Origin of the sequence: Pseudomonas sp. NFACC37-1, from assembly GCF_900101575.1 — a bacterium.
GTDB classification, from domain to species: Bacteria; Pseudomonadota; Gammaproteobacteria; order Pseudomonadales; family Pseudomonadaceae; genus Aquipseudomonas; species Aquipseudomonas fluorescens_AA.
This window is the reverse complement of sequence record NZ_FMUZ01000015.1, coordinates 1-57,671: the sequence shown is the minus strand read 5'-3', so window position 1 is coordinate 57,671 and position 57,671 is coordinate 1. Positions and strand designations below refer to the sequence as shown.

49 protein-coding genes, 1 tRNA gene and 5 pseudogenes (1 of these 55 running past the window's edge) are annotated in these 57,671 nt (G+C 56.3%); 38 read left to right on the top strand and 17 right to left on the bottom strand.

The window, feature by feature from the left end; all coding sequences use genetic code 11:
• Together BLP82_RS16835 and BLP82_RS16830 are read right to left on the bottom strand one after the other, a co-directional pair.
• Positions 1-228, bottom strand: partial view of a sigma-54 interaction domain-containing protein gene (locus BLP82_RS16835; protein WP_092170285.1) — the beginning only. Its footprint begins 1,188 nt before the window's first position; only the first 228 of its 1,416 coding nucleotides appear in the window; it begins with the start codon at positions 226-228; its stop codon lies beyond the left edge, outside the window.
• Between the two features lie 175 nt (positions 229-403).
• Positions 404-1,051 (bottom strand): TetR/AcrR family transcriptional regulator, encoded by a 648-nt coding sequence (locus BLP82_RS16830; RefSeq protein ID WP_092170281.1) that lies wholly within the window; start codon positions 1,049-1,051, stop codon positions 404-406.
• Positions 1,052-1,156: 105 nt separating this feature from the next.
• Between BLP82_RS16830 and BLP82_RS16825 the strand changes: the two genes are divergently transcribed.
• From BLP82_RS16825 to BLP82_RS16815, 3 genes are read left to right on the top strand one after another with little or no spacing between them, the layout of a single operon-like run.
• Positions 1,157-2,050, top strand: a complete 894-nt coding sequence (locus BLP82_RS16825) for an NAD(P)/FAD-dependent oxidoreductase (protein ID WP_092170277.1) — start codon at positions 1,157-1,159, stop codon at positions 2,048-2,050.
• A 56-nt stretch (positions 2,051-2,106) separates the two neighbouring features.
• Positions 2,107-2,487, top strand: coding sequence for an antibiotic biosynthesis monooxygenase family protein (locus BLP82_RS16820; RefSeq protein WP_092170273.1), 381 nt, complete (start codon positions 2,107-2,109; stop codon positions 2,485-2,487).
• Positions 2,488-2,513: 26 nt separating this feature from the next.
• A complete protein-coding gene (locus tag BLP82_RS16815) occupies positions 2,514-3,377 on the top strand; it encodes a class I SAM-dependent methyltransferase (protein ID WP_092170269.1) in 864 nt (287 codons plus the stop codon).
• Positions 3,378-3,382: 5 nt separating this feature from the next.
• Here BLP82_RS16815 and BLP82_RS16810 read toward each other — a convergent pair whose 3' ends face one another.
• From BLP82_RS16810 to BLP82_RS16785, 6 genes are all read right to left on the bottom strand, one after another.
• Positions 3,383-4,957, bottom strand: coding sequence for an ABC transporter ATP-binding protein (locus BLP82_RS16810; protein ID WP_092170476.1), 1,575 nt, complete (start codon positions 4,955-4,957; stop codon positions 3,383-3,385).
• Positions 4,958-4,983: 26 nt separating this feature from the next.
• The gene (locus tag BLP82_RS16805) at positions 4,984-6,006 is read right to left on the bottom strand and encodes an ABC transporter permease (protein ID WP_092170264.1); all 1,023 of its coding nucleotides are present in this window, start codon (positions 6,004-6,006) and stop codon (positions 4,984-4,986) included.
• Positions 6,006-7,064 carry a microcin C ABC transporter permease YejB gene (locus tag BLP82_RS16800; RefSeq protein WP_092170259.1) on the bottom strand — a complete coding sequence of 353 codons (1,059 nt, stop codon included), beginning with the start codon at positions 7,062-7,064 and terminating at the stop codon, positions 6,006-6,008. Before BLP82_RS16800 ends, BLP82_RS16805 begins: the two co-directional genes overlap by 1 nt.
• On the bottom strand, positions 7,064-8,932 hold the full coding sequence (locus BLP82_RS16795; protein WP_092170255.1) for an extracellular solute-binding protein: 1,869 nt from the start codon (positions 8,930-8,932) through the stop codon (positions 7,064-7,066). The genes BLP82_RS16800 and BLP82_RS16795 overlap by 1 nt, the downstream gene beginning before the upstream one ends.
• Before the next feature lie 126 nt (positions 8,933-9,058).
• A complete protein-coding gene (locus BLP82_RS16790) occupies positions 9,059-9,340 on the bottom strand; it encodes a peptidylprolyl isomerase (RefSeq protein WP_060738094.1) in 282 nt (93 codons plus the stop codon).
• Between the two features lie 96 nt (positions 9,341-9,436).
• A complete protein-coding gene (locus BLP82_RS16785; protein WP_092170251.1) occupies positions 9,437-10,306 on the bottom strand; it encodes a lipase family alpha/beta hydrolase in 870 nt (289 codons plus the stop codon).
• Positions 10,307-10,629: 323 nt separating this feature from the next.
• On the opposite strand from BLP82_RS16785, the gene BLP82_RS16780 reads away from it, so the two are divergent.
• Entirely contained in the window at positions 10,630-11,691 is a 1,062-nt protein-coding gene (locus tag BLP82_RS16780; RefSeq protein WP_256576627.1) for a hypothetical protein, read from the top strand.
• 159 nt (positions 11,692-11,850) lie between these two features.
• Here the strand turns inward: BLP82_RS16780 and BLP82_RS16775 are convergent, their stop codons facing one another.
• Positions 11,851-12,921, bottom strand: a complete 1,071-nt coding sequence (locus BLP82_RS16775) for a 3-deoxy-7-phosphoheptulonate synthase (RefSeq protein WP_092170243.1) — start codon at positions 12,919-12,921, stop codon at positions 11,851-11,853.
• Positions 12,922-13,535: 614 nt separating this feature from the next.
• On the opposite strand from BLP82_RS16775, the gene BLP82_RS16770 reads away from it, so the two are divergent.
• The 7 genes from BLP82_RS16770 (at position 13,536) to BLP82_RS16740 (ending at position 20,129) form a co-directional block, all read left to right on the top strand.
• Positions 13,536-14,297: a carbon-nitrogen hydrolase family protein gene (locus BLP82_RS16770; protein WP_092170240.1), complete on the top strand. Its 762-nt coding sequence runs from the start codon at positions 13,536-13,538 to the stop codon at positions 14,295-14,297.
• A gap of 7 nt (positions 14,298-14,304) precedes the next feature.
• Positions 14,305-14,739, top strand: coding sequence for a GNAT family N-acetyltransferase (locus BLP82_RS16765; protein ID WP_092170237.1), 435 nt, complete (start codon positions 14,305-14,307; stop codon positions 14,737-14,739).
• A 126-nt stretch (positions 14,740-14,865) separates the two neighbouring features.
• A complete protein-coding gene (gene uvrY / locus BLP82_RS16760) occupies positions 14,866-15,507 on the top strand; it encodes a response regulator transcription factor GacA (RefSeq protein ID WP_003182764.1) in 642 nt (213 codons plus the stop codon).
• A 2-nt stretch (positions 15,508-15,509) separates the two neighbouring features.
• Positions 15,510-17,333 carry an excinuclease ABC subunit UvrC gene (gene uvrC / locus BLP82_RS16755; protein ID WP_092170234.1) on the top strand — a complete coding sequence of 608 codons (1,824 nt, stop codon included), beginning with the start codon at positions 15,510-15,512 and terminating at the stop codon, positions 17,331-17,333.
• A gap of 32 nt (positions 17,334-17,365) precedes the next feature.
• Positions 17,366-17,926 carry a CDP-diacylglycerol--glycerol-3-phosphate 3-phosphatidyltransferase gene (gene pgsA, locus BLP82_RS16750; protein WP_018608070.1) on the top strand — a complete coding sequence of 187 codons (561 nt, stop codon included), beginning with the start codon at positions 17,366-17,368 and terminating at the stop codon, positions 17,924-17,926.
• 63 nt (positions 17,927-17,989) lie between these two features.
• A tRNA-Gly gene (locus tag BLP82_RS16745) sits at positions 17,990-18,065 on the top strand.
• A gap of 222 nt (positions 18,066-18,287) precedes the next feature.
• Positions 18,288-20,129: a tyrosine-type recombinase/integrase gene (locus BLP82_RS16740; protein WP_092170229.1), complete on the top strand. Its 1,842-nt coding sequence runs from the start codon at positions 18,288-18,290 to the stop codon at positions 20,127-20,129.
• Positions 20,130-20,462: 333 nt separating this feature from the next.
• Here BLP82_RS16740 and BLP82_RS16735 read toward each other — a convergent pair.
• The 4 genes and pseudogenes from BLP82_RS16735 to BLP82_RS16720 form a co-directional block, all read right to left on the bottom strand.
• Positions 20,463-21,453 (bottom strand): annotated as a pseudogene (locus BLP82_RS16735) (transposase); the annotation flags it as partial.
• 160 nt (positions 21,454-21,613) lie between these two features.
• Entirely contained in the window at positions 21,614-21,820 is a 207-nt protein-coding gene (locus tag BLP82_RS16730) for a hypothetical protein (protein ID WP_092170225.1), read from the bottom strand.
• 139 nt (positions 21,821-21,959) lie between these two features.
• A complete protein-coding gene (locus BLP82_RS16725; protein WP_092170222.1) occupies positions 21,960-22,565 on the bottom strand; it encodes a TetR/AcrR family transcriptional regulator in 606 nt (201 codons plus the stop codon).
• A 14-nt stretch (positions 22,566-22,579) separates the two neighbouring features.
• Positions 22,580-23,536, bottom strand: coding sequence for a LysR family transcriptional regulator (locus BLP82_RS16720; RefSeq protein ID WP_092170218.1), 957 nt, complete (start codon positions 23,534-23,536; stop codon positions 22,580-22,582).
• Positions 23,537-23,797: 261 nt separating this feature from the next.
• Between BLP82_RS16720 and purU the strand changes: the two genes are divergently transcribed.
• The 17 genes and pseudogenes from purU to BLP82_RS32045 all read left to right on the top strand — a co-directional run bounded on the left by purU (position 23,798) and on the right by BLP82_RS32045 (position 43,115).
• On the top strand, positions 23,798-24,661 hold the full coding sequence (gene purU / locus BLP82_RS16715; protein ID WP_218189425.1) for a formyltetrahydrofolate deformylase: 864 nt from the start codon (positions 23,798-23,800) through the stop codon (positions 24,659-24,661).
• A gap of 33 nt (positions 24,662-24,694) precedes the next feature.
• Positions 24,695-25,972, top strand: a complete 1,278-nt coding sequence (locus BLP82_RS16710; RefSeq protein ID WP_092170215.1) for an aminomethyltransferase family protein — start codon at positions 24,695-24,697, stop codon at positions 25,970-25,972.
• Between the two features lie 13 nt (positions 25,973-25,985).
• A complete protein-coding gene (folD, locus tag BLP82_RS16705) occupies positions 25,986-26,861 on the top strand; it encodes a bifunctional methylenetetrahydrofolate dehydrogenase/methenyltetrahydrofolate cyclohydrolase FolD (protein ID WP_092170212.1) in 876 nt (291 codons plus the stop codon).
• 52 nt (positions 26,862-26,913) lie between these two features.
• Complete coding sequence (locus BLP82_RS16700) at positions 26,914-27,702, top strand: glucose 1-dehydrogenase (protein ID WP_092170208.1); 789 nt, start codon at positions 26,914-26,916, stop codon at positions 27,700-27,702.
• A gap of 182 nt (positions 27,703-27,884) precedes the next feature.
• A complete protein-coding gene (locus BLP82_RS16695) occupies positions 27,885-28,874 on the top strand; it encodes an aminopeptidase (protein WP_092170205.1) in 990 nt (329 codons plus the stop codon).
• A 71-nt stretch (positions 28,875-28,945) separates the two neighbouring features.
• Entirely contained in the window at positions 28,946-30,373 is a 1,428-nt protein-coding gene (locus BLP82_RS16690) for an aldehyde dehydrogenase family protein (protein ID WP_092170202.1), read from the top strand.
• A gap of 44 nt (positions 30,374-30,417) precedes the next feature.
• Positions 30,418-32,058 carry a GMC family oxidoreductase gene (locus tag BLP82_RS16685; RefSeq protein WP_092170198.1) on the top strand — a complete coding sequence of 547 codons (1,641 nt, stop codon included), beginning with the start codon at positions 30,418-30,420 and terminating at the stop codon, positions 32,056-32,058.
• 98 nt (positions 32,059-32,156) lie between these two features.
• On the top strand, positions 32,157-33,335 hold the full coding sequence (locus tag BLP82_RS16680; RefSeq protein ID WP_092170195.1) for a cytochrome P450: 1,179 nt from the start codon (positions 32,157-32,159) through the stop codon (positions 33,333-33,335).
• A 37-nt stretch (positions 33,336-33,372) separates the two neighbouring features.
• Positions 33,373-34,200 (top strand): SDR family NAD(P)-dependent oxidoreductase, encoded by an 828-nt coding sequence (locus BLP82_RS16675; RefSeq protein ID WP_092170190.1) that lies wholly within the window; start codon positions 33,373-33,375, stop codon positions 34,198-34,200.
• A 92-nt stretch (positions 34,201-34,292) separates the two neighbouring features.
• Positions 34,293-35,219, top strand: a complete 927-nt coding sequence (locus tag BLP82_RS16670; RefSeq protein ID WP_092170186.1) for an MBL fold metallo-hydrolase — start codon at positions 34,293-34,295, stop codon at positions 35,217-35,219.
• A 121-nt stretch (positions 35,220-35,340) separates the two neighbouring features.
• The gene (locus BLP82_RS16665) at positions 35,341-36,150 is read left to right on the top strand and encodes an SDR family NAD(P)-dependent oxidoreductase (RefSeq protein ID WP_092170182.1); all 810 of its coding nucleotides are present in this window, start codon (positions 35,341-35,343) and stop codon (positions 36,148-36,150) included.
• Positions 36,151-36,194: 44 nt separating this feature from the next.
• Positions 36,195-37,361 carry a serine hydrolase domain-containing protein gene (locus BLP82_RS16660; protein ID WP_092170178.1) on the top strand — a complete coding sequence of 389 codons (1,167 nt, stop codon included), beginning with the start codon at positions 36,195-36,197 and terminating at the stop codon, positions 37,359-37,361.
• Positions 37,362-37,460: 99 nt separating this feature from the next.
• Positions 37,461-38,696 (top strand): cytochrome P450, encoded by a 1,236-nt coding sequence (locus BLP82_RS16655; RefSeq protein ID WP_092170175.1) that lies wholly within the window; start codon positions 37,461-37,463, stop codon positions 38,694-38,696.
• Positions 38,697-38,779: 83 nt separating this feature from the next.
• On the top strand, positions 38,780-39,748 hold the full coding sequence (locus BLP82_RS16650; protein WP_092170171.1) for a SphA family protein: 969 nt from the start codon (positions 38,780-38,782) through the stop codon (positions 39,746-39,748).
• 84 nt (positions 39,749-39,832) lie between these two features.
• A complete protein-coding gene (locus BLP82_RS16645; protein ID WP_092170167.1) occupies positions 39,833-40,786 on the top strand; it encodes a PDR/VanB family oxidoreductase in 954 nt (317 codons plus the stop codon).
• Positions 40,787-40,964: 178 nt separating this feature from the next.
• Positions 40,965-42,257: pseudogene (locus BLP82_RS32050) on the top strand (HAMP domain-containing protein); the annotation flags it as partial.
• A 102-nt stretch (positions 42,258-42,359) separates the two neighbouring features.
• A complete protein-coding gene (locus BLP82_RS32045; protein ID WP_371914139.1) occupies positions 42,360-43,115 on the top strand; it encodes a methyl-accepting chemotaxis protein in 756 nt (251 codons plus the stop codon).
• Between the two features lie 402 nt (positions 43,116-43,517).
• Here the strand turns inward: BLP82_RS32045 and BLP82_RS32040 are convergent.
• The 3 genes and pseudogenes from BLP82_RS32040 to BLP82_RS16625 all read right to left on the bottom strand — a co-directional run.
• Positions 43,518-44,185: pseudogene (locus tag BLP82_RS32040) on the bottom strand (IS5 family transposase); the annotation flags it as partial.
• A gap of 3 nt (positions 44,186-44,188) precedes the next feature.
• Positions 44,189-44,588: pseudogene (locus tag BLP82_RS16630) on the bottom strand (FadR/GntR family transcriptional regulator); the annotation flags it as partial.
• A 503-nt stretch (positions 44,589-45,091) separates the two neighbouring features.
• Complete coding sequence (locus BLP82_RS16625; protein ID WP_092170158.1) at positions 45,092-46,141, bottom strand: LacI family DNA-binding transcriptional regulator; 1,050 nt, start codon at positions 46,139-46,141, stop codon at positions 45,092-45,094.
• A gap of 162 nt (positions 46,142-46,303) precedes the next feature.
• Here BLP82_RS16625 and BLP82_RS16620 point away from each other — a divergent pair, with 162 nt between their 5' ends.
• Genes BLP82_RS16620 through BLP82_RS16605 form a run of 4 tightly spaced genes read left to right on the top strand, consistent with a single transcriptional unit; the run spans position 46,304 to position 49,838 of the window.
• The gene (locus BLP82_RS16620; RefSeq protein ID WP_092170154.1) at positions 46,304-47,392 is read left to right on the top strand and encodes a fatty acid desaturase family protein; all 1,089 of its coding nucleotides are present in this window, start codon (positions 46,304-46,306) and stop codon (positions 47,390-47,392) included.
• Between the two features lie 36 nt (positions 47,393-47,428).
• Positions 47,429-47,749 (top strand): MocE family 2Fe-2S type ferredoxin, encoded by a 321-nt coding sequence (locus BLP82_RS16615; RefSeq protein ID WP_018608132.1) that lies wholly within the window; start codon positions 47,429-47,431, stop codon positions 47,747-47,749.
• 18 nt (positions 47,750-47,767) lie between these two features.
• Entirely contained in the window at positions 47,768-49,000 is a 1,233-nt protein-coding gene (locus BLP82_RS16610; protein ID WP_371914138.1) for an NAD(P)/FAD-dependent oxidoreductase, read from the top strand.
• Position 49,001: 1 nt separating this feature from the next.
• Complete coding sequence (locus tag BLP82_RS16605; RefSeq protein ID WP_092170146.1) at positions 49,002-49,838, top strand: sugar phosphate isomerase/epimerase family protein; 837 nt, start codon at positions 49,002-49,004, stop codon at positions 49,836-49,838.
• Between the two features lie 462 nt (positions 49,839-50,300).
• Here the strand turns inward: BLP82_RS16605 and BLP82_RS31670 are convergent.
• A pseudogene (locus BLP82_RS31670) lies at positions 50,301-51,355 on the bottom strand (transposase); the annotation flags it as partial.
• A 164-nt stretch (positions 51,356-51,519) separates the two neighbouring features.
• On the opposite strand from BLP82_RS31670, the gene BLP82_RS16590 reads away from it, so the two are divergent.
• The 6 genes from BLP82_RS16590 to BLP82_RS16565 all read left to right on the top strand — a co-directional run bounded on the left by BLP82_RS16590 (position 51,520) and on the right by BLP82_RS16565 (position 57,510).
• Complete coding sequence (locus tag BLP82_RS16590; protein WP_092170469.1) at positions 51,520-51,822, top strand: Dabb family protein; 303 nt, start codon at positions 51,520-51,522, stop codon at positions 51,820-51,822.
• Positions 51,823-52,129: 307 nt separating this feature from the next.
• Entirely contained in the window at positions 52,130-52,570 is a 441-nt protein-coding gene (locus BLP82_RS16585; protein WP_092170136.1) for a nuclear transport factor 2 family protein, read from the top strand.
• A gap of 10 nt (positions 52,571-52,580) precedes the next feature.
• The gene (locus BLP82_RS16580) at positions 52,581-53,915 is read left to right on the top strand and encodes an MBL fold metallo-hydrolase (RefSeq protein WP_170842328.1); all 1,335 of its coding nucleotides are present in this window, start codon (positions 52,581-52,583) and stop codon (positions 53,913-53,915) included.
• Positions 53,912-54,667 carry an SDR family NAD(P)-dependent oxidoreductase gene (locus BLP82_RS16575; protein WP_092170128.1) on the top strand — a complete coding sequence of 252 codons (756 nt, stop codon included), beginning with the start codon at positions 53,912-53,914 and terminating at the stop codon, positions 54,665-54,667. The genes BLP82_RS16580 and BLP82_RS16575 overlap by 4 nt, the downstream gene beginning before the upstream one ends.
• Positions 54,668-54,754: 87 nt before the next feature.
• Positions 54,755-55,861, top strand: a complete 1,107-nt coding sequence (locus BLP82_RS16570; RefSeq protein WP_170842327.1) for a serine hydrolase domain-containing protein — start codon at positions 54,755-54,757, stop codon at positions 55,859-55,861.
• Between the two features lie 8 nt (positions 55,862-55,869).
• Positions 55,870-57,510 (top strand): GMC family oxidoreductase, encoded by a 1,641-nt coding sequence (locus tag BLP82_RS16565; protein ID WP_092170119.1) that lies wholly within the window; start codon positions 55,870-55,872, stop codon positions 57,508-57,510.
• Positions 57,511-57,671 lie beyond the last annotated feature (161 nt).

Sequence of the window (57,671 nt, the reverse complement as noted above, 5' to 3'; positions counted from 1 at the left end):
TTCGCGTAACAGGCTGCTGGGAATCACGCTTTCGCACGCCCGGCCAATGGCTTCCTGGGCCGAGTTCAGGCCGAAACGGCGGGCGTAGCGTTCGTTCATCCAGACGATATTCGCATCACGGTCGACAATCACCGTGCCTTCGCTGGACTGCTCGATGATCTCGAACAACGAACGGATCGCCAGCGTGCGCACGCGCTTGTAATCCTTGAGGCTTTCGGTGGTGTTCATCGGGCATTTCCAGGGAGGAGGGATTTGCCGGCAGCCATGGACGGGTGCCAAGAGCCGCATTATGCCGGGGGAAATTCCAGGATCGAAGCGCCGCTGTTGCTTTCTAGCTAACTTGTACGGTTAGAAGCTCTCCAAATGGACGGCCCCGGCCAAGCCGCCCGGAGCAATCAAATACTTATCCGCCCGCGTGGTCGTTACCACCGTGCGCGGCGATGAACATGGCGACGGCCGACCGGCAATAGGATTCCATTTCGTTGTCGTCCTCTGCTCTGGCCTCATCGAAGCGCGCGATCATCAGGAGATCGGATCCTTTGAAAAGCGCGGCAAACAAGCGGGCGGACCCCAGAGGATCGGGCACGTTCAGCACCGCCTTCGCGTGCAACTGACGCAACAGGGCCTCGATCTGGGCGATGACATAGGCGGGGCCGGCTTCGTAATGGCGCTTGCTTAACGATTTTTGATTCGTCTTGTCGGCCATGATCATGGCTTCGACACTGCGCACGTCGGGGCTCAACAACGTGCGCAGCAGGGATGTTCCCACCGCCATGAGCTGATCTGCCGCCGAACCGCCGACGCCTTCAATAAGGGCCTGCGGTGCAAATTGATGGCAGTGGGCCGCGATTGCCGCACTGAACAGCGCCTCCTTGTTCTCGAAGTGCCGATAGATGCTGAGCTTGGAGATCTTCGCCCGCTGGGCGACCTTGTCCATGGTCGTCGCTTGAAAACCCAACTCCACAAAAAGTTCGCCCGCGGCGTCGACTATCGTTTGGCCAAGCGCCTCGTTGGCGGGCCGGCCGCGACGGGCCTGGCTGTTTTCGGTCATAAAAATTCCAGTACTTGACAGTATTCTAATTCTTGAATTATGGTACTTCAAAGTATCTTAAAGTACAAACCAATCTCCTCCCTCCACAGTACGGAGCCCATCAACATGAATGACGTCATCATCATCGGCGGCAGCTTTGCCGGGCTTGCCGCCGCCCTGCAACTCGGCCGTGCCCGCCGCAAGGTCACCGTTCTCGATACCGGCCTGCCGCGCAATCGCTTCGCCGACCACTCCCATGGCCTGCTCGGCCACGACCACAAGCCACCGCTGGAGATACTGGCCGAGGCGCGGCAGCAGTTGGCACGTTATCCCACGATCCAACTGGTCAATACCCGGGCCGAGAGCGTCTCCGGCGCCATCGACGATTTCTCCGTCCTCACGAGCGAGGGCGAAAGCCTCAGGGCGCGCCGCCTGATCCTGAGCTATGGCGTCGCCGACCAGATGCCTGAAGTGCCCGGCTTTGCCGAAGGCTGGGGCACCTCCATCGTGCCTTGCCCCTATTGCGACGGCTTTGAAGTTGCCGGCCGGCATTGGGGCCTCGTCTGGTCCGGCCCAATGTCGCACAACTACGTCAGGCTGTACCACGATTGGACTGACACGTTGACGGTCTTCGCCAATGGTCACGACATTTCACCCGATATCCGAGCCGATCTGGCGCGCCGTGGCATCCCTGTCGTCGATGGCCGGGTCACCGAAATCGACCATGACGAGAGCCATAACGCCACCGTCAGGCTCGACGCCGGCCCCTCTGTCGCGGTCGACATCCTGTTCGCGCATCCGCGCAACAAGCCGTCCGCACGCCTGCATGAATCGCTGGGTCTCGCCACGGTTGAAACGCCCCAGGGCATCGTCCTCAAGGTCGACGAGCGCCGCGAAACCAGCGTGCCCGGCATCTACGCCGCCGGCGACCTCGCCAACCCGGCAATGCCCTCGGTCACCACGGCATCATGGCAGGGCGCGACGGCGGGCATCTCCGCTCAGCAGTCGATGCTGGTTTGAGGGCAAGCAGCATCGATCTCCCCAGTTTCAATTGCACAATAAACAGGAGCGCCGCCATGCCCGCCATAAAACCATTCAAACCTCTAGACGAGAAATTTCCATTTGACCGCCAACTCGGTATCGCGGCCGCGCCTCTCGTGCTGATCAACCTCTTCACGGTCGTCGATCCCGCCGATGAAGCGGGCTTCCTGGACGCTTTCAAGGCAGCTGCCGAGGTCATAACGAAGCAACCGGGCTTCATTTCCATGCAACTGCATCGAGCGATCGGCGATAGCCCGACTTACCTGAACTATGTGGTGTGGGAATCCACCGAGGCGGTCCGCGCCGCCTTCACTGATCCCGCGTTCCTCGCGAAACTTCCTGCATATCCGTCATCCGTTGTGGCCAGCCCGCACCTGTTCCAGAAGGTCGCCGTCCCCGGCTTTTGCGTGGCCTGAAGAACGACTCAAGACGAGGAGATGTCATGACAGAGCAAAATGCCCATCAAGTCGCCGACTGGAATGGCCAAAGCGGTGAGTACTGGGCCGCCAACCAGGCCCGGCTCGACGCCATGTTTGCGGTATTCGGTCAGGCCGCGATCGAAGCCGCCGCGCCCGCCATGGGCGAACGCGTGCTGGATATCGGCTGCGGCGCGGGCGCGTCGAGTCTGGCTCTGGCCTCCCGCGTCGGCGCGGGCGGCCATGTGCTGGGCGTGGACATATCCGAACCGCTGATCGGTCGAGCGCGCGCACTGGCGCCACAGGATACGCCGGCCCAGTTCCGGGTCGCCGACGCCAGCAGCGCCGAGCTGCCCGAGGGTGCGTTCGACATCCTGTTCTCGCGCTTCGGAGTCATGTTCTTCGACGACCCCACAGGGGCCTTCGCCCATATGCGACACGCGCTGCTGCCGGGCGGGCGGGTCGCTTTCGTCTGCTGGCGTGGCGTGGCCGAGAACGATTGGGTGCGCTTGCCGATGGCCGCAATCAAGGACATCGTCCCGCTCCCCGCGCCGCCCGGTCCCGAAGCTCCCGGCCCGTTCTCGTTCGGCGACCGGGGGCGGCTGACACGCATCCTGACGAGGGCCGGCTTCACCGATATCACTATCGCGCCCTTTGATGCTGCCATCCCGTTCGGTGAGGGCGGGACGCGGGACGAAGCGATCGACGACGCGGTGAAGATGGCGTTCGAGGGCGGCCCATTGTCGCTTGTGTTAGCTGATCAGTCCGACGACATCCGCGCCCGCGCCTGGGCCGCGGTTCGTGCCGCCTTCGCGGGCCTCCCTGGTGAGCGGTCGGTGATGATCGACGGCGCGGCGTGGATCGTCATGGCACGCAATCCTGCAAGTTGACAGGATTACCCCGGATGCGCCGCCGCCAACAGCTCTTTGGTATAGGGATGCTGGGGTGAATCGAACACGTCGTGACTGGCGCCTTGCTCGACCACTTTGCCGTCCTTGATCACGATCATGTCGTGGGCCAGGGCGCGGACCACCGCCAGGTCATGGCTGATGAACAGGTAGGTCAGGCCGTGTTTTTCCTGGAGCTGGCGCAGCAGCGCGACCACCTGTTTCTGCACGGTGCGGTCCAGGGCCGAGGTCGGTTCGTCCAACAGGATCAGGGCCGGCTTGAGCACCAGCGCCCGGGCGATGGCGATGCGTTGGCGCTGGCCGCCGGAGAATTCGTGGGGATAGCGATGGCGGGTCTGCGGGTCGAGGCCGACTTCCTTGAGCGCCTGGATCACCTGGGCTTCGCACTGCTCGGCACTGGACGGGCTGTGCACCTCGAGGCCTTCGCTGATGATCTGCTGCACCGACATCCGTGGGCTGAGGCTGCCGAACGGGTCCTGGAACACCACCTGCATCTGCTTGCGCCACGGCCGCAGCGCTTTCTGCGACAGATGATCGAGGGCCTGGCCCTGGAAACGAATGCTGCCTTCGGACTCGATCAGCCGCAGGATCGCCTGGCCGAGGGTGGACTTGCCGGAGCCGGATTCGCCGACGATGCCCAGGGTCTTGCCGCGCTGGATGCTCAGGCTGATACCGTCCACAGCGCGCAAGTATTCCTTGCGCCGGAACAGCCCGCCCCCCAGGGGAAAACTCACGCGCAGGTCTTGTACCTGCAACACGTCCTCGCGGTCGTCCCGGGGCAGGGCCTCGCCTTCCGGTTCGGCGTGCAACAGCTCGCAGCTGTAGGGGTGTTTCGGCGCGCTGAAGAGGGTTTCGCAAGGCGCCTGTTCGACGATTTCCCCGGCCTTCATCACGCACACCCGTTGGGCGATGCTGCGCACCAGGTTCAGGTCGTGACTGATCAACAGCAAGGACATGCCGAGCCGTTGCTGCAAAGACTTGAGCAACAGCAGGATTTTGCGTTGCACGGTCACGTCCAGCGCCGTGGTCGGTTCGTCGGCGATCAACAGCTCCGGCTCGCAGGCCAGGGCCATGGCGATCATTACCCGTTGCCGTTGGCCGCCGGACAGTTGATGGGGATAGGCCTTGAGCCGCTCGGCGGGTTTCTGAATCCCCACCAGGGCCAGCAGCTCCAGAATGCGCTCGCGTGCCGCCTTGCCGCCCAGGCCCCGGTGCAGCATCAGGGTTTCACCGATCTGCTTTTCGACGCTGTGCAGCGGGTTCAGCGAAGTCATCGGTTCCTGGAAGATCATGGCGATGCGGTTGCCGCGCAACTCCCGCAGGGTCTTGGCGTCGGCCCCCACCAGTTCCTGGCCGCGATAGCGAATGCTGCCGCTGGTGTGGGCTTCGTTCTCGGGCAGCAATTGCAGGATCGAATGGGCGGTCACCGACTTGCCCGAGCCCGACTCGCCCACCAGGGCCAGGCATTCGCCGGGGCGGATGTCCAGGCACAGGTTGCGCACCACCGTCTGGTCGTTGAAGGCCACGCTCAGGTCGCGGATTTCGATCAGGTTATCGCTCATCTCAAGGTTCCGCTTCATGGCTGTTTTCAAGAGCGTGGGTCGAACGCGTCTCGCAACGCTTCGCCGATAAACACCAACAGGGAAAGAATCAGGGCCAGGGTGAAAAACGCCGTCAGCCCCAGCCATGGCGCTTGCAGGTTCTGTTTGCCCTGGGCGATCAACTCGCCCAGGGAGGCGCTGCCGGCCGGCATGCCGAAGCCAAGAAAATCCAGGGCGGTGAGGGTGGAGATTGCCCCGGTGAGGATGAAGGGCAGGTAGCTCAGGGTGGCGTTCATCGCGTTGGGCAGGATATGCCGCACGATCACCTTGCGATCACTGAGCCCCAGGGCCCTGGCGGCCTTGACGTACTCCAGGTTGCGCCCGCGCAGGAACTCGGCGCGGACCACGTCCACCAGGGCCAGCCAGGAAAACAGCGCCATGATCCCCAGCAGCCACCAGAAATTCGGCTCGACGAAGCCGGACAGGATGATCAACAGGTAGAGCACTGGCAGGCCGGACCAGACTTCCAGCAGGCGCTGCCCGAGCAGATCCACCCAGCCGCCGTAATACCCCTGCAACGCACCGGCGGCGATGCCGATCAGCGCACTGATGGCGGTCAGGGCCAGGGCGAACAGGATCGACACCCGGGCGCCGAAGATCACCCGGGCCAGCACATCCCGGGACTGGTCATCGGTGCCCAGCCAGTTCACCGATGAGGGCGGGCTCGGAGCGGGTTGGTTGAGGTCGTAGTTGGGGGTGTCGTCGCTGAACGGGATCGGTGGAAACCACAGCCAGCCGCCGTCCTTGTGGATCAGGTTCTGCACGTAGCTGCTGCGGTAGTCGGCCTGGAACGGCAGTTGCCCGCCAAATTCCTGCTCGGTGTGGCGCTTGAATACCGGGAAATACAGCGAGCCCTGGTAGCTCACCACCAGTGGCTTGTCATTGGCAATCAACTCGCCGCCCAGGCTCAGGATGAACAGGCCGATGAACAGCCACAACGACCACCAGCCCCGGCGGTTTTTCCTGAAACGCTCGAAGCGTCGGCGGCCCAAGGGGGAAAGCTTGAACATCAGGCGCTCCTCGCGGCGAAGTCGATGCGCGGGTCCACCAGGGTGTAGCAGAGGTCGCCGATGAGTTTGATCAGCAGGCCGAACAGCGTGAAGATGAACAGCGAGCCGAACACCACCGGATAATCCCGGGACACCGCGGCCTCGTAGCTCATGCGCCCCAGCCCATCGAGGGAAAAAATCACCTCGATCAGCAAGGAGCCGGCAAAGAACACGCTGATGAACGCCTGGGGAATGCCGGAGACCACCAGCAGCATCGCATTGCGGAACACGTGACCGTAGAGCACCCGCTGTTCGCTCATGCCCTTGGCCCGCGCCGTGACCACGTACTGGCGGGTGATTTCATTGAGGAACGAGTTCTTGGTCAGGATCGTCAGGGTGGCGAAGCCGCCGATCACCAGCGAGGTGACCGGCAGCACCAGGTGCCAGAAATAATCGGCGATCTTGCCCAGCGTCGACAGTGACTCGAAGTTGTCCGACACCAGCCCGCGCACCGGAAACCAGTTCAGCGAGGTGCCGCCAGCGAACACCACGATCAGGAACATCGCGAAGAGGAACGCCGGCATGGCGTAGCCAATGATGATCGCGGTGCTGCTCCATACGTCGAATGCCGAGCCGTGACGCACGGCCTTGCGAATGCCCAGGGGAATCGACACCAGGTACGTGATCAAGGTCGCCCAGAGCCCGAGGGAGATGGTCACCGGCATCTTTTCCAGGATCAGGTCGGTGACCGTGGCGCCGCGGAAGAAGCTCTTGCCGAAGTCGAGGCGCGCATAGCTGCTGAGCATCAGCCAAAGGCGCTCGTGGGCCGGTTTATCGAAGCCGTATTGTTTCTCGATGTCCTTGATCAGTTGCGGGTCCAGGCCGCGACTGGCGCGGGAATTGCCGCTCATCTCACTGCCCGAACCGCCGACGCTGGTGCCGCCGATGCCTTGCAGGTGGGCGATGGCCTGTTCCACCGGCCCGCCGGGTGCGGCCTGCACGATGACGAAGTTCACCAGCAGGATAATCACCAGCGTGGGAATGATCAGCAGCAGGCGCCGCGCGATATAAGCCCACATCAATGCGGCCCTCCAGGTGTGCCGCGCCTGATGCGTTCGGCGCGCATCTGCTCGTTGGTCAACGGTGTGGTGCTCACTTCCCACCAGCTTTCGATGGCTTCGTCATTGCTGGCCTGAACCTTGGGCATGCCGAAGCGGTTCCACCACACGGTCGAGCTGCCCGGCGGGTAATAGTTGGGGATCCAGTAGTAATTCCATTGCAGCACCCGGTCCAGGGCGTGGGCATGGCGCAGCATGTCGGCTTGGGTGCTGGCCTTGACCAGGCCGTCGATCAGCGCGTCCACCGCCGGGTTCTTCAAGGCCATGTAGTTGTTGGCCCCCGGATCGTTGGCGGCCGCCGAACCGAAGTAATTGTAGAGTTCCATGCCCGGCGAGGTGCTGACGGGGTAGCCGGTGATGATCATGTCGTAGTCGCGACTCATCAGGCGATTGACGTACTGGGAGGCGTCGATGCGGCGAATGCTCATGTCGATGCCGATTTGCGCCAGGGTACGTTTGTAGGGCAGCAGCAGGCGGTCGATACCGTTCTGGCTGTTCAGGAAGGTAAAGCTCAGCGGTTCGCCCTCGGCATTCACCAGGCGGTCGCCGTCGGGTTTCCAGCCGGCCTGTTCCAACAGGGCCAGGGCTTGCAATTGTTTGTCGCGGATCACCCCGCTGCCATCGGTTTTCGGGGCCTGGAAGACCTGGGTGAAGACTTCGTCGGGAATCTGTCCGCGCAACGGCTCCAGAATCGCCAGCTCGCCGGCATCGGGCAGTTTTCGGGCGGCGAGGTCAGTGTTGGAGAAGTAACTCTGCTGACGCACATAGACATTGCGCATCATCTGGCGGTTGCTCCATTCGAAATCCCAGAGCATGGCCAGGGCCTGGCGCACGCGGCGGTCCTGGAACTGCGGTTTTTGCAGGTTGAAGACAAAACCCTGGGCGGCCTGGGGCGCCTCTTTGGCCAGGTGGGCCTTTTGCAGGCGGCCGTCCTGCAGGGCCGGGCCGTCGTAGCCGATGGCATAGCCGGTGGCGGAGAATTCGCGATTGTAGTCATAGGCGCCGCTGCGCAGCACCTGGCGGGCGACGTCAGTGTCGCCAAAATACTCGATGCTGAAATGGTCGAAATTGTAGAGCCCACGACTGACCGGCAAATCCTTGCCCCACCAATTGGCATTGCGCTCGAACGTGATGCTGCGCCCGGAATCGACCTTGCTCACCCGGTAGGGGCCACTGCCCAGTGGCGCCTCGTAGCCGCCGCCGTTGGCGAAGTCGCGCGTCTTCCACCAATGTTCGGGAAGGACCGGCAGGGTGGCGATGTCCAAGGGCAGGGTGCGGCTTTCGTTGTTCTTGAAGTTGAAGCGCACGGTGCGCTCGTCCTCGACCACTACGTCCTTGACCGCCGCGAACTGGGTGCGATAACGCAGGCTGCCTTGGGTCATCAACAGCTCGAAGCTGTAGCGCACGTCCTGGGCGGTGATGGGCTTGCCATCGGCGAAGCGGGCCTTGGGGTTGAGGTAGAAGCGCAGGGACAGGCCATCGTCGGCACGCTCCATCTTCTGCGCCACCAGGCCATAGACGGTATAGGGTTCATCCAGCGAGCGCTGGGCCAGGGGCGAGTAGAGCATCCCGTCGATCTGGCTGACGCCGATGCCTTTGTCGATGTAGGGCAGGATGTGGTCGAAGTGGCCAATCTCCACGGCCGAGCGGCGCATGGTCCCACCTTTTGGGGCCTGGGGGTTGGCGTAGGCGAAGTGGCCGAAGCCTTCGGCATATTTGGCGGGTTCGCCATAGACGGTCAGGGCATGTTGCGGTGCTGCATCGACGCCGGCGGCGCCTGTCAGCAGGACCATGGCAATCAATAGCAGTGAAGGGAACGCCAGTCGCATTGTCAGCCTTAGAGCCGGGTGATCGATGACACGATTTGTACGCGAGCGGCGCTTGAATCGCCAGTCCCGCGAGACCCAAGCACAACGGCCCACCGAAGGGCGGGCCGTTATGCCGATAAACCGGGATCAGTCCTGGCGGCTGGTGACTTCCAGCAGGTGGTAGCCGAACTGGGTCTTGACCGGGCCTTGGACGGTGTTGATCGGTGCGCTGAACACCACGGTGTCGAACTCCTTGACCATCTGGCCCGGGCCGAACGAACCCAGGTCGCCGCCCTGACGGCTGGACGGGCAGGAAGAGTTGGCCTTGGCCACTTCGGCGAAGTCGGCACCGGCTTCGATCTGGGCCTTGAGTTCGTTGCACTTGTCTTCGGTGGCAACCAGGATGTGGCGGGCAGTGGCTTTGGCCATGGGGCAAATTCCTTTCGATATATTTAAAGGTGTTGAGCCTACCGGATTCATTGACGGGGTGTTGTCAAAATTGCGTCAAAACCTTGGGCCTGGCGATCAAAGGCCGGCTTTGCGCAGGCGCTCGGCGTGGCGCAGGTAAAGCTCTGTGGGGTCTGCCCCCTGGCATGCCTTGCCGCCTCCCGGGCTGATGGCCTCCAGGTGGTTCATGGGATAGTCGGAGCGAATGACCTTGCCCAAGTGCGAACTGAAGCGCCCGACCAGGCCGTCGTTCTGCCCGGCTTCGGTGATGAAGTATTCGGAAAAGGCGCGGCAGAAAACCTGCAAAGGCTCTCGTTCTTTGTCCGTCGCTTCTGGCAACGTGCCGCTCCATGAGTAGTAACGCACGCCGTTGACCCGTTCCGGACCGTTCCCGCCCCAGTGCTTCGGCAGGCCCTGGGGGTACTTGTCATTAAAGGCGCCCACGCCCTCGGTGGTCAGCGCCGGCAGCGCGGCGACAGCGGCCGGCGATAGCTGCGCCTGGCCGTCCAGCAGCGAGATGAAATCGGCGAAGAGCGTGGCGACGCCCCTTGCCACATGCCCAGGCAGCCGTCCGGGCGTAAGGGCCTTGCGCAGGAAATCGGCCAGTTCGGAGCCATGGTTGGGGCCGCTGACCGAGGTGACCGAGGCCACCTTGTCGGGGGCCAGGGCGGCGGCATACCGGGCGGCCAGCGCACCCTGGCTGTGGCCGATCAGGTTGACCCGGGTGGCGCCGGTGCCGGCCAGAACCCGATCGATCTGAACCAGCAATTGTTCGCCCCTGGCTTCGTTGGAGTGGGTGGCCGACAAGTGCGGGATGAACACCCGGGCACCGCCTGCGCGTAGGGCCTGTTTGATGCCATGGAAAAGTTCGAAGCCGCCGATCTTGTCAAACCCGAACAACCCATGGACCAGCAGGATGGGAAATTGAGTGGTTGCATTCCGTTGCATGTTCGTACCTTTTTCGAGGAGGTTCACCTTGAGTTTGCGACTTCACTCTAATGCAGGCTCATCCTGTGCGGTGTAGGAAGAAACCGCCCTGATCCAGGGAAACCGGAATAAAAAAAGTGGGAAGAGTGGGAAGTAATCCGGCGGCACTTGAGGATGTAGGAGGTCTCCTATAACCGCTGTCGTTTGCAGCTACAGGTTCGAGCGCCAAGGAGCACTCGCGCTGTCGTCTTGTCTGGCTGTGGGTTTGGCGCGAGCGGGTTCTAATGGATCCGCCGGGCGCCGTTATTCAAACGATGCCTTCATCCAAGGACTGGAGCCTGTACATGATCACCTATCCATCGCTTCAACGAGCCCGTTCAACCCCAACAACAAGGCTGCCGCCACCGGTCCTGGCAGCGGCCAGGGACGGGGTGATCAACCCCGCTTGGCGCAACGCCGTGGTGACCGTCAAGTCTTATCCCATGATGACCTGCGGGGATGAGGTGTTGCTGCGTTGGCACGGCCTTAACAACGATGGCGAACCCTACCGGCATGAAGTGGCCGGGTTCGTCACGGAACGGCAAGTGGGGCGAGACGTCGTGTTCGTCGTGCGCGAACCGCATATCGCCGAGTTGGACGGCGGTTCGCTGGAGGTCTCCTATCAGGTGACGGGCAAGCGGTTGCCGGCCACACTGTTTTCGGAACACCTGCAACTGGAGATCGGCGATGCATCGCCGCAACTGCTGCCTGCCATTGCCAACGATGCGGTGAGGGGCAGCCTCGATCCGAGCCGGGTGCCTGAAGGCACGTGGGTGAGCATTCGGCCCTACGCCAGGATGGCGGTCGGAGATCGGCTGATCCTGACGGCCAGCAAGGATTTCAAAGCGCTGTGGCGTGATGTGCTGGATATAGAAGCCCATGCGGTGGGTCGTGAGGTATCGCTCTGGATCGATCATTCGCTGATCGCGCCTCATTCGGGACACGATCTGGCCCTGACCTATGTCGTCAGGCGTGGACACTCGGTGCGTCGGGCTGGGCCCTTGTCGTTGCATATCGGCCCGTTGCAGCGCCCTGCGCTGAAGGCCCTTCAGATTAGGGAGATGAGCGACGGTTGGCTGGCGGTCGACGACCTGCAAGAGGGGGTGACGATTGTCATCGATGATCCCGGGCTTGAGGCGGGCGAGTTGGTCTGGTTGCAGTGCAATGGCAACTCCGCTTATGTGCTTGAGCGCGAAATCACCGAGGCCACGGCAGGTAAACCGCTCATGTTCGTGATTCCCGCAAGTTACTGGCAGGACCAGCGCGACAGGTCGGTGAGCGTGTTCTATCAGGTTGAGCGCCTGGATGACGTCAGCCAGCGCTCCGAGTGGGTGACGGTCCGGGTGCGTTCCAGCGCGTCAGGCTGAGCGAAGTCTCGCGCAACCCTGGTGGGGAGTGAGCTTGCTCGCGATGACGGTGTGTCAGGCAACCCAAGGCTGGCTGAACTGACGCCATCGCGAGCAAGCTCGCTCCCACAAAAGAGCTCCATGCTGCCCCTGGTTCCAGGGGCAGGTGGGTTCGGGACCTCAGGCGGGCAATTGCAACCGGCGATGAGCCTCGCGCAACAGTTGCTCGGTGGACTCCCAGCCCAGGCAGCCATCGGTGACCGAGACACCGTAGCGCATCGACGGGCCCAGTGGCTGGCAGCCTTCGAACAGGTGGCTTTCGAGCATCATGCCGATCAGGGAGCGGTTCCCTTGCAGCCGTTGTTCCAGCACGTCATTGAACACCTGCGGCTGACGCAGCGGGTCCTTGCCGCTGTTGGCGTGGCTGCAGTCCACCATGATCCGCGCGGGTATCTTGAGGCGGGTCAGGTCGCCGTGTATCTGCGTGACGCTCTGGCGGTCATAGTTCGGTCCGCGATGGCCGCCGCGCAGCACCAGGTGGGTGTCGGGGTTGCCTGGGGTCTGGATGATCGCCGGATGCCCCTGGCTGTCGACGCCGAAATGCCGATGGGGGTGGGCGGCGGAGCGCATGGCGTCGCAGGCAATGCCGACCCCGCCGTCCGTGCCGTTCTTGAACCCCACCGGCATGCCCAGCCCGCTGGCCATCTCCCGGTGTATCTGCGATTCGGTGGTGCGAGCGCCAATGGCGACCCAACTGAGCAGGTCATCGAAGTAACTGGCGGCCATGGGTTGCAACAGTTCGGTGGCGACGGGCAGGCCCAGTTGCAGCATCTCTCGCATCAACTCCCGGGACAAGGTCAGGCCGGCGGCCATGTCGTCGCTGCCATCCAGGCCGGGATCGTAGGCCAGGCCTTTCCAACCCACAGTCGTTCGGGGCTTTTCCACGTAGGCGCGCATGACCAACAGCATGCTGTCGCTCACTTCGTGGGCCACGCGAGCCAGGTTGGCGGCGTATTCGAGGGCGGATTTGGGGTCATGGATCGAGCAGGGGCCGAGGATGACCAGCAGGCGGGCGTCTTCACCGTTGAGGATCGCGCGGATGGCCTGGCGATGGAGGCTCACTTGGTGGCTCAACACGGTGCTGAGCGGCAATTGATGCTTGAGTTGCAACGAGCTTGGCAGACGCAGGGTCAGGGCTTCGTTGGCAGGGTTGAGCGTGGACAGCGGCAAAGCAGAGACGGACGAATTCATGATCTGGCTTCCTGGACGGGCAGCGGGTTCGTTCCCGCGCCGGTCCTAGTGGGGTGTTCGACAATTGGCCGTATGGGCCCGCAATTGAGACTTGCCACCGGTAGGTGACCGATCGGAGGCGGCAGGCTGTCCCGAGCGGTGGCTGGTAAATCGCCAGGCGGAAAAACTGTCGTAACGGTAATAAGTGGCGTAGTTCATGGCTCAATCCTCAAGTTGTCTGGTGCTGCAAATGTAGGGGGCTGGAAAAACAAAACCCCCGGTCGGGAGGCCGACCGGGGGTTTGGAAAACTCTGGAAGGCGACCCGTTTTAAAGTGGGCGCCGGTTGGGTATCAGGCGCGCCAGTGGCTAAACCAATACCCAAAATAAAAGCTGACCGGAGTTTGAACGCTGTTCGCCCGGGCAGCCGCAACCGAGCGCGGGGCGCTGGCGGTTTGAAGCGGTGAGAGGGCGTTGAACATGGTCTGTCTCCGATGAATGGCCCTGAGCTTACTAGAGGGCAGGGCGGCGGTTCAATCAGAAAATTCTATCGAGGGCATGCAATTGTTCGCCCTGGCTTGAGTCCGCTGGGCTTTATGACAAACTTCAGGTTCGCACCGCCTTCCAGGGATGACCCATGACCGCTCCAGTCTTCGCCGCCGCCCAGTCGATTTCTGTCGCGGGGGACCTTCGCGCCAACCTCGCGTGTCATCAGCGTTTCATGGAGGCTGCCGCTGAGCAGGGAGTGCAGTTACTGGTATTCCCTGAACTGTCGCTCACCGGCTACGAACGCAGCCTGGCGGCGGATCTGTCGATCCTGCCGGAGGACGCCGTGCTGCAACCGCTGCGTGACCTGGCACAAGCGCTCGGCCTGACCGCCGTGGTGGGCATGCCCATTCGGCTGTCGGTCGACGCTCCGGTGGTGATCGGCGCGTTGGTCCTGGGTGCCGACGGCTCCCTCGGGGTCTACAGCAAGCAGCATCTGCACCCGGGGGAAGAAGTCGCCTTCGCCCCGGGTCACGGTGGCTCGACGCTGACAATGGGGCAGGATCGCATCGCGCTGGCGGTGTGTGCCGATTTTTCCCACGCCAGTCATGCGGCTGCGGCAGCCGGGCAGGGCGCTACGCTCTATGCAGCGGGGGTATTGATCACCGAGGGTGGCTACCTGCCCGATACGACGTTGCTGCAAGGTTATGCCCGGCAGCATGCCATGACCGTGCTGATGGCTAATCATGGCGGCGTCACCGGAGGCTGGGAGTCGGCTGGCCGCAGTGCCATCTGGGGCCCGGACGGTTCGCTGCTCGCGGCGGCGCCGGGTACGGGCGAGTCGTTGGTGATTGCCCGCCGGGACGTCAACGGCTGGGCCGGGCAAGTCGTGCCGGTGACAGTGCTTCAATGAGGTCTTCATGAGTTTCGAGTGGCGTGCTGCAACGAACGGGGATATCGACTTCGCCCGGCAGTTGACCTGCGACAACATGCTTGCCTATTACCTCAGGCATGATTTGCTCTGGCAGGACGAAGCGTTCGACCTGGCCTGGATCATTCGCCAGAACTGGATAATCAGTCGTGAAGGCCAGGCGCTGGGCTTTGTCAGCCTCAGCCGTGATGCCCGGGCGTTGTATATCCGTGAGCTGCAGGTAAACGAGGCGTTCCGCGGGCAAGGCGCCGGTACCTGGACGATCGGACAGGTTTGGGACCTGGTGGCGCTGGAACGACGCCCGGCGCTGCGCCTGACGGTGTTCAAGGACAATCCCGCCAGGGCCTTGTACGAACGCATGGGCCTGCGTGTCGTGGGCGAGGACGAGTGTTTCCTGAGGATGCAGCGAGACGCCGGTGCTTGACGCCTCGGATGTCGTGCCGATAAAGATGCGTTGTAACTTTTATCTGTCCCTTTGCGCTAGGTCTGCCGGATGCTTTTTGCTAAGGTGTTGTGCAATCCAAATAAGACCAAATCGTGAGGTGTCTGCTTGATTAGGGTGTTAGTGGTCGATGACCATGATCTCGTCCGTACGGGCATTACACGAATGCTGGCTGACATCGACGGCCTGCAGGTAGTTGGTCAGGCTGAATCCGGTGAAGAGGCGCTGATCAAGGCGCGTGAGTTGAAACCCGACGTGGTGTTGATGGACGTCAAGATGCCTGGCATCGGCGGTCTTGAAGCCACGCGCAAGCTGCTGCGCAGCCACCCGGACATCAAGGTGGTCGCGGTAACCGTCTGCGAAGAGGACCCGTTCCCCACCCGGCTGTTGCAAGCGGGCGCGGCGGGCTACCTCACCAAGGGCGCGGGCTTGAACGAAATGGTCCAGGCCATTCGTCTGGTTTTTGCCGGGCAACGCTACATCAGCCCGCAAATCGCCCAGCAGTTGGCGATCAAGTCATTCCAGCCGACCAACGATTCGCCTTTCGATGCGCTGTCGGAACGGGAAATCCAGATTGCCCTGATGATTGTCGGTTGCCAGAAGGTACAGATCATCTCCGACAAGCTGTGCCTGTCCCCCAAGACCGTCAACACCTACCGCTACCGTATCTTCGAGAAGCTTTCGATCAGCAGTGACGTCGAATTGACACTGTTGGCGGTGCGCCACGGCATGGTCGATGCCAGCGCCTGAAAATGACTGAATTGTTTGATCCCAGCGCGTTCCTCTCCACCTGCAGCGGTCGCCCCGGCGTATACCGCATGTTCGACAGTGAGGCGCGCCTGCTTTATGTCGGCAAGGCCAAGAACCTCAAGAAACGCCTGGCCAGCTACTTCCGCAAGACCGGCCTGGCCCCGAAGACCTCTGCTCTGGTGGGGCGCATCGCGCAAATCGAAACGACGATCACCGCCAATGAAACCGAGGCCCTGCTGCTTGAGCAGACGCTGATCAAGGAATGGCGCCCGCCGTACAACATCCTGCTGCGCGACGACAAATCCTACCCCTACGTGTTTCTGTCCGACGGGGCGTTTCCGCGCCTGAGCATTCATCGGGGGGCCAAGAAGGCCAAGGGCAGGTATTTCGGCCCTTATCCCAGCGCCGGGGCGATTCGTGAAAGCCTCAGCCTGCTGCAGAAGACCTTCTTCGTTCGCCAGTGTGAAGACAGCTACTACAAGAACCGCACCCGGCCCTGCCTGCAGTACCAGATCAAGCGCTGCAAGGCGCCTTGCGTGGGGTTTGTCGAGCCCCAGGTCTACGCCGAGGACGTGCGTCACTCGGTGATGTTCCTGGAGGGCCGCAGCAATGCGCTGACCGATGAGCTGTCGGCAGCCATGGAGGACGCGGCGGTCAACCTTGAATTCGAACGGGCCGCCGAGTTGCGCGACCAGATCGGTCTGCTGCGCCGCGTGCAAGACCAGCAAAGCATGGAAGGCGGCAGCGGTGATGTCGATGTGGTCGCGGCGTTCATCAACCCGGGCGGCGCCTGCGTGCATTTGATCAGCGTGCGCGGCGGTCGGGTGCTGGGCAGCAAGAACTTCTTTCCCCAAGTGGGTATCGAGGAAGACGTGGCCGAGGTCATGGCGGCTTTTCTGGGCCAGTACTACATCAGCAGTCCGGAACGGGACTTGCCGGCCGAGTTGATCGTCAACGTGGTCCATGAGGATTTCCCGGCCCTGATCGAAGCCATCGACAAGCTCCGCGGTCGTGAACTGACCATCAGCCACCGCGTTCGCGGCACCCGTGCCCGTTGGCAGCAACTGGCCGTGACCAACGCCGAACAGGCCCTGGGCGCACGCCTGGCCAACCGTCAGCACGTGGCGGCGCGGTTCGATGCCCTGGCCGATGTCCTCAACCTGGATGAGCCGCCGCAACGGCTGGAGTGCTACGACATCAGCCATTCCAGCGGCGAGGCGACCGTGGCCTCCTGTGTGGTGTTCGGTCCGGAAGGCCCGATCAAGTCCGATTACCGCCGTTACAACATCGAAGGCGTCACGCCGGGCGACGACTATGCGGCGATGCATCAGGCGTTGATGCGGCGCTTCGGCAAGCTGAAGGACGGGGAGGGCAAGTTGCCGGATATCCTCCTGGTGGACGGCGGCAAGGGCCAGTTGTCCATGGCCCGCGATGTGCTCAATGAGTTGATGGTCCCCGACCTGATCCTGCTCGGTGTGGCCAAGGGCGCGACACGCAAGGCCGGTTTCGAGACCTTGTACCTGAACGATGCCGCCCATGAATTCACACTCAAGGGCGATTCGCCGGCGTTGCACCTGATTCAACAGATTCGCGACGAAGCCCACCGTTTCGCCATCACCGGACACCGTGCCCGCCGTGGAAAGACGCGCCGCACGTCTACACTTGAGGGTGTGGCAGGCGTCGGCCCGACGCGCCGTCGCGACTTGTTGAAACATTTTGGTGGATTGCAGGAACTGTCTCGTGCCAGCATCGAGGAGATAGCCAAAGCACCCGGTATCAGTAAAAAGCTCGCAGAGTCGATTTATGCAAACCTGCATAGCGAGTAGAATGCCCGTCAACCTCGTAGCCAGTTGTGCCGATGAATATCCCAAACCTGATTACCGTCCTACGCGTCCTGCTCATCCCGATCTTCATATTGCTGTTCTATTTGCCGTACCACTGGAGCTACGTGGCCTCGGCCTCGGTCTTTGCCTTCGCCGCCGCGACGGACTGGCTGGACGGCTACCTGGCCCGACGCCTGGAGCAGAGCACGCCGTTCGGTGCTTTTCTCGACCCCGTGGCCGACAAGCTGATGGTCGCGGTGGCCCTGGTGCTGCTGGTGCAGGAACATGGCAATCTCTGGCTGACCTTGCCGGCGGCGGTGATCATTGGCCGCGAAATCGTCGTCTCGGCGCTCCGTGAATGGATGGCCGAGCTGGGCGCTCGTGCCCAGGTTGCTGTGTCGAACCTCGGCAAATGGAAAACCGCCGCGCAGATGCTCGCACTGGTGATCCTGCTGGCCAACCCGTCGGATTTCAGCTTCTGGGTGCTGTTGGGCTACGCACTGCTGCTGGTTTCCGCTGGGCTGACGTTGTGGTCGATGGTCCAATACCTGCGCGCCGCCTGGCCGCATCTGCGGACGGATGTAGAGCCGAAATAAAACTTTTTTGAATCAAAGGGTTGACGGCGTAATCTGAACCTATAGAATGCGCCACACCAAGACGCGGGAATAGCTCAGTTGGTAGAGCACGACCTTGCCAAGGTCGGGGTCGCGAGTTCGAGTCTCGTTTCCCGCTCCAAATATTGCGCTGCAGAGTTCCACTGAATTCTGTAAGTGATTGAAATAAGGGCCTTTAGGCCCTTTTTTCGTTCCAGCGGGAACCACTGAAATCCAGCACTATCCGGTGTGTTTAAGTCCAGAATTGAGTCCAGGATTCTGACGAGCACTGAATCGGTTTAATGCTGGAGCAGATTGTGTAGCGAGATGAGCATCTGGCCCTGACTCTGTTCAGGAGCTCGCGATGGCACTCTCAGAAATGACAGTTCGGCATGCCCGAATCACCGGTAATGACTACACCCTCGGCGACAGTGATGGTCTCACGCTCAATGTGACGGCCAGAGGCGGAAAAGTCTGGCTCTTCCGTTACTACTGGGCAGGCAAGCAGAAGCGCATGTCCTTGGGTTGCTACCCACAAATCTCTCTCAAAGAAGCACGTACTCGACGTGACGAGGCGCGCGCCTTGGTTGCCCAGGGCATCAACCCTTATGAGCATCGTAAACAACAGCGGCTTGCTGTTCGTTTTGCGACAGAGCATACCTTCGAGGTCGTGTTCAATCAGTGGGTAGAGTTCCGCAGGTTGAGCCTAAAGGAAGGACGCCAGAGCACGCTCTCGCAAATCTTGCGAATCTTCAATAAAGACGTCTTGCCCATACTGGGTGGACGGTCTATCTACGATATCAATCGTCACGATCTGCTGGATTTACTGAGCAGAATCGAACAGCGCAAGGCCTTAACCACCGCCGAAAAATGCCGAACCTGGTTCAACCAACTGTTCCGTTATGCGCTGGTGAAGATCGAGGGGCTGGAACACAATCCGGCTTCAGACCTTGATGTTGTTGCACTCCCCAAACCGCCTGTTACGCACAACCCATTTCTTCGTATGGACGAGCTTCCGGGATTGATGGCTGCTCTTCGAAATTACGGTGGCGTCAACCAAACTCGGCTTGGCCTTCGGTTGTTGTTGCTGACCGGTGTCCGCACGGGCGAATTGCGGTTGGCGACGCCCGACCAGTTCGATCTGGAGAAGCGTTTGTGGGTCATACCGGCGGAGGTGGTGAAGCAGCTCCAGTTAGCGATGCGAAAGGCGGGTAAGCAGATCCAAAACGTACCGCCCTACATCGTGCCGCTGTCGGTGCAGGCGCTCGAGATCGTGCGTCACTTGCTGGATCAGGTTGTCCCCGCACAGCGCTACTTATTTGTGCATCGAAGCGACCTGAGCAAGCGCATCAGTGAGAACACGCTGAATGGCGCGCTACGCCGGATGGGGTACGCCGATCAACTCACCGGTCATGGAATGAGGGCGACGATCTCGACGGCGTTGAACGAGATCGGATACCCGAAGGTGTGGGTGGATGCTCAGCTTTCTCATGCGGATCCGGATAAGGTGAGTGCGGCTTACAACCACGCGGAGTATGTCGAGCAGCGCCGAACGATGATGCAGGACTGGGCGAATCGTCTGGATCTTTGGGGGCAGGGCCAACTGAAAGCGGCAAGCTCTCCACTGACTATTCGTTTAGAAGGTGCAGCGTCGTTACCTTCGTTGGAAAACGCGAATGCCAACGCCGTTCTGTACAGTAGTGGCTTCCCACCGACGACTGTCTCTGCCTCCGAAATGTCCGTCAGCAACGAACCGGTCCATCACGCGGCTCAGTATTCACCTGTCCTACCTGCTCCAACGCAGGCTGAACAGCTGCGCGAACCTCAAGTATCTGACATACAACGTCAGCGCGCCGAGATGCTAGCTACCTATGAAGCTTCGAATAATTTGCCGCTGCTTGTCTTCGCCAAACTGGCAGGAAAATCCCGAGATCAGATCAACCGCGATATCAAGGCTCGGCGCCTGCTATCCCTGAGCCTAGGGAATCGCGGTCAGCGCATTCCCGATTGGCAACTTGATCCACTGCGGCACAAGTTGGTACTTGCTGTGTTAGCGCGATTTCCGGATGTCGATGCATGGAGGCTTTACCGGACGGTCTGTGAGCCTCATGAGCGACTGAAGGGGCATTCGCCAATCGATGTACTCACTCTGGAGAATTTCGAAGTGACTGTGCGGATCGTTTGTAGCGCGCTGGGCTCAAGCTGAGGTGCTGTCTCGTGCGGTGATAACGAATGTTGCTGCTTTCTTGGGCCCGTCTAGCGCTACTCCTGAATGTGTGGGCTACGCAAGTCGCCTGATGTTTCGGAGCTGGTTGGCTAGAGGATTCTATTGCGCAGGAAGACGCCATTTGGCAATATCCCGCTCCCGCACTCTCTTGTCAGCCCTCCATCCCTCTCATTTTGGGGCTGTGTTTTTGAGGGGCGGGTAATCACCCGGCCTCGTCAGACTGTGTGAAAACGCAGTCCGCCGCGGTTTAAAGCAAATGCCCCGACTTGTCGGGGCATTTGCTTTTCTGCAATCTGAAAAATGAAGGGCCTTTCAGCCCATCAGCGCCATCAGCTTCTGTGCTCCCAGCACCTGGATAGCTCTTTTCAAGTTGTAGGCCTGGTACTGCAAGTGCCATTTCTGCGCGAGCACCCTGTAACTGGCGCAGCAAAAACCGGCCATTGCCGAAAATCCATTGCTTCAGGTTGCCGAAGGGATGTTCGACGATGGAGCGCCGATGCCCCATCATTTCCAGGTGCGCCTTCATTCGCACTTCCATTCGCTCAAATGCTGCTTCATGGGCGTGGCGCATCAGATACCGGCGTTCTGCCTTGGTGCAGCGGTTTTTCAGCGGACAACTTCGGCAGTCGCTGATGGCCGCCTGATAGATTCGGTCGCCCTTGCTCAGTTGCTTGAGTGTCAGCCGGTTGCCTGCGGGGCATTGGTACTGATCGGTGTTCGAGTCGTAGTTGAATTCGGTGCGGTCAAAGTATTGCTCGTCGCCACCGGTGGTGTTGATCGCCCGATTGGGAGGCACAAAAGCCGTGATCGCCGCGTCTTCGCAGGCCTGGAACTGGGCACCATTGGAATAACCGGCATCCGCCGTGACGCAAAGTTCGGATTGATCCAGCTTCTCTTTGGCTGCTTTGGCCATCGGTTCCAACTGACGGTTGTCGGTGCCTTCCTGAGTCACTTCGTGGTGCAGAATCAGGCAATGCTTGGCATCCACCGCACTTTGAATGTTGTAGGCCACGAGCGGCCCGGACGCTGTTCGCATTTTTTGCGCATCGGATTCACCCACAACGTGCTGAACCAGACCTTGAGCTTGCATCAGCACTTGGCAGGTCTGGTTATTGGCCTTTTTTACCTGCAACTCCGCCAGCGCTGCCTGCACCGCTGAACGATCAATCGACTCGCCTTCTTCGTCACGATCGGCCTCATCGAGTTGCGCCAGATAATGCGCAATTTTCTTGTCGAGCGCCGCTTCCCGTTGCTGGAGCTTTTTCGGTGTCAGATGTTTGCGGCTGGAAGCCACAGCTTGAAATAGGTTGGTGGTAGTTTTTGGGGCATCAAACTACGCGTCGGAGGTTGAAACCTTGAATGTCCGCAGCGCCTTTCAGGCTGAGACTTCACGTAGGAACGTGCTGAAAAGGCGCTTTCACCGCCCGATCCTATGAAAACACCGACTTTTTCAAAAAAAGAATTCACCCGAAGCGGATATTGCGTTTATTGCGCATCGAGACCAGAAGGCTAAGGACTTGCGTACACGTGAAGCCAAGGATCAGAAAACTGGCTCCGTGGGCTGCTGCAAAAAGTTGCCAGATAGCGAACAGTAGCAACTGCAAGGTCCGTTCAGCCAAAACGTATAGCTGTTCCGGTGTCTTCTGATTGGGATTGGGCGAGGAATTCATGCCCCTGATCGTGCCAGAGCAGGCGATCGGCGGCGATCAATCAATAGGCTGATGGCAGGTGCAAAAACACTCTGATCGCGCCGCCTGTACCAACCGGTTGCCAAGGCAACCCCAATACCAAGGCGTGAAATTGCTCGATTTACTCGCCAAACTCAGCAAACCATTGTGTTGCGAGAGATTGGACAACTTGGGTACGGCTGATGGGAGCTGACCCACTCAGCCACATCATCAACACATGCTCAGTGTAAGTGCCAAGCATAAACAAGCGAAGTTTTGCATTCTCAAGATTATGGCTGTTGCGACCCGACCAAGCTGGTAATTGAGAGGATACTTCCCATATTCGCTTAAACCACGCTCTTGAAAGTTCAGGCTCAAGCGCAATTGCTTCATTTGACGCTAATGCGATAGATCGACTGTTTTCCCAGAAAATAACAAGAGCTGCTACCCAGTCTTCAATGCCGGTTTTCGAAAGAGGGGACTCGCTGTCAAGCTTTAACAAGAGAGACAGCATTTGAGGCATGTAAATTTCTTGCCAACCGGCCATCAAAGCCTCAGGCTTGCTGCGGAAGTGCAGATAGAAAGTAGCGCGGCCGGTACCTGCATAAGAGGTAATGTTGTCGATGGTTGCGCTCTGATAGCCTTTTGAGCTAATTATATCAATTGTCGCTTTGAGTAAGCGCTCGCGAGTTTCTTGCTGTTGCTCTGCTCTTAGCGTTGCGGGCTTTCTTAACTTCTTGTTAATCAAAGCAAAACCTCATCTCAATTCGATTTTTTACGTTCGGCATAAGTTGGCGACATCGCTAGCGAAGGGTCCAGGTTCTTTAACTCTTCACGCACAACTTGTCGCAACCAGCTCACCGAAGGCTCATCTTCCATTCTCTTGTGCCAATGAAGCTTCAGCTCAAACTTTGGAACCTCAACGGGCGGCGGCAATAACCTAATCTGATTGCTGGCGAACCATATGCCTAATGATAACGGCACCGTAGCAATCATGTCTGTACTGGCTATCAATTGGGGGACGCTCATGAAGTGGGGAACCTCCAAATGGATACGGCGATGTAGTTTCAGCTCCCTCAAGTGATATTCAAAAATCTCTTGGCTTCGCCCCTCTTGGTTCACCACAAGATGATCTGCCCCTAAAAACTGTTCCAGGCTCAGTGAGTCCTTAATCGTTGGGTGGTCACTGCGTACGATGCAGGTGAACGAATGGTCGAAAAGATCCTGAGTAATGACAGCGCTACCAGAAAGATCGGGGAAATAACCTATGGCGAGATCAACGCTGCCTTGCTCCAGGGCTGACTCCAACTGCTGATGAGGTAGAGATACGCATCGGAGATCGGTATGAGGCGCATCTTCACCAAGACGCCTCAGGATGGGGGGGACGAAGATAAGTGCTCCGATGTCAGACGTGCTGATGGTGAAAAGCCTGTCGCTATCGGTGGGTTTGAAGATCGGCTTCGAGAGAATGTCGGTTTTTATGGACTGCAAGACATTGGATACGGCTGATGCGATTGAAAGGGCGAAAGGGGTCGCCCGCATGCCCCTCCCTGTCGATTGGAACAGAGGATCTTCGAAATAGTCACGCAGGCGTCGCAAGCTAGCACTGGCCATCGGCTGGCTCATCCCCAGTCGACGTGCAGCCGCCGAAAGGTTCTGTTCCCTGTTCAACTCATCCAGCAAAAGCAGCAAATTGAGGTCAAGCCGTCTGATATCCATCCTGCTTATATCTCTTATTGTTTTTTAAGGGATTCTCAATGTTTTCGGTATGTCGTAGGGTGTTGCCACATAGGGAGCGCAGGTGTTGGGCAGAAAGAGTATTGCAAGGCCATATTGGTTCTGAATTTTTCTTTCATAGAGTGAGTCTATGCCTCATATAATACTATAAGTGATCTACTTAAATCAATTATTCGATCTGTTCTGAGGGTGATCGATTTAAGTGTATAAAGCCAAATATAATTGAGATTGTTGGTGAAATCAATCGTGAACAAAAATAATCAATATGTGCTTTCGCTGGCCTGTCTGGACGCTCCAGGGATTGTTTCTGAGGTTACTACCTACCTCTTCAAGCATGGAGCGAATATCGTTGAGGCGGAGCAGTTCAATGATGAGGAAAGTAAAAAATTCTTCATGCGAGTGGTCGTCGAAATAGATGAGCCCGCAGTTCGTGACATTGAGCGCACTTTTTCAGAGATTGTTAAAAAGTACAATGCGGAGTGGTGGTTTAGAGCGCGTACTGATCGTAAAAAAGTCGTGATTATGGTTTCAAAGTTTGACCATTGCCTGGGTGATTTGCTTTATCGCCATCGCCTAGGTGAGTTAAATATGGATGTTGTTGGTATTGTTTCCAACCACCCACGCGAGTCATTGAGTGTAAGTTTAGTTGGCAGCATTCCTTTCCATTACTTACCTGTTACCGCAGAAACTAAGTCTTCGCAAGAAGCACAAATCAAGAAGATTGTGACTGAGAGTCAAGCTGATTTGGTGGTACTTGCTCGGTACATGCAAATTCTGTCGGATGACCTCTCTGTCTTTCTGTCGGGCCGGTGCATAAACATCCACCACAGCTTCTTGCCTGGTTTCAAAGGAGCAAAGCCCTATCACCAAGCTCATACCCGTGGCGTAAAGCTTATCGGGGCAACGGCTCATTTCGTCACTGCCGACCTGGATGAAGGTCCGATCATCGAGCAAGACGTTGAACGAGTAAGCCATCGGGATTCCGCTGAAGATCTAGTCCGCAAAGGGCGTGATATCGAGCGTCGGGTGCTGTCTCGCGCAGTGTTGCTTTTCCTTGAGGATCGACTCATTGCAAACGGTCGGCGAACCGTCGTATTTGCCGACTGATCACGCCAAAAAAAATAAGTCAGGAGCTAATTCATGAGCACTAATGGCATGCGCAAAACGCCAGAAGGATACTTCACCAGTCGTTGGGGGCAACCCGAGTACACCGACTGGATCGACGAGAGCATGTCTTGGAAACAGACCTGTTCAATTGGCGACTGGTCTTTCCTTTGGGAGCGTAAGTTTAAAGGTCCTGATGCGCTTAAGCTGTTCTCTGATATCTCCGTTAACAGCTTCGAAAAATTCGACATCCTGCAATCGAAGCACGTTACACATACGACTCAAGCCGGCAAGGTGATTGCTGAAGGCATTCTCACTAGACTTACTGGAGATGAGTTCCTGCTGTTCGGGCGTGGCACTTTCTGGGCCGAGTACGTTCGCCGCAACGGAAACTACAGCGTCGTCTCTGAAGTCCAGGATGGATTCAATTTCCAGGTTGCTGGTCCTACCGCTCTTCCATTGATCGAGCAGGTTTCGGGGCAGTCGTTGCGAGACGTGAAATTCATGCACTCCGCTGAGATTGAAATCGCCGGTTGCCGAATGTTGGCTCTGCGCCAGGGCATGTCGGGCGAGATCGGGTTTGAGTTGCAGGGGCCAAAGGCTGATGCCGCCAAGGTCTATGAGACCATTGTCGCGGCAGGGCAGGAATATGGTCTTCGCCGTCTCGGTGGGCGCGCGGTGTTTATCAACCATCTTGAAGCCTGCTTCCCAACCATCGTCACGGATTATATGCCAGCAATCTTCGACTCGGAGATGGAGGGCTATTTAAAGGAATTTCGTTCGGCTATGCCGAGCTTTGCTTCGACCTTTAATGTCGCCGGTAGCTTTGAATCCAACAACGTCAGCGACTGGTACCGTAGCCCTGTCGAACTTGGTTGGGCAAAAACAATCAAGTTTGACCACGAATTCATTGGGCGAGCAGCCCTGGAAAAGGAAGTCGCTCAGCCGCGTCGTGTCATGCGCACTTTGGTTTGGAATGGTGATGACGTCGCAGCGGTTTACGCGTCTCTGTTCCAGAAGGAACTGACGCCGTTCCAGTACATGGAAATGCCGCGAGATCAGCGCGGCTTCATGTACGCAGATCGGGTATTGCGAAATGGACGAGACGTAGGCGTGACCACTTCGCGCGGATATAGCTTCTATTTCCGCGAAATGCTCTCGCTTTGCACCATCGATGTGGAGCATGCGGACATAGGCAATGAAGTGAGTGTGATCTGGGGTGACCCAGGCAAGCCGCAGAAAGAGATTCGCGCGACAGTTGCAACTGCTCCCTACAAGCAAGACAACCGGCGCTCAGATTTGAGCAAAGTTTGATAGGGGGCAGCTCATGACGGCGCAATTGATTGACGGGAAGGCCATTGCGGCTCAAGTCAGACTTGAAGTCAAAGAAGGCGTTGCTGCCTTCGTCGCTGCTGGCTGGCCCATTCCTGCGTTAGCGGTTGTGCTTGTCGGAGAAGATCCGGCAAGCGAAGTTTACGTCGAGAATAAGGTCCGGCAGACAGAAGCCGTTGGGATGCGCTCGCAGCGCTTCGTACTGCCTGCGGACACTAGTGAAAACGATCTGCTTGCATTGATTGATAAGCTCAACACTGACGATTCGGTAAGCGGAATTCTGGTGCAGTTCCCGTTGCCGCCGCAGTTTGACGTAGCCAATGTAATCAGTGCGATTGATCCCGGAAAGGACGTCGATGGCTTCAATCCGCTGAACGTCGGTCGTTTGGCGGCGGGCTTAGATGGAGGGTTGACACCCTGCACCCCTATGGGGGTCATGCGCCTTATACGCTCGGTACATGATGATATAGCCGGTCTTGGCGTCTTGGTAGTCGGTGCTTCGAACGTGGTAGGCCGTCCTCTAGCGCGCCTGCTACTTCAAGCGCAGTGCACGGTATCTATCGCTCACATTCGGACGACAGACCTTGAAAAACGCTGCCGAGAAGCAGATATCCTAGTCGTTGCTACAGGTGTTCCCGGGCTTATTCGCGGCGACTTCATTAAGCCTGGAGCAACGGTGATCGATGTCGGGATCAGCCGTGTGAGGCTCCCTAGCGGTAAAGACAAACTCACCGGTGATGTCGCATTCGACGAAGCTGTGGAGGTAGCAGGCGCAATTACCCCTGTTCCAGGGGGCGTAGGTCCGATGACTATCGCGTGTCTGCTAGCTAATACATTGCAAGCCGCCAAAGCCTCTGTCGGCTTAGTCTGAGACGTCACGCAGTTGAACACCCAGATCTACTAATAAAAACAACGAGGTCGCTATGAACGTTAAATATGATTTCTCTGGAAAAGTTGCTTTGGTAACTGGTGCAGGTTCAGGTATAGGACGTGCTACGGCGCTTGCTTTTGCTCAGGCTGGTGCTTCGGTTGCGGTAGCAGATATTGCGGCAGAGCACGGTCAAGAGACCGTTCGACTAATCAAGCGAGCTGGTGGCGAGGCCACATTTTTTTATGTAGATGTAGGGTCAGAGGAAAGTGTTGAGGCGATGTTGGCCGGTGTTGTAGATCAGTACGGCGGTCTTGATTTTGCTCACAACAACGCAGGCATTGAAGCCAATATTGTTCCGTTGGCCGAGCTGGATTCTGACAACTGGCGTCGCGTTATCGATGTCAATTTGTCCTCGATCTTCTACTGCCTCAAAGGCGAGATTCCTCTGCTGCTCGCTCGGGGCGGCGGTGCCATCGTAAATACCGCCTCTGCATCCGGTTTGATTGGTGGCTACCGCCTCTCAGGTTATACCGCTACCAAGCATGGCGTCGTTGGTCTGACGAAGGCAGCGGCAATTGATTATGCCAACCAGAACATTCGCATCAACGCAGTTTGCCCTGGCCCGGTCGATTCTCCGTTCCTCAAAGACATGCCTCAACCGATGCGTGATCGTCTGCTGTTTGGCACCCCCATCGGTCGTTTGGCAATTGCTGAGGAAATAGCGCGCTCCGTCCTTTGGCTGTGCTCGGATGACTCCAAATACGTACTCGGTCATTCCCTTTCTGTGGATGGCGGTGTTGCGGTGACTGCAGTTGGCACCCGTATGGACGACTTGTTCTAACCACTGAGTTGTAAGCAGGAAGGTAAACGCCGGATCTGTCGTCGTTATTGCTGCAAACCCCGACGGACTTCGCTGCGAAGTTCTCGTTATTTCTGTTTTCAGGCGGCGCTGCGCATTGACGTAATGGCGTTGATGGCCTTCTGCCGCCTTTTTTGTACCGCAAGCAAACGGAGACTCAAGAGTTGAGCAGTCAAGATTTAGTGCGGGTATTGGAAACGCCCCTGAAGCTGAATGCGAAGCCGGGCGAGAAAATCTACATCATCACTGACACTTCTATGGAGCAAGAGGTTTGGCAGGCGCTTGCCGATGCTGCGCTCAGTCTATTCATGGAGCCCACCGTGGCGATCATGCAGCCGCGAGCTTTTCATGCTCAAGACCCGGTACCTGCCGTGGTCGCGGGTGCTCTTGATCCCAGCAACGATTTGGTTGTTTATCTCACCAGCACGGCACTTGCGCATGCTCCGATCACAGAGCTTCTAATTGAGCATGGGCGTCGTTTCGTGCTGATGGAAGAACTGACCGCATCCATGCTGGCGAAGGACGGTCCGGCAGGTGCGGACTACTTCGCGCTGAACGTTCTCGGCAAGAAAATCGCCGACATTTTTACCAACGGAAGGCAGGTCACAGTGACTTGTCCTAACGGTACCAACTTGACTGCGAGCATCGAGGGGCGGGTCGGACGCGCTATTACCGGGCTCCCGGTAGTTATGCGCCCTGGTGGAGGAAGCGGCTGTGCCTTCCCAGATGGCGAAACACACGTCTGTCCAGTTGAAGGTACAGGCGAGGGAACTGTCGTTTTCGACTTGACCGCTCACTCCGTTGGTGCATTGCGAGAGCACATCACTGTCACTGTGAGGAACGGCATGGCTGTCGCCATCGAGGGTGGTGAGCAAGCGGCTGCTTGGCGCGAGATTTTTGCGCAACACGGTGACCCTGAAAGCTTTAACTGCCCAGCCGAGATTGCCATTGGGTTGAACCCCAAGGTTCGCCCGACCGGCTCGATGCGCACCGATAAAAAGATGTACGCGACCTCTCACATTGGGCTTGGGGATACCACTGCATTAGGTGGTACCTGCAAGGCCAAGTTGCGTCTTGAGGGCGTCATTCGCGAACCCTGCATCAGCGTGGACGGCGTCGTGATCACTCGTGCCGGGAAAATTCTGCTCGATTAGTTAACCAGCGCTACGAGCTTCGTATTGCCTACGTCGCGCCTGATTGGCGGACGATTTTTTGTGAGAACGCTATGACTACTCAATGGAACCATTACATCAACGGCGATTTTATTGCTCCTTCGTCGGGCGAGTTCATTTATGAATTCGTTCCTACGACTGGGCTTCAGGGTGATCAAATTGCCCGTGGCTCTGCTGCTGACGTGGACCTCGCGGTTAGCTCTGCCGCCGCCGCCCAGTCTGCATGGAATGCTCGTAAACCCATTGAACGTGGGCGTGTCCTTCTCGCAATCGCGCGTTTGATTCGAACAAACGCTGCTGCGTTTTGCACAAAGGAAGCCGAAGAAACCGGGAAACCGGTGAAGATGGCTGCATTTGAAATCGAGGCCTGCGCTCAGTACTTCGAGTACTACGGTGGTTTGGCAACCGCGATCCAGGGCGAGACCATCAATTTGGGCCCCAACTATCACGCTTACACCACCCGCGAAGCATTCGGTGTAGTAGGGGTGATTCTGCCGTGGAACTCCCCGCTGAATCAGGCTGGCCGGGCTATTGCCCCGGCACTCGTTTCCGGTAATACGGTTGTGGTGAAACCTTCAGAATTCACCTCTATCACCATGCTGCAGCTGGCTGAAATGGCTGTGAAAGAAGCGGGTCTGCCTGCTGGAGTCCTGAACGTGATTACCGGTACCGGTAAGGAGATCGGCGAACCGTTGGTTAAGCACCCCCTGATTCGAAAAGTCGCGTTCACAGGTTCGGTTCGCGCGGGTAAAGAGATCGGCAAACTCGCCGCAGATCGCATTATTCCGCTTTCCCTTGAGTTGGGCGGTAAGTCGCCAAACATCGTCTTTGAAGATGCAGACCTGGATCGTGCAGTTGCCGGCAGCGTGTTCGCATTTACGGTGAACACAGGCCAGGTTTGCCTGGCTGGCACTCGCTGCCTGGTGCACCAATCGATCTACCAAAAGTTCGCCAAAAAGCTTGCCAGCGCGGTGGAGGCTCTCGAGTTCAGTGATGGTGAGAACTTCGGGTTGGGGCCTTTGACAACCAAGGCCCAGTACGAACAGGTACACGCCTACAACAAGCTGGCGATCCAAGAAGGCGCAGAACAACTGGTAGGCGGCGATGTGCCGAGCGACAAAGCGGGTTGGTATGTCCGCCCGACCGTTTTCACCAATGTGAACAACTCCATGCGTATCGCGCGGGAGGAGATCTTTGGTCCGGTATTGGTCCTGATGCCGTTCAAAGATGAGCAGGAGGCGGTGGTCATCGCAAACGACTCGGAATACGGCCTGGCTGCAGGGCTATGGACCTCTGATTTGGCTCGCGCGCACCGAGTCGCTGCGCAACTTGAGGCCGGTCAGGTGTATGTCAACGAATACCCTTCCGGTGGTGTTGAAACGCCTTTTGGTGGATTCAAACAGAGTGGTTATGGCCGTGAAAAAGGCCTGGAGGCGCTCCACCACTACACCCAAACCAAGACGACCATCATCCGAATTTAATCGCGAAGAGCAGATTCGATTGCGTCTGGAATGAGGAGCCGCGGGTGTACGACTACATAATCATTGGAGCAGGTTCAGCCGGTTGCGTGTTAGCCAATCGGCTGTCTGCAAACCCAAGCCATTCTGTCCTTCTGCTGGAGGCCGGCGAGAAGCCAAAGGGGTTGTGGGCTTCTATGCCAGCCGGGGTGTCTCGGATCATTTTGCCTGGGCCGCTGAACTGGGCGTACCAATCAGAACCGGACCCCAGCCTGGGGGGGCGGACGATTTATGTTCCTCGCGGGAAGGCGTTGGGCGGTTCCAGCGCGATCAACGGAATGGCATTTCTTCGAGGACATCGGGCTGACTACGACCAATGGGAAGCGCTTGGGAATCCAGGCTGGGGTTGGAATGACGTCCTGCCATTTTTCAAGAAAATTGAGCACCGTGCCGAGGGCGATTCTCGGTTTCGCGGCCGAGATGGTGAGCTGTGGGTTACGGACCCTGTCTTCAAACATCGGTCCTCGGCAGCGTTTATTGAGTCATGTGTGGCAGCCGGTATTGAACGACTCGAAGACCTGAACTCTCCCGTTCCTGAAGGAACTGGTTTCCTTCAGTTCACCATCAAGGATGGTAGACGCCATTCGGCAGCGGCTGCCTTCCTGACACCGGTACTGGATCGGCCCAACCTGCATGTCGTTACTGGCGCGACAGTCGAAAGGCTGATCGTGGGAAACGGTCGCGCCATTGGCGTCGAGTACAGACGTGAAGGCGAAAAGGTGGTCGCTAACGCCTTCGAGACGATTCTCTCGGCAGGTGCAATTGACTCACCGAAACTGTTGATGCTTTCGGGTATCGGTCCATCCGAGGAACTGGAGCGCAACGGTATTCCGTTGATCAGTGACCTGCGTGGCGTCGGCCAGAACCTACACGACCATGTGTATGTGCACTCGGGTATCGAGACCGACCGCCAGGCTTCATTGAACAAAGACCTGCGCGGTATTCGATCCTTGTTACAGGGCGCGAATTATCTGCTCAGAGGCAAAGGCAGTTTAACGATGGGGGCCTCTCAGGCCATCGCCCTGACCAGGGTTTTGTCAGGTTCTAACCGCCCCGATACGCAGATCAACTATCGGCCATTGAGTTGGCATTTCAACAAGCAAGGGCTCGTCGAAATCGGAAAGGACAATGCAGTCACCATCTCTACGTGCCAGCTAAATCCCCGCTCTCGTGGCCGGCTTACGCTCGCCTCCAGCAACCCCGATGACGCTCCTCGAATTTACCCAAATTATTTCGGTGACGAGCGCGATATGGCTGCAGCTATCGCGGCTGTTCGAAAGGTCCGAGAGATCGTTGCGAAAGGGCCGTTAGCCCAACACGTGAAGAACGTAACGCCGCCAAATTCGCTAAGTGATCAGGAGATCGCAGATTACATCAGGCGAGAAGGCGCGAGCTCGATGATGCACTGGGTTGGCTCTTGCAAGATGGGTTCGGACGCCATGGCTGTGGTGGACGAGCGCTTGCGCGTCCACGGCATAGCAGGGCTGCGAGTGGTTGATGCGTCTGTTATGCCAACCATCACCTCCGGGAACACTAATGCTCCAACAATCATGATCGGTGAAAAAGGTGCCGCAATGATCCTAGAAGATCGAGGGCATGCGTGGGCAGAGATTCAGGTGCGGCCAATGGCAATAGGCAGCTCAACGTAAGCCTGGAAGTAAGACGGGCGAACCCCGACGTAGGCCAGTTTTTCCCATAACAAAAAAGCCAGAACTCATTGGCATCGACGATACACCGGAGAAACAAAATGTCTTCGACAACTCATGTGCCCAGCTCGTCGTTGGACCCTTTTTCGGAAGAGGCAATTGCAGCGGGACCGCAGTTTTTGATCGACTTGTGTGAGTCCGCACCCATCATCTGGCTTGAGAAGTATCAGGCGTATTGCACGGGTCGCCACGATCTCACTCAGAAGATCCTCCGCGATTGGCAAACCTTTACCTCGACCATCAAAGCCTTTGGGCCTCGTGAACATATCCCGAACATTCTGGTTGCGGAGGATCCACCGGATCACGCCGCCCATCGTGATCCTATTATGAAACTGTTCACTCCCGTTGCCTTGGCCAAGTATCAGGACTATTTCGATCAGTGCGCTGATGTTCTGGTTGAGGACTTGGTTCGGAGAGAGTACGTGGACGGTTTCTCTGACATTGCGGCCAGCTACGTGCTGAAGGTGTTTCCCGATGTCCTGGGTCTGAAAACCGTAGAGCGTCGGCGTCTGCTGGATTTCGGTGATCTTGCTTTCAACTCCACCATGCCAATGAATGATCTCTACAAAGAGTGCAAGGCTCGCAGTGGAGATGTGCTGGAGTGGTTCAACCAACAGTGTGTGCGTGCTGCGATCACTACTGATGGTATTGCCTCTGAAATCTATGCACTCGGAGACAAGGGCGAAGTTTCTGCTGATACCGCCTACCTTCTGGTTCGAGGTGTATTCACGGGTGGATTCGATACAACTGTGCTGTCGATTGCTTCTGGCCTCAAGGCATTTGCGGATAACCCGGAGCAATGGGACAAGCTGCGTGTCGACCCAGATCTGATGCGCCCTGCATTTGAGGAAGTCATCCGTCTGGATCCTCCGTCCAGATTTTTAGGTCGTGGTGTAACGACTGACACCGAGCTAGCCGGCGTCGCATTGAAGGCCGGTGATCGTATTGCGTGCTTCCTGGGAGCGGCAGGGCGTGACTCCCGTAAGTGGGAGCGTCACGACGCATTCGACATCGCCCGTAAAGGGGTTATGGGCCACACATCGTTTGGGTTCGGCCTGCATTCATGCTTGGGGCAAGCCGTCGCGCGGATGGAATTCAAGGCAATCATTTCTGCATTGGCGAAGCGAGTTCGACGAATCGAGCTAGTGGGCGAGCCTGTTCGGAATATCAACAACCAGGCCAGTGGTTGGAAGTCTCTGCCATTGAGGCTGGTCGGCTAATCGAGCAGTAATTCGATGAACTCGCGGAAGATTGATCATGAAGTTTGAAGAGGCTTTTTCGGTAGCAGGTGCCACTGTCATCGTGACCGGTGCGGCCAGTGGGCTAGGACTCGCGTTCACCGAGGCAATGGCGGTGGGCGGCGCGAACGTAGTAATGCTCGATTTGAACCCTCGACGGCTGAGTACCCAGGCTGATCGTCTAAAAGACCTGGGGTATTCGATAGCATCTCACGTCCTCAACGTGACTGACCGAAAAGCCGTCGACCTTATCTACGATCAGGTTGCGGCAACGTATGGCGGCATTGATGTGGTTTTCTCGAATGCAGGTATTGATCCTGGGCCAGGGTTTGCTGCGCTCAACGAAAACGGTGAACGTGATTCTGCCAACTACCTGGAACAGTACGCGGATGTCAGGTGGCAGAAGGTCATCTCCGTCAGTCTGGACGCGGTGTTCTACTCAATTCGAGCGGCAGCGCGCCATATGAGACCCCGTAAATCTGGTTCGATCATTGTCACCACATCGGTTTCGGCATTGAGGCCAGCCGTCACGCTAGGTGCTGCTTACGCGGCGGCCAAAGCAGGAGCCGCACAGTTGGTTCGTGCTACCGCTTTGGAGTTGGCAGGCGACGGGGTACGAGTCAATGCCATCGCCCCAGGCCCCTTTGAAACCGACATCGGCGGCGGCTTCATGCACCAGGATGAGATCCGGGCAAAGATGGCTGCTGGCGTGCCAATGGGGCGGGTCGCTGATGTGGAGGAAATAAAACCCCTGGCGCTTTATCTGGCTTCCCGTGCATCAGGTTTTGTAACCGGGCAACAGTTCGTAATTGACGGTGGCCTTTCCCTGTCTGCTGCCAGGGCTTGATCGCTCCAAACACTACGCAACGTTACAAGACCCCATGAGCTCGCTCAGGGTTTGTAGCAACCGCTTTGCCACGTGATTAGAGAGGACGAACAATGAACGATAAAATGTCCGCACTTGATACGGGTGCAGTTGTGAACCCAGGCTGGTATCGATTCAAGCTGGGTAGTTTTGAAATTACGGTCGTGTCAGATGGGCCTATGCCTTTGAAACCTCCGTCTTCCGGTTTTTCCGACGCGCCGTTGGACGAAGTGGATGCTCTCCTGACAGAGAACTTTTTGCCGACCGATCAGCTGCTGCTTGGCATGAATGCTCTCGTGATCAATACCGGAAAACGTGTGGTTTTGGTCGACACCGGAATGGGCGAAAGCATGGGCGAGTTGAGCCATATGTTTGGCCCCTCTACCTGCCATCTTCTCTCCAACCTTGTAGCTGCTGGATTCCGCCCTGAAGACATTGATGTCGTGGCGATCACGCACGCACATCCAGACCACTGTTGGGGGCTGGTGGACAACGAAGGTAAGCGAGTTTTTCCAAATGCCCAGGTGGCCATCGCGCAGGAAGAACTCGACTACTGGTTCGATAAGAACAATCGGTCCATTTCGTACTTTGCTGAGGTGAGCGTTGATGGCGCAATCAAAAACCTCACTCCCTACCTCGAATTCCTGATCATTGTGCGTGATGGCGAAGAGGTCGTTCCTGGGATTAAAGCTCTGCTCTGCGCTGGCCATTCTCCAGGTCATAGCGGCTACGTCATCAGTTCGGGCGAGGATGTATTGGTAACGACCGGCGACCTGGCACATCACTACATCCTTGCCATGAAGCATCCAGAGTGGCGCATCAGCTACGACACGAATTCGGATATGGCAGTGCAATCACGTCGGCGCATCTTCGACATGCTCGCTGATCAGAAGCTGTTAACACACGGTTATCACTTTCCATGGCCTGGCCTTGGACATGTCGTGAAGGAAGATGAGGGGTATCGATGGATTGCTGCTCCTATCTATACCTATCTGATCTAAAGGCTCTCTCGATATAGGAAATAAGCAACTAGACATTTAACTGTACCGTAGTACAGTGAGTGTATCGGCAAATACCAAAACGCAGGCGACCTACGCCTGCAATAACAAGAGAGGTAGGAGTATGTCGTTTCAAGAGAAGGTGGTCGTTCTCACTGGCGCTGCTTCCGGCATCGGGAAAGCAACGGTTCAGCTGTTAATCGAGCAAGGTGCCAAGGTGGCTGCATTGGACCTCAAAGGCGAGCAGCTGCTGGAGGCGTTCGGGAAAGATCCACGCGTACTGTGCATTCCAACCGACGTTAGTAACAGCGATGCCGTGCGCGCGGCATTTCAAACCATTGAATCGACATTGGGTCGCTTGGATGTGATCGTCAATGCCGCCGGCATCAACGCGCCAAATCGCGAAGCCAATCAGAAAATGGTCGATGCCAACGTTGCAGCACTCGACGCGATGAAGAGTGGCCGCGCCCCAGTCTTTGACTTCCTGGCAGACACCTCGGACGAAGACTTCCGTCGTGTGATGGAAGTGAACTTGTTCAGCCAGTTCTACTGCATCCGCGAAGGTGTACCGCTCATGCGCCGTTCTGGCGGCGGCAGCATCGTGAACATTTCCAGCGTTGCTGCGCTGATGGGGGTTGCGATGCCTCTGTACTACCCGGCATCCAAAGCAGCAGTCCTGGGTTTGACGCGCGCCGCTGCTGCCGAACTGGCGCCGTACAACATTCGCGTCAACGCGATTGCCCCAGGTTCAGTTGATACCCCCCTTATGCATGAGCAACCCCCTGAGGTTGTCCAGTTCCTCGTCAGCATGCAGCCGATTAAGCGATTGGCCAAACCCGAGGAGCTAGCCCAGAGCATTTTATTCTTGGCAGGTGAGCACTCGTCCTTCATCACTGGTCAGACGCTCTCGCCTAACGGCGGGATGTACATGTAAAGGCTGCTGCAGTTTCTAACTATAAAAACGTAGGGGTTTTAACCATGTCTTTCAAAGCAGGGTTTGACGCTCGTGCTCTCGAACGAGTCGAGTCGTCTCTTCGTGAAGACGTTGAGCGTGGTCTCATCGACGGTGCTGTGATCAAAGTTGCTCGGCACGGCGAAGTCGTACTCGACTCGGCAGTAGGTTATGCGGATCGCCACGCAGCAGTGCCGATGCGTGAGGATTCCGTTTTCAAGGTGTTGTCGCTGACCAAAGCATTTACGACCACACTGGTACTCGAAGCCATTGACCTTGGCTTGCTCTCCCTTACCACTCGCGTGGTGGATGTAATTCCTGAGTTTTGGGGCAGAGATCTATTCCGCAGCGGTCGAAAAGAGCGTGTAAACGTTGGGCACCTGCTGACCCACCGTGCTGGTCTTTCGCCTACGCCGCAGCCGCTTCCTTATGATCGACTTCATGTCTTGAGCGAAACGATTCAGGCAGTTTGCGAACTGGATGTGGTCGGCGAACCTGGAAAAGCCTTCAGCTATTCACCCACCGTCAATCATGCGTTGTTGGGTGAAATGGTTCGGCGCGTCCACGGCGCAGAAAGCTTCGCTGACCTGCTCGACAAACGCCTCTTCCGTCGCTTGGGCATGGCATCCACATCGTTGGGACCAATTCCCCAAACCGCTCAGCGCCGTGTTCCGCTGACTTCCAACTTCCCAGACGGTGGTTGGTTGACCAATGCTGACATCAAGGCTGTTGCTGATGCGATTGAAGCACCAGGCTCGCAGATGCCGTGGGTTGGTGCCATGACTTCTGCACCGGATGTTTTTGTATTTGCTGAAATGCTTCGTCAGAACGGTACTGGCAACGGTGAGCGCGTTCTCTCGCCGGCTGTAATCCGCAAAGCAACGACGCTGCAAACCGGGAATGCGATTAACGATTTGTACAAACTACTTGCAGATATGCGCCACTGGGATGTTCCGCCAGGAAACATGGGGCTGGGTTACGCCTTGGCCGGCGATGGGTTGACGGTGTCTCAGTTTGGGACACTCACATCCTCAGGAACCTATGGCAATTTCGGAGCGGGATCGACTCTGTTCTGGGTGGATCCAGAATCGCAAATTACCTTTGTGTGCCTGACTGCAAAAGTGATGGAAGAGAGCGAGAACATTTTGAGATTCCAACGTTTATCCGACTTGGTTGCTTCAGCAGCGCTTTAACCTAATTAGCCAATATCCGTGGTCAGTAAATCACTCACTATTAGCTCAGTGAGATGGAATAGGCTGGCCTGGACTTAACACGACCGGAGAACAATAAGAATGGAACAGCTCGATAGACCAGCTCCGCCCGCGGATTTCAATCCGTTAAGTGAGCAAGGTTTCAAAGATCCAGCTTCGATATGCCAGCGAGCGCGAGAAGAAACGCCAGTGTTCTTTTTCCAGCCGCTAGGTGTCTGGATAGTGACTCGCCGCGAGGATGCCGAAAAGGTGCTCAGTGAGTGGGAGACCTTCTCCTCGCTCGCCAATTGCCCTGAGGTGCCGGAAGAGTTTCGCGGGCGCTTTGCACCTTCGGTAATGGCTGACTCCATTGTGGCAATTGATCCACCTCGACATACCGAAGCCAGAATTGTGATCCAGCGCGGGTTCATGAAGCAGAAGATCGATCCACTTGAGCCCATTATTGAGGCACGTGCGAACGACATTCTTGACGGTTTGGTTGGGGAAAACTCGACCGATATCATGACCAACTACTGCTTGGAGCTAACGACTCGAACCCTGATGGCGCTCTATGATTTGCCGTCTGAGGACCGCCCCCTGTTTGAGCGTATCCGTGACGTTTCCATCAAGGTATTGGCAAGTACTTTCGAGCCGATGCACGAGCCTGAGAAGTCGAAGGTATGGGACGAGTATGTCTCTGGATACGAATACTTCTATCGATTGGTAGAGGCTCGCCGGAATTCGGAAGCGCGCGACATCATTTCGACTATGGCATCCCAAAAGGACAGCAGCGGGAATCCGGCGCTGACCACAGAGCGGATTGCCCTGCACCTTGTTGAAATTGCATTTGCCGGTACTGATACCACAGCGCAGATGATGGCGAACGCTATTCTGTTCTTGGATAGCCATCCCCAAGCGCTTGCTGCAGCTAAAGCTGATGCTGCCCTTTGGTCTCGAGTCTTCGAGGAAACCGTACGCCGTCGTCCATCTGCTCCTTTTGCAGGCCGAGTGACCACGAAAGAGGTCGAGATTCGTGGGGTCAAGATCCCTGCAGGCTCTCCAGTCTGGGTGTCGTTGGCCGCAGCCAACACTGACCCGAGACATGTTGGCTGCCCGATGGATTTTGATATCAACCGTTCATCCCCGCAGGATCATTTAGCGTTTACCAAAGGTCGGCATACCTGCCCTGGTGCGCCACTCGCACGACTGCAAGGGGCAACTGGGTTGCGCGTGCTATTTGAGCGTCTACCAAATCTTAGAGTTGTACCAGACCAACCATTGAATTTCGCTCCCATGGCGTTGTTGCCCGTGCGATTGTCGTTACAGGTGTGTTGGTAACAAGGTAACAAGCTGTTCTGAAAGCGAATTAAATAAAAACAATAACTTGCTGACATCCGTTCTACGGATGGAGAAGATCCTCTATGAGTCGTAAGTATGCAATTTGCGTTGCACTGTTGGCAGCTCAGGTTTTTTTGGCGACCTATACCGATGCTGCGGAAAACATCAAACCTGCGGGTCCAATCGGTGGCACAGATATTCGACAAGCCATATTGCCTCCTCCTGGCGTGTATGCCGTAGGCATTGGGGTTGGTCTTGGGTTTCCAGAGTATTGGACTGAAGACAAAGACTTAGACGCCAAAGGCGGTTCTCGAGTTTTCGGCGTTGGTGGTGCGATTGTTTACGACACGGAGGTTTTTGGGGGCAACATTGCCTCTACTGCTTTCGCTAGCTATGAGCGCACATGCTTTGGATTCAAGGGCGGAAAGACGACGTGCTCCGAGGGCCAAGGGGATGTCTATTCGGACGTTTTGATGTGGTCGAGGAACTTTCCCCTGGGTTATGAGCGATCTAAGACAGCGCCTTGGATTCCCTACGGTTTGAACGTTTTGGTTGGTTTTGGCGTGACCCTACCAACCGGTAAATATGACTCTTCGAAAATGATCAACGTGAGCGCGAACGTCTACGACTTTGCTCCGAACGTGGCACTTACATATATTGTTCCTAGTATCTTGGGTGATCAATTTGGCGATGCAACAGAGTTCAGTGCGCGAGTTTTCTATAACAAATACACTGAAAATCGTGATACGAATTACCAAACAGGCGATATTGTCAGCATGGACTTTGCAGTGTCTCAGCGATTTGGCCAGTGGCAAGTAGGTCTTGCAGGAACTGGCTTTGTTCAAATCGAAGACGACGATATTAACGGCATTACTCCTTCGAATAATGGCAATCGTGCGAAGTCACTTTCGCTAGGTCCAGTTGTATCTTATGACTTTATGGTGGACAACACTCCTTGGAACCTCACGCTCAAAGGGTTGGTGGGAATTGATGGTGAAAATACCGCCGCGGCAAGAGGTGTGGTTTTAAAGCTTGGACGGAAGATCTGGTGATGTCGTCCGTCGCTAGGTGCAGAATTCTTAACTTAGCGACGAATATATCATCTGTGGCCTTCTTGCCTAATAGAGAAAATTTTTATGAGAAAATGGTTAGAAGTTGAAGTCTTCAGGCGTGATGACGTAACTGACTCAATCAGTATATTCGAACTTCGTCACCCCAACGGCGAGGCCTTGCCAGCCTTTACCGCTGGAGCACATATAGATGTGAAGGTATCAGATGGTCTCATCAGGCAATATTCATTGAGTAATGATCCCATTGAGACCAGCCGATATGTTATCGCCGTGCTCAATGAGCCTGTGTCTCGTGGGGGATCAAAAGCCATTCATGAAACATTTCAGCAAGGAATGCTGATTTTGGTCGGCGAGCCTCGTAATTATTTTCCGCTAGAAGATGCCGATGACACGTTCATCTTGGTGGCCGGAGGAATCGGCGTAACCCCTATTTTAGCAATGGCCCGCGAGTTGCGCCGATTGGAAAGGACTTTTGAGGTGCACTATTGCATCCGCTCCCGTAGCACCGGGGCTTTTCTCGATGTGTTCGAGAGCCCTGAGTTCAAGGATTTCGTCATCTTACATATAGACGATGAGACAAATACACCAGGGCTAAATATTGAGGAAATTGTTAAGACTGATAAGAGTCGATTATATATTTGTGGTCCCGCAGGATTCATAAATTGGGTACTTACCACTGCTGAAGCATGCATGCCAAACGATCGCATCCATCGGGAATCTTTCACCGCTGCTCCAATCGAGGCGCCTACGGACGAAGGATTTGAGGTGGAGATTGCTAGCACTGGGCAGAAGTTTTTTATTCCAGCTGATAAGTCTGTTTCCGCCGTTTTGGAAGAAGCTGGTGTCGAGGTTTTGGTATCATGTCAGCAAGGAATATGTGGTTCTTGTATTACCAATATTCTTGAGGGTGAGCCAGACCATAAGGATTCCGTACTGAGTGAAAGCGAGCGAAAGTCAGGGAGGCTATTTACACCATGTTGCTCTCGTGCGAAATCGGCCAAATTAGTTTTAGATCTATAAGGATATTTTAGCGTTTGGTTTTCTAGAACTGCCGGGCTTTGTTCCGGTAGTTCAGAAAAAAAACGATGTACTTTTGTATCTGCTGTAACTCTTTGGTTTAAATTTTCGCCTCCTTACCACAACAATAAACCGGCATGGGAACTTCGCGCCCTTACATTCGCAATCTTGGGAGAATACGATGTTTGTTTCCAAACTATCTATCCAATGGAAGATTGTTTTTCTTTCCGGGCTTAGCCTTGCCGGAGTCATTGCGCTTTTAATGGCGGTATCATTATTTCGAATGGAGTACAACTCTGATCTTGTAGGGGATAGCAGCGCACGTATGCTTACAGAGGCTGCTCAGGCACGAATCGAATCACAAGGCCAAATGCGAACGTTGATGATAAGCAAGGTTTTTACAGATGCCTATCAATATGGGAACGGATTCAGCCGCCACTTGCAACAGTTCTTGCAGGAGCATTCGGAGGCTCGGTTAAATGACGCTACTTTCCTGCGTAAAAATTTAATTATTCAAACTAGAACCGTTCTTCAGGGTAATCCTGGTTTGCTAGGGATTTCCTTAGTATTTAAGAATGATTCAATCGATAAGAAAGATGCTTCGTTTGTAGGTGATTCTCAGCTTGGCAGCAATGAAATTGGTAGGTATGCCTTTTCATGGTCTCAGTCAGCGACAGGGCAGTTATTATTTAGATCCATCTCTGAGAGCCAGATATCCGGCGATAATTCGGAGTCAAAGGTCTTTGGGGTGGTTAATTCTAATATTTGCTCGCGCGAAAGTGTTAAGCCCTGTGTTAAAGAGCCTTATTTTTCGGTCATTAATGGGCAGAAAATTCTGATAGCGAGTATTCGTTTTCCATTGGTTGAAAATGGGGAGTTAATAGCTACACTGTCTGTTGATATTGGTCTGGATAGTTTGCAGGACCTAAGCCGATCAACCAGTCGTGATCTCTATAACGGACAAAGCATAATTAGCATTTTGAGCGCTACTGGGAAGTTGGCCGGTTATAGCTTGGACGTTTCGAGGCTGGGAGAGTCATTTCAACAGGTTGACGCTATCGACGGAGCATCTCTTGTTACTGCTCTGGGACGAGAGAAAGGTATCACTGCACTTCAACGTCAGTCGCGATTAAAAATTCTTGTACCGTTCACGCCGATTCCTGATGGAGCACCTTGGGGGATTCTCTTGGATGTTCCTGAAAAAGCTCTCCTGGAGCCTGCTGAGATACTCAAAAATGAGCTTCTGAAGATCAACGAAACTGGCAGTCTGGTCGAGCTAGGTGCCGGAATGGTGGTGGCATTTATTGGCCTGGGTTTGATATGGCTGATGGCTCTAAAAGTGACTCGTCCAATACTCAACATTTCTGAGATGTTGAGGGATATCGCCAGCGGGCAGGGTGACCTTACTTCACGCCTGCGGTACAGCCAGGAGGATGAGCTGGGGCAGTTGGCCACGTGGTTCAACCGGTTTCTAGACAAGCTCCAACCGACTATTGCGGACGTGAAGCTGCAAGTTGCCGATGCTAGGGTGACGGCGACCCAATGTGCTTCCATCGCCAGCCAGGCCAGCGCTGGTATGGAACGGCAGTACCGTCAGATTGATCAAGTTGCCACTGCCTCTCAAGAAATGAGCGCAACAGCTCATGACGTCGCGCGAAGCGCTGCCCTCGCTGCGCAAGCAGCCCGAGATGCTGACCAAGCCACGCGTGTGGGTTTAGAAGTCATTGATAGAGCTACAGCCGGTATTGAGCAGTTGGCAAAGGAAATGGGGAACTCAATGGGCCAAGTTGAAAGCTTGGCGGTCAGCAGCGAGAAAATTGGTTCCGTGCTGGAAGTCATCCGCTCAATTGCAGAGCAGACAAACCTCCTTGCCCTCAATGCGGCTATTGAGGCTGCTCGTGCGGGAGATGCCGGCCGCGGGTTTGCTGTGGTTGCGGATGAAGTGCGTAGCCTTGCACGCCGTACCCAAGAGTCAGTTGAAATCACCCGAAATGTTATCGTGCACCTCCAGCAAGGAACAGAGACTGTAGTCAGCGCAATGGGGCATACTCAAATACTCGCTAATGTCAGTGTCGAACAGGTTAGTCAGGCTGTGGTTTCTCTGCGTCAGATCGAAGATGCAGTAACCGTTATTTCTGACATGAATCTGCAAATTGCCAGTTCTGCTGAGGAGCAAACTGCTGTGGCCGAGGAGGTCAACCGCAGCGTGAATAGCATTCGCGACTTGACCAGTTTGTTATCGGATCAGGCCAAAGACTCAGCACGTATTAGTCACTCGTTGGACAGCTTGGCGAACCATCAGCAAAATCTGATGGATCAGTTCCGAGTCTGAAGGTTGACGGAGTGCCGAGTTTTTCAAAGCTCTCAGATAATACTAATACACCGAGCTTTTGGTGAAAGCCGCGCCCTCCCTTTCCGCCCTGAGTGTGTAAAAACGTCGAGCCAAATCATTGCTATGATTTCTAAGAGTTTCATCGCAAGCAATTATAAGAAGCTGTTGCGGTTTGCGTGATTGCAGATGGCGTGGAACCACACCCCAATGACGATATCGCGATAGGAGAAGAGACAGCCGGTAGCATCGTTGTGCGTTGCCATTGTGTGCATCCTTTTACGCTAGTGCTAATCTGAGTTTTATTGTGTAATCACCCAGTTTTGCCTGCTGAATACGCTCGGTTTTCGATGCACTCTCTAATCTCTTTCAGTCACATAGCGACAGTATGCGCGCCTAGCCGACCTAGGCACTGTACGAAAAATACTGTCTCAAACGCCGCATGGCGCAAGCCAGTGAGATCATCGCCGCATAACTTTTCGCGAGCTTGTCGAAGCGCGTGACGATGCGGCGGTTCTCCTTTAGCCAGCCGAACATGCGCTCAATCAATAATGTTGCGCTGTCGGTATTTGGGGCGATCAAACAGTCTCGGTAATCCCGGCTTGGGTTTGCGCTTCATCGTGCGCAGCGGGATGACCGGCTGCATCTGATAGCGGTCGCATTAGCGCCGCAACGCTTCGGCGTCGTAGCCTTTGTCGGCCAGCAACCATCGGCAGCGCTTGCGAGGGCGCCCTCGCAAACTTGGGATGTGAGCGGTATCCAGCAGCGGCTGTGCATAGGCAATGTCGCTAGCTTGCCCGCCGGACAGTAGAAAGTTCAGCGGTACGCCCTTGGCATCGCACAGCATGTGTATCTTCGTCGTCAGGCCGCCCCGGCTTCGTCCGAGGGCATGGTCTTGCGGTTCTTCAGGCCCCTTTTTTCCCTGCACCAGAAGAGGCCCGGGTTGCGCGTACCGCCGTGGAATCGATCATCCAAGTCTCCAGATCAATTAACCCTTGCTCGTTCAATCTAATGTGAAGCCGCTTAAGCATCCGGTCGAATGTCCCGCGATTGCGCCAGTCACGAAAGCGCTCTCTGGTGCGTTCGGCAAGGCGGCGCAAAATTGCTATCTGGTCGCCGTTGGCTCGAACCGCCGCCAAGGATGCCAGTGCCGGCATCCAGATGCAGGCGCGCTTCCATAACCTCGCTAAAGTTAGTCCGCCCGGACAACCGGGCAAAGCTCATGGCCGCGCTGGGTGGAGTAGGGCCGACGAAGGTTCCTTTGCCCTGACGCCGCCAGATCTGCCCTTCGGCTTCCAGCACCGACAGCGCCCGCCGGATGGCCCGGCGACTGAGGCCAAAATCGGCGGCCAGGTCCCGCTCGGTCGGCAATGCCCGGTGCGGGAAGGCAGCATGTTGCGCGACCATCTGCCGCAAGGCATCCAGCGCTAGTTTCGAAGTGTTGTCGATGGGTGTGTCAGGGTCGAACCTTTGCATCGTGGTGCTCGCGCCAGAGTATAAAAAAGGCTCCGAGCTGACTGTAGGCAGGAGATCGAGGCAAAAGGGTAAGTGCAAGCGCGATGCCAATTGAAATTGGTTCGCCTCAGGATTAGCTCTATGGGCTTAGCTATTACTCAGGAGCAGCGGCGGCGGGGGCCAATAAGTCATGGTTCGTCGGGTTGGTTCAGGGGACTAAAGAGGATTGGTTCGTGGATAATTGGACCAATTTCCGCTGCTTATGCAGATTGTGCATCGATTCGTGCGTAGTGCGCCGGGGTGGTGCTTAGTATTGATCTGGGAAATTTTTTGTTCGGGCATAACATGCTGAAGAGGTGCATGTATGCCAACCAAAACTCGTAAATACGACCTGCACTATCGGGACCTTGAGGGCGATATCGAGGCTGAGGTCGTGATCATCGGGGGGCTGTATCAACACGTTGCTGGACCTGCCCGAGTACAATGAGCGTGCCTGCAACCATTAAGGTTGTGCCGCCAGCCCATCAGCTTTGGGAATTCTCCGATGTCACAATCTGCAGCGGAATATGCACCCGGTGACGCACAGGATCGAACTGCTCCGCAGTCTGCAATTCCACCAGTAGATCCACCAGCGCCGTTGCAGTCTGGCGCGGCTGAGAGTCGATCACCACGTCGACCAAACCCAGGGCCAGGGCTTGGCGTGACAGCTCGGTGGACTCCTGCAAAATGCAGCACAGCGTCGGGCGCTTGGGCAGTTGCGCCAACGCGTTGATAATCCCGTCGCCACCGCCGCCTACCACGCATAGCCCGCGCAAATCGTCATGCCGAACCAGCAGGTCGAGGGTTGCTTCTTCGGTGATGTCGCAGTTGTCCAGATTGATCAGCGGCTCCAGCGGGCGCAGCCCAGGTGCGTGTTCGGCCAAGTAACTGTGCAAGCCTTCGACCCGCGCCTGGTGGCCAAGAAAGCGATGACCTCCGAGCAGAATGCCGATGCTGCCTTTGCGCGCGCCACAGGTGCGGGCCAGCAGCCACCCCATCGTGCGCCCGACGACCTGATTGTCTTGGCCGACATAGGGCTCGGTCGCCGCCTCATGAATGCCCGACAGCAGTGCCACCACGGGCACGCCAGCCTCGCGAATCTGGGCAAGGGCGGCGTTGATCTGCGGGTGGGCGAAGCTGACCACCGCCAGGCCGTCGCACTGCACCGCCAACTGTTCGATCTGGGCGATGATGGCGCTGGGGGTGCGATCAAAAACGTATTCGAATTGGCAGGTCAGGTTGGCCCCGACCTGGCGTTGCGCGGCCTCGGTGATGGCTTGGGCCAGGTTGGCGTAGAACGCCTGGGCGGTGCCCAGCAGCAGGATGCCGAAATGGTACGTGGGGCGACGTTCGAGAATACGTTGGCCGATCAGCCGTGCGGCAAAATAGCCCACGGCTTCTGCGGCCTGAAGCACCTGTTCGGCTGTGGCTGGATTAACCGGGGCGCGAGCGTTGAGCACGCGGTCGACGGTGGCGACACTTAAGCCTGCGTGTTTGGCGACCGTGGCGATGGTGGGGCGTTTATTGTTATTCATGATGGACCTTCAAAGCGTCTTGATAGAAAACTATCAAGCCCTGCAGTAGCTGGATGATAGCTTGATAGGGAATGTATTCAAGACCTTGAGAGGGCCTTTCACGCTCTCTATATTTTCTTACGCAAAGCACCTGACATCTCACGCTTGCGGAGAACAATAACAATGTCTCAAGACAACACAGCCTCTACTCGCGACTATCGCCTGACCGGCCCTGAAGCTGCCCGCGCGGCTGAAAAAGGCCTTGTATCGGCCAGTTGGTACCAGTCGCCCATCTCCCGTCAACGTATGAAGCAACTGATGCAGCGCCGCGACGGCCCGGCCTTGCTCGACACCGCCATCTGGCTGCTGGCCCTGCTGATCACCGGCTTCGGCGGCTACTGGTTCTGGGGCACTTGGGCTTGTGTGCCGTTTTTTCTTGCGTATGGCGTTCTGTACGCCACCGCCTCCAACCCGCGCTGGCATGAAAGCGGTCACGGCACGGCTTTCAAGACTCGCTGGATGAATGATGCGCTCTACCAGGTGGCGAGCTTCATGTGCATGTTCGAGCCCCACGTGTGGCGCTGGAGCCATGCCCGGCACCATACAGACACCATCGTCGTCGGCCGCGATCCGGAAATCGTCGAACCGCGTCCACCGAGCTTGTTCATGATGCTGCTGAGCCTGTTCCAGATCCCGTTGCTGCTGAAGACGATGGGGGGCGTGTGCCGGCACGCGGTTGGCAAAATGAATGCCCAGGAACAGACGTTCATCCCTGAGTCCGAGTGGCCCAAGGTGTTCCTGGCGGCCCGTATCTGGCTCGTGATTTACGCCGTTATCTTTGGCGCGGCGCTTTACCTGCACAGCTGGTTGCCGCTGATGTATATCGGCCTGCCCATCCTGTATGGCGGCTGGTTGTCCTACCTGTTTGGCCTCACCCAACATGTAGGCCTGGCGGAAGATGTGCTGGACCACCGTAGCAACTGCCGCACCATCTATATGAACCGGGTACTGCGCTTTCTGTACATGAACATGAATTATCACCTTGAGCACCACATGTATCCGATGGTGCCGTACCACGCCCTGGCGCAACTCCATGAAGAGATCCGCCACGATTGCCCGCCGCCTTACGCCAACATAGGTGAGGCCTTCAAGGAAATCATTCCGACCCTCTTGAAGCAGCGCAAGGACCCGACGTATTTCGTGCGCCGCCCCGTCGGTAGCTCAAGGCCTGCCACCGACGCTCATCCACAGGCTGAAGCCACCCTGGGCTGACACCTTCCGGCTGTATCCCGAACAAGAGAAAACGCCATGAACGATCAATGGATCGATGTATGCGCCGTGGGCGAAATCAATGAAGAAGACGTCATTCGCTTCGACCACGGTCCGCATACCTATGCCATCTACCGCTCTGCTGACAACGAGTTTTTTGCCACTGCCGGCCTGTGTACTCACGAGTCGATTCACCTGGCTGACGGCCTGGTGATGGACCACGTCATCGAGTGCCCCAAGCACAATGGGCGCTTTGACTATCGCACCGGCAAAGCCTTGGGGGCGCCAGTGTGCGTCAACCTCAAGACCTATCCGGTACGGGTCGACGCGGGACGGGTTCTGCTCGCCATTTCGGCTTGACCGCCAGGAGTGCACGCCATGAATGCTCCACTGATTATCGTCGGCGCCGGCCATGCCGGTGGCCGCGCGGCGTTGACCTTGCGCGAGCAGGGTTATACCGGTCGGCTGATCCTGATCGGCGATGAACTCCATTTGCCGTACGAACGTCCTCCGCTGTCCAAGGGCTTGCTGCAGGGCACGATGGACCTGGACGATTGCAGCCTGTGGAGCGATAGCCGGCTCACTGAATTGAACATCGAACACCTGGCGGGCAACCCGGTCAAAAGCCTGGATCCGCAGCACCACCGCCTGCAATTGACCGACGGACGTTGGTTGCCTTACAGCCGATTACTGTTGGCAACCGGGGGCAGAGCGCGTCGCTTGTCCCTGGTGCCTGAACCTCTGGCCAACGTGCTTTACCTGCGCACGCATGACGAAGCCCTGGCCCTGCGCAGCGCATTGATGCCCGGCACGCGCCTGGTGATCATCGGCGGTGGCTTTATCGGCCTCGAAGTCGCGGCAACGGCCCGAACCTTAGGCTGTCAGGTGACGTTGCTGGAAGCCGGGCCACGACTGGCCGGGCGAGTCTTGCCTGAAGCCGTATCCCAGTCCTTGTTGGAGTTGCATCGGCAACAGGGCGTGGACGTGCGGCTGAACGTAGCGCTTGAAAGGGTACAAGGCATCGAACGCGCTGAGGCGGTGCAACTGGTGGACGGCCAGGTGTTGCCCTGTGACTGGGTGGTAGTCGGTATCGGCATGCAACCCAACATCGAATTGGCCGCGGCGGCGGGGCTTGAGGTGGGCCAGGGAATTCGAGTCGATGCCCAGTTGCGCACCAGCGCGCCGGACATCTTTGCTGCCGGCGATGTGTGTGAGTTTCGCCTGCACGCCGACGCGTTATTCCAGCGCCAGGAGACCTGGCGCAATGCCGAGACCCAGGGCCGTCACGCGGCATTGAATCTGTTGGGCGGCGAGCTGCCGTTCGAAGGTGTTCCCGGCTTCTGGTCTGATCAGTACGACTGGGGTTTACAGACGGTGGGCGTGATCTCACCGGCGCCACTTTCCGCCGCTCGCACCTTGGCAGGCGGTGGTCTGCTGCTGTTCTACCTGGACACCGAGCAACGTTTGCAAGGCGCCTGCGGCTGGGGGCAGGGCAACAGCGTTGCCAAGGACATCAAGTTGTGTGAACGGCTGATTGCCAACCTGACCCCACTCTCTGTGGACGCGTTGGCCGATGCCGATGTGCCTCTCAAACATCTACTAAGGCCCTGACATGCGTGAGTTCCTGGTATTTCAGTCCCTGTGGGCCATGCAAGATCACCGTGGTCAATGCGATCTTTCCCTGGAGGCGCAGGTGGAGAAGATTGCCGCTGCTGGCTTCGATGGGATCACCGACCATTTCTGGATCGCGCCACAGGCCGAGCGCCTGCATGCCGCTGCCAAGGCGCAAGGCCTGCAAATCGAAGGTCAACTGTTTCCTCGCACCGTGAGTGACTTGGCGCAAGCGCTTGAGGTTGCCTCCCGCTACGGCTGCCACCACCTCACGCTGCAAGCCGATGTCCGGCCGCGCACGCTGGCACAAGCGATCACTCTGGTCGAAGGCTGGCAGCGTCTGGCCGAGCAGGTGGACTTTCCGATCCTGCTGGAAACCCACCGCTATCGTCTCACCAGTGACCTGTTGTTCACCCTCGACTTGCTCGCGCAGATGCCCGACCTCAAGTTGTTGGCTGACTTGTCTCATTACGTCGTGGGCCGCGAGTTGCCTGAGTCGGCCGCGGCCGAAGACGACGAACAGATTCACACCATCCTACGACACAGTTGGGGTTTTCACGGGCGGGTCGCTAATAGTGAGCAGGTCCAGGTGCCCTTGACCTTCGCCAAGCATCGCCTCTGGTTGGACCGGTTTCTGGGCTGGTGGCGTTACGGGATCAAGGATTGGCTCGCGCGACCGAACACACCCGCGAGCCTGTCCTTCACCTGTGAACTTGGCCCGCCACCCTATGCGATCACAGGGAGTGATGGGCGCGACATAACGGATCGCTGGCGCGAGGCGCTGACGCTGAAGGAACTGATGCGGGGTGTTTGGGATGAATGTCAGGCGGGGCGCTGATCTAAGGCATGACGGGTTATGACGGTTTGTATCGATGGTGTCTCTGGAACCATCATTTGCCTGCCGAGCCTCGAACCAGTCAACCATGCGAATCAAATGCGGTGTCCAATCTCGATTGAGATCCACGGTGGCCAATGCGGCAGCACCCCACCCGAACTTGCACAACTGAACAGAGGGCAGATCCTCGAACTGTTCCGGTGTGCCATGCTGCCGGGCTATTCGGAGCACAGCGCCTTCACTCGCGTCTTCAAGGAGTGGAGCGAAGGTCGCCGCATGAGGCCAGGCAACTGAATTCGGAGCCTCACTGAGCAGGAGTGGAGTTAAGGACGCTCCAGGGAGCGGGCCTGTCTCTGGTCGGCTTCGGGACATCAAGCCCTATATGAGTGGTCGCAAGTGGTCCAGAGTGTATGAATGCACTGAGGCACTATCGGCGAGCAGCGGGGGACCAAAGTACAGACCTCCTCAGGCCGACGGCGACTTTATTAAGCCGCAGGTAACGAGAGCTTTCATAACCCGCTTTAAGTTGTAGTCGAGGATGTTCAGGTTGATCTTCGCACTTACTTTGTTCAGTTCTCGTGCCAGGAAATGCGTGGCGCCCATTCGTTGTTTGAGTGCCTCGAATGGACACTCAACCTTCTGTTTGCGTAACAGCATCATCTCCGGCGTGTTGCTCAGCCTATTCTGCATTTCATCCACTACGGCCTCATGCTCACGGCGTCTAATCTACCATTTCGTGCTCGGTGTGCACCGCGTTTTCATTGCGCCGCCCGGCATTTCGAATTCCAGTGACGATGCAGCGTCGGGCCGTTTTCAACGTTGGGATAGCGCCAGGTCAACGCCTCTCCAGTGGGGCAAATTTCTTGGTTTTTTGCCGCCTCAGATACAGGCATCGTTATTGAAATGCTCGTCCGCTTTGGCTCCAGAAGTCATCGGCTTGGGCACGTAGTCAGTGATGCTTGCATCATGGCAAGCCACGATATCTTCGCTTTTGAAGTAACTTCAATCGGCTACTATCGACACAGTTTCTGACGCCGTAGCTTCAAGGGCCTGCTTGGCCGTCGAGCTGAGTTGATCTCGGTCGGAACCGACGTTAGTAAATTCATGGCAATGATCAAATGGTGCCTATCGACCCCTGTCTATACGTTGTAAACAACGATTGCGGTGCCGTACATCATCATGAAGCGACTGTTTGAACCGGTCATTGAGACCTATTTATTCTCGATGCATTAAGCTGGATTTTGATCGTTTGAAGCTCTTTCATTTGCGTTTTGAGCTTGGCGACTTTTTCTTCCAGCCGTACGGCGCTCAGCTCGGAAGCTGTGGCTCTTGCTGATCGGCAGCATCGAGTGCTGTCTGGTAACGATTGAAGCTCGATTCAATTCACTTCGTTCGTCGCTCAGTTTTGCGCAGGTGAAATGGCGGTCGCGGTTGTTGATTTTTTTAAATTTACTACCCTGATGGTGACCAGATTTTCCAAGCATTTCCAACTAATGACAGAGCACAACTAATTGGCGACACCTATGTGAATGTACTTTTTGTAACCCTTGAGGCTGTTCCCTACATTTCTGCGGTTTGTAGAACCAGCAGCAAAAAATAGAAAGGCCTTGCTATCTAATGGAAGGTGATTTCGCCAAGTCAAGTCGTGCTGAATTGGCCGTTCGCAATTTCTCAGGGCGTAAAAATGATTAAGCACATCGTTATGTGGAAGGTTGTGGGGGATGATGAGGCGAAACGCTGCGCTGCAGCACATCTGGTTAAACAATCTTTTGAGGCGTTACGCGGGCGTATTCCAGGCATGCTGCACATTGAAATCGGCATTGACTACTGCCATTTCGAACACAGCTGCGACGTGGTGCTTTACTCCGAGTTTGAGTCAAAGGCTGCATTGAATGCTTACGCCATGCACCCGGAGCATCTGCGTGTACGTGATCTCTTGATAGGGGTGCGTATTACTCGTCACCAAGTCGACTATCAGTCCGAGTAAGACTGGCTGAATGGGCGTCTCTAAATCAGGATTGCTGCTATTGCGGCGAAACGCTTCCTCGCAATTTTCTCTCTGCATGAGACGGTAATTCTGTAGCGTTGTCCTGATTTTTTTGCTTGCGTTACTACGCCCGTCCCCCTCAATTGGTTCGTTTTTTTTGCATAGGGGCAGCTCAATACCACTTTGCATTAATGCGTCATTAACCTATCGAACAAACGTCGCGACGGCGGGGCGCCTATCTTTCGAGAGGCGATTTGCAGGCGAAGATGGCGGGAACATGGAGTCACCATAATAAAAGGAGAACCCCATGTCTCAAGCCATCTCTCTTGACGAGCGCATAGCTGCCGAATGGGCATGTGAGCGCCTAATCAAGCAATTCGCTCAATTGAACGATGCACAGGATCATGACGGTATTGCCGAACTATTCGTTGAGGACGCCCGCTTTTCGCGACCTTTGGCCCCGGATGTTTACTTTCAAGGTCGTGAAGCTATCCGCTCCATGTTCCGTGACCGGCCAACACGGTTAGCACTGCACATCATGGCTACCATTCTGATTGAGCAGACATCAGCGTCGACCGCGCGTGGTCGCTGCTACCTGATTTACGTGTCGAATGGAGATGCTTCATCTGCGCATCCTGCCCCCCTTGAAGGTGCACCAATGTATGGCCAATTCGATGACGAATTTGTCCTGACGAATGATGGATGGCGGTTCTCACATCGTCGTGGCAGCTTGGTACTTAAGGGCTGAGGATCTAGCCATGGCAGCTCAAAAATTCCGCTGTTGGCAGGTAGGTGACGTACTCATCACCCGCATTGTTGAAACCGCGCCCGTCGTTTCTCCCGTTTCCCTAATGTTTCCCGAGGATGATGATGCGCTCATTGCTCCTCACCTCGACTGGCTCAAGCCTCACTTCCTTGATTCTGATGGCCAGATGCTCGTCGCTTGGCAGTGTTTTATCATCGAAACACCGGATCGCCGAATCATGGTCGATACATGTATCGGCAACGATCGTAAGCGTTACTTTGATATTTTCAACGACATGCATAACCCTTTCTTGGAGGATCTGCGCAGCGCAGGTTATCCGCCAGAAAGTATTGATACTGTTCTTTGCACCCATCTTCACTACGACCATGTTGGTTGGAATACCCGATTGGTTAATGGCAAATGGATTCCGACATTCCCGAATGCTCGGTACCTGTTTGGGCAGGTGGAGTGGGAATATATGCTCGGTCTTGCTGAGTCGGGAGATTGGCATCATGCCGGGCACGTTCCTGACTGTCTGCTGCCAATCATGGAATTCGGTTTGGCAGACCTTATTGATACGGATTTCGAGGTTTGTGCGCAAGTCCGTCTGCTTCCCACTCCCGGGCACACCCCAGGGCATGTGAGTGTACATATCGAATCTCAAGGACAAGTCGCGGTAATCACCGGTGACATCATGCACCACCCGGTTCAGATGGCGATTCCTGATAAACATTGCGCGTTCGATCATGACAAGGCTCAAGCCTGTTGTACCCGTCGTACTTTCCTGGCTCGTTACCAAGACAGTGATGCATTGGTGATCGGTAGTCATTTCCCCGAGCCCACCGCTGGCCATGTTCTTAGTGACCAATCGGCATGGCGTTTTGAAGGGAAAGTTAACGATATAAAAATAACCGAAAGAGGGGGACTGAACTTGACTAAGGCTACCAACGCGAATGAACAATTGGTGATCGATTTCTTCACGACGTTGAGCACGGGTGATCTTGTAAAACTCGGTGCTTTCATTGATGCCGATACAACTTGGACACCGATGATTGAAAATGTCCCAGGTGCCGGAACACACACCGGAAAGGCGATTTGTGAAGCGTTCCTTGCTCCAGTTCGTGGCCTCTTCACTGATGGTGACCCGAAGGTGCTCGTCGACAGCGTTGTCTCCAGTGGTGACAAGGTGATGTGTGAAACCCGAGGAGTTGGAAAGTTGCGTGATGGGCGCCCTTACAACAACCGGTATGCGTGGGCATTTGTCATCTGCGATGGCCGTATCAAAGTGATTCGGGAATACATGGATAGCCACTACGTTATGGTCAATCTCATGGATGGGCAGTCATGACTCACGACTTCTCTCGTTTCAATATCTTCATTTCCGGCGCGGGAAGGGGGTTAGGGCATTCCACGGCGCAATATATGGCTAGCCTCGGTGCGACCATCGGTGTCGCTGATATTGATGCAGCCGGATGCGAAGAGACGGTGAAAAAAATTCGAGAGGCTGGTGGGAAGGCGTATGGCTATGTAGCCGACTTGGCCTCTCGTAGTGAATTTCTTCGGGTTGCTTCGGAGTTTTCTGCTGAAGTAGGAACACTCAACGCCGTACTCAACAATGCTTCAATCCTTCGTTATGCACCGATTGAATCCGTCGACGAGCAGACAATCGACCTGATGGTAGGCGCTGGCCTGAAAACAGTGTTCTGGGGTGCTCAAGCTCTCCTCGCAAACATGGATGCCAAGCAGGGCGGCATGATCATTAATTATGCCTCGCCAGTTTCCCATCGTGGGTTCGCGAATGCTTCTGCCTACACCGCCGTTAAAGGCGCAGTGCACGCATTAACTCGTTCGATGGCCGCTGAACTTGGTCCTCGCGGTGTGCGAGTGAATGCCATTTCTCCAGGTTCCGTACCAACGCCTGGAGCCGTCGCACATGTCTCTCAGGAGGAATACGCCAAGCGAGCTGCCAAGATTCCTTTGCGTCGATTGGGTGAGGACGCAGACATCGCTCAGGCGATTGCATTTCTTCTTAGTCCAGGCGCCGCATTTGTACATGGTTCCGTCTTTTGTGTTGACGGCGGCATCGTGGCAGCAGGCTAACGGCCATTTAGATTATTTGAGGTGCACATGGGTGCAAGTAATGTAGGGCGGCATTTTAATGAGGAGCGCCTTCAGGAGCTCCGTGCAGTGATTGAGCGTGACATTGCTAGAGGTGACTATCATGGCGCTGTGATTCGAGTTTCATTGGGGGGAAAGGTTGGTCTGGATACTGCGATTGGAAGTGCCGACGCAGATCAGACTATGCCCCTGTCTGTGAACTCTGTCTTTAGCATTTTCTCTCTGACCAAAGCCCTCACAAACGTGTTGGCGTTACGCTCGGTAGAGCTCGGACGGTTAGCGCTAACGACTCGTGTTGTTGACATTATTCCTGAGTTCAAAGGTGTACCACGTGAGCAGGTAACCTTGTTCCATCTGCTTACCCATACCACCGGCATGCCAGGCGTATGGATCCCTAAAGTAGATATGTACCAGGATCGTCTTGATGAACTTGTGCAAGCAGTTTGCGAGAACGTACATGGAAGCGTTCCGCCTGGAGAGCGCTGTGATTATTCACCTGTAGCCAATCAAGTTTTGATTGGCGAAATGTTGCGTCGTACAGACCCAGAAGAACGCAGCTTCAGTGATTTGATTCGCGAGGATCTTTTTGAACCGCTTGGTATGCATGACACCCACATGGGAGTGCGTTCAGATTTGCGAGCGCGCAAGGTCGTGCCTGACATGCGGGGCGTCATTCCGATCAAGTGCCTTGGACGGACTCAGCCTGGGCCCTTCAGTCTGTTTGAGGAAGAGGTATGTGAGGCGCCACACGTAGGGGCCGTATCGACTACACGAGACATCTGGCGGTTTGCAGAAATGCTTTGCCGTGGTGGTGAACTTGACGGGGCTCGTATTCTTTCTGCTCGAATGATTGAGGTGGCACGACGCAATCACACGGGCGATCTCTACAACGAGCTGTATCGAGCGGTTGCACTGCGCGCGGGATGGTTTACTCCGCCGCCTGCGTACATTGGACTTGGATTTAGCGTACGCGGTGAAAAAATCGTGCATCACCAGTTTGGTACCCTCACCTCGACAGAGACATTCGGTAACTACGGCGCAGGTACGACTATGTTCTGGATTGATCCGACCCTAGACCTGGTTTTCTCCTGCCTCACCGCCGGTGTCATGACTCAGGCTGCCAATATTCAGCGCTTCCAGCGATTGTCCGATCTTGCCGTTTGTGCGGTGGTGTGAGCTGACCTATGAACGATATTTTCGACTATGTGATCGTAGGTGGTGGGTCGGCTGGTTGCGTTCTAGCCAATCGTTTATCAGCGGACGGCCGCATCACCGTGGCGCTCATTGAGGCAGGCCCCAAAGACGATCATTGGGTGCTGACGATTCCAACTGGGGTGGCAGCAGCCTTGAGCAAACCGCAATTTAGCTGGGGTTACGAAAGTACACCTCAGCTTGGCCTGGGATCTCGTCCGTTCCCGATTCCACGCGGTAAGGTCTTGGGGGGATCAAGTTCAGTCAACGGCATGGTCTATTTCCGTGGGCACCCTGCGGATTTTGACGATTGGGCAAACAACGAAGGTGCCACAGGATGGAGCTATAGGGAGGTACTTCCATACTTCATACGCTCCGAGGATAACCCTTCGTTTGCGGAATCCCCTTACCATGGCAACAAAGGAGAAATGCGTGTTTCCAGCCCACCTCGTCCAAACAAGCTTGTGCATAGCTTTTTAGACGCCAGCAGCGATATGGGCCTGCCCAAATGTGAGGACTTCAACGCCGCCGATCCTGAGGGGCTTGGGCTACGCCAGGCTACGATACGAAAAGGCCGCCGTGAATCAATGTCGACGGCTTTTTTACGTCCAGCGCTTGATCGGAAAAACCTCACTGTCATTACAGATGCGTTAGTCGACAAAGTGTTGCTCGATAATGGCCAGGCCACAGGAGTGAGTTTTCTGCTCAAAGGCGAACAATGCAGCATTCGTGCTCGTTTGGAAGTGATTCTATCTGCCGGAGCATATGGCTCGCCTGCGGTGCTTTTACGTTCTGGGGTCGGTGATGCCAAGGAGATACAGCGACATGGCATTGCTTTGCAGCATCATTTACCCAGCGTAGGGGTAGGGCTGCGCGATCACCCAAGCGCTGCTGTGCAGATGTATACCGACAAGGACTACACCTCATACGGTGTTTCGGCACGCTCGATGTTGCGTAATATCGGCAACGTTGCTGAGTACTTACTCTGGCGTCGTGGTCCGATCGGAGGCAACGTTTTTGAAGCAACGGGTTTCCTGCGTACCACGCCAGATTTAGACCGCCCTGACTTGCAACTCGTTTTCATGCCGGCGCATCGTGGGCCAAAGCCGACCTTGCTGCCCATAGGACATGGTTATGGCGTATTATCAATTGCAGCTCGCCCGAAGAGTTATGGTCGAGTGACGTTAGCCGACAGCAATCCGTCGTCCAAGCCACTGATCGATCCGAATTTTTACGCTGATGAAGACGATCTTGGAGTTGTACGTCATGGTCTGAAGCTAGCGCGTCAAATTCTCGATCATGCTGCATTTTCTCGCTATCAAGCCCGGGAGATTTTGCCTGGCATGAATGTCCAGCACGAGAGCGAGTGGGACGATTACATCCGCCGAACTACTGTGACTGTTCACCATCCTGGATGCACCTGCAGAATGGGTAGTGATCCAGCAACGACTGTGGTGGATCCTCAACTCAAGGTGCGTGGAATTCGTGGGCTACGAGTAGTCGATGCATCGGTATTCCCGACACTGATCGCCGGTAATACAAACGCGGCTGTGGTTATGATTGCAGAGAAAGCTGCTGACATGATTCTGGGTAAGCGGGCTCCCGCCCCCATTGATGTGCCGTACGCCAAATAAGCCAATTGTCCAGGAGCACTGCTCATGGTGCTCCTGTGCTGATCAGATTACATTGCCTGCATCAATTGTAAGCGCTCCATGAACCCCACATTCAAAGCGCTAAGCTGATGTCGGATGCTGTGCTCCCGATTCTCTCAGGAGCCCGTTCGCCATGATGCGAC

Coding starts and splice junctions, on each gene's coding strand:
- BLP82_RS16580 (WP_170842328.1), top strand. CDS start 52,581: ATGGCAGCTCAAAAATTCCGCTGTTGGCAGGTAGGTGACGTACTCATC.
- BLP82_RS16680 (WP_092170195.1), top strand. CDS start 32,157: ATGTCTTCGACAACTCATGTGCCCAGCTCGTCGTTGGACCCTTTTTCG.
- BLP82_RS16780 (WP_256576627.1), top strand. CDS start 10,630: ATGATCACCTATCCATCGCTTCAACGAGCCCGTTCAACCCCAACAACA.
- BLP82_RS16810 (WP_092170476.1), bottom strand. CDS start 4,957: ATGAGCGATAACCTGATCGAAATCCGCGACCTGAGCGTGGCCTTCAAC.
- BLP82_RS16785 (WP_092170251.1), bottom strand. CDS start 10,306: ATGCAACGGAATGCAACCACTCAATTTCCCATCCTGCTGGTCCATGGG.
- BLP82_RS16775 (WP_092170243.1), bottom strand. CDS start 12,921: ATGAATTCGTCCGTCTCTGCTTTGCCGCTGTCCACGCTCAACCCTGCC.
- BLP82_RS16665 (WP_092170182.1), top strand. CDS start 35,341: ATGTCGTTTCAAGAGAAGGTGGTCGTTCTCACTGGCGCTGCTTCCGGC.
- uvrC (WP_092170234.1), top strand. CDS start 15,510: ATGACTGAATTGTTTGATCCCAGCGCGTTCCTCTCCACCTGCAGCGGT.
- BLP82_RS16815 (WP_092170269.1), top strand. CDS start 2,514: ATGACAGAGCAAAATGCCCATCAAGTCGCCGACTGGAATGGCCAAAGC.
- BLP82_RS16820 (WP_092170273.1), top strand. CDS start 2,107: ATGCCCGCCATAAAACCATTCAAACCTCTAGACGAGAAATTTCCATTT.
- BLP82_RS16590 (WP_092170469.1), top strand. CDS start 51,520: ATGATTAAGCACATCGTTATGTGGAAGGTTGTGGGGGATGATGAGGCG.
- BLP82_RS16645 (WP_092170167.1), top strand. CDS start 39,833: ATGAGAAAATGGTTAGAAGTTGAAGTCTTCAGGCGTGATGACGTAACT.
- BLP82_RS16610 (WP_371914138.1), top strand. CDS start 47,768: ATGAATGCTCCACTGATTATCGTCGGCGCCGGCCATGCCGGTGGCCGC.
- BLP82_RS16795 (WP_092170255.1), bottom strand. CDS start 8,932: ATGCGACTGGCGTTCCCTTCACTGCTATTGATTGCCATGGTCCTGCTG.
- BLP82_RS16670 (WP_092170186.1), top strand. CDS start 34,293: ATGAACGATAAAATGTCCGCACTTGATACGGGTGCAGTTGTGAACCCA.
- BLP82_RS32045 (WP_371914139.1), top strand. CDS start 42,360: ATGGAACGGCAGTACCGTCAGATTGATCAAGTTGCCACTGCCTCTCAA.
- BLP82_RS16730 (WP_092170225.1), bottom strand. CDS start 21,820: ATGAATTCCTCGCCCAATCCCAATCAGAAGACACCGGAACAGCTATAC.
- BLP82_RS16790 (WP_060738094.1), bottom strand. CDS start 9,340: ATGGCCAAAGCCACTGCCCGCCACATCCTGGTTGCCACCGAAGACAAG.
- BLP82_RS16675 (WP_092170190.1), top strand. CDS start 33,373: ATGAAGTTTGAAGAGGCTTTTTCGGTAGCAGGTGCCACTGTCATCGTG.
- BLP82_RS16660 (WP_092170178.1), top strand. CDS start 36,195: ATGTCTTTCAAAGCAGGGTTTGACGCTCGTGCTCTCGAACGAGTCGAG.
- BLP82_RS16825 (WP_092170277.1), top strand. CDS start 1,157: ATGAATGACGTCATCATCATCGGCGGCAGCTTTGCCGGGCTTGCCGCC.
- BLP82_RS16830 (WP_092170281.1), bottom strand. CDS start 1,051: ATGACCGAAAACAGCCAGGCCCGTCGCGGCCGGCCCGCCAACGAGGCG.
- BLP82_RS16800 (WP_092170259.1), bottom strand. CDS start 7,064: ATGTGGGCTTATATCGCGCGGCGCCTGCTGCTGATCATTCCCACGCTG.
- BLP82_RS16565 (WP_092170119.1), top strand. CDS start 55,870: ATGAACGATATTTTCGACTATGTGATCGTAGGTGGTGGGTCGGCTGGT.
- BLP82_RS16605 (WP_092170146.1), top strand. CDS start 49,002: ATGCGTGAGTTCCTGGTATTTCAGTCCCTGTGGGCCATGCAAGATCAC.
- BLP82_RS16700 (WP_092170208.1), top strand. CDS start 26,914: ATGAACGTTAAATATGATTTCTCTGGAAAAGTTGCTTTGGTAACTGGT.
- BLP82_RS16615 (WP_018608132.1), top strand. CDS start 47,429: ATGAACGATCAATGGATCGATGTATGCGCCGTGGGCGAAATCAATGAA.
- folD (WP_092170212.1), top strand. CDS start 25,986: ATGACGGCGCAATTGATTGACGGGAAGGCCATTGCGGCTCAAGTCAGA.
- BLP82_RS16805 (WP_092170264.1), bottom strand. CDS start 6,006: ATGTTCAAGCTTTCCCCCTTGGGCCGCCGACGCTTCGAGCGTTTCAGG.
- BLP82_RS16690 (WP_092170202.1), top strand. CDS start 28,946: ATGACTACTCAATGGAACCATTACATCAACGGCGATTTTATTGCTCCT.
- pgsA (WP_018608070.1), top strand. CDS start 17,366: ATGAATATCCCAAACCTGATTACCGTCCTACGCGTCCTGCTCATCCCG.
- BLP82_RS16740 (WP_092170229.1), top strand. CDS start 18,288: ATGGCACTCTCAGAAATGACAGTTCGGCATGCCCGAATCACCGGTAAT.
- BLP82_RS16620 (WP_092170154.1), top strand. CDS start 46,304: ATGTCTCAAGACAACACAGCCTCTACTCGCGACTATCGCCTGACCGGC.
- BLP82_RS16765 (WP_092170237.1), top strand. CDS start 14,305: ATGAGTTTCGAGTGGCGTGCTGCAACGAACGGGGATATCGACTTCGCC.
- BLP82_RS16650 (WP_092170171.1), top strand. CDS start 38,780: ATGAGTCGTAAGTATGCAATTTGCGTTGCACTGTTGGCAGCTCAGGTT.
- BLP82_RS16575 (WP_092170128.1), top strand. CDS start 53,912: ATGACTCACGACTTCTCTCGTTTCAATATCTTCATTTCCGGCGCGGGA.
- BLP82_RS16710 (WP_092170215.1), top strand. CDS start 24,695: ATGAGCACTAATGGCATGCGCAAAACGCCAGAAGGATACTTCACCAGT.
- BLP82_RS16720 (WP_092170218.1), bottom strand. CDS start 23,536: ATGGATATCAGACGGCTTGACCTCAATTTGCTGCTTTTGCTGGATGAG.
- BLP82_RS16655 (WP_092170175.1), top strand. CDS start 37,461: ATGGAACAGCTCGATAGACCAGCTCCGCCCGCGGATTTCAATCCGTTA.
- BLP82_RS16585 (WP_092170136.1), top strand. CDS start 52,130: ATGTCTCAAGCCATCTCTCTTGACGAGCGCATAGCTGCCGAATGGGCA.
- BLP82_RS16770 (WP_092170240.1), top strand. CDS start 13,536: ATGACCGCTCCAGTCTTCGCCGCCGCCCAGTCGATTTCTGTCGCGGGG.
- BLP82_RS16625 (WP_092170158.1), bottom strand. CDS start 46,141: ATGAATAACAATAAACGCCCCACCATCGCCACGGTCGCCAAACACGCA.